Genomic DNA, 55735 nt, shown 5'->3' with positions numbered 1-55735 from the left:
CTCGAGCACCACGCTGCAGCTTGCCATCGGCGATGCGCTGGCGGTGGCGGTCAGCCGGACGCACGGCTTCACCCGCGCCGATTTCCTGCGCCACCATCCCGCCAGCCTGCTCGGCCGGCAGTCGCTCGCGATCCGCACGCTGATGCGCACCGGGGAAGAGCTGCCCATGGTGGGGCCCGACGCCCCCGTTGCCGATCTGCTCGCCGTCATGTCGGCGGGACGAATGGGCGCGGCGTGCGTCGTCGGCGACTGCGGACGGCTGCTCGGTCTGGTCGTCGACGGCGATCTCCGCCGCCACTTCCAGTCGCGCCGAGACGTCTACGACACGCCCGCCGCCGCGCTGATGCAGGCCCATCCGCAGGTGATCGACGTCACCGCGACGTTGGGCGACGCGCTGCTGCTCCAGGCGCTCGACTGCCCGGCGATCACCGAAGTATGCCTCGATACCGAGAGCAAGGCGATGGCGGACATGGCGAGCGATCTGCCCGTCACCGGCGCGGTCGGCGCGGTGATCGACGGTGCCACGCGGGATACCGCCGATGTCCGCGCGCTGGGCCTGCCGGTCTATGCGCGCAGCCAGACCTGCGACGACATCAAATATGAAGGCACGCTCAAGGCGATGAACCGTCCGATCACCATGGGCGAGGTGCAGATCGCCAACGGGGATGTGGTATTTGCCGATGCGGATGGGATAGTGGCGGTGCCCAGGGCGATGTGGGCCGAGATCGAGGAAGCCGCGTGGAACGTGCTTTCGAACGAGGCGCGCATCCGCATGGCTGCGGCGCGGGGCCGCGACGTGGACGCGATCCTCGCCGAATGCGGGGCGTTTTGAAGGATGTGAAGATGAAGACGGTCAAGGTCGGTGCCCTCGAGATCGCCAACGACAAGCCGTTCGTGCTCGTCGCCGGCCCGTGCGCGATGGAGAGCCGCGACCATGCCTTCTTCATGGCCGAGGCGCTGACCACATTGTGCGCGGAGCTGGGCATCGGCTTCATCTACAAGAGCTCGTTCGACAAGGGTAACCGCACCTCGATCGATGCACCGCGCGGCATCGGCATGGACGCGGCGCTGCAGGTGTTCGCGGACCTCAAGGCCCGGTTCGGCTGCCCGGTGCTTACCGACGTGCACGATGCAGGCCAGTGCGCGCCGGTGGCCGAGATGGTCGACGTGCTGCAGATTCCGGCGTTCCTCTGCCGCCAGACCGACCTGCTCGTCGCCGCCGCGCAGACCGGCCGCGCGGTGAACGTGAAGAAGGGCCAGTTCCTCGCGCCCTGGGACATGAAGAACGTCGCCAACAAGCTCGCCGCCTCGGGCAACGAGAACATCATCCTGTGCGAACGCGGCGCCAGCTTCGGCTACAACACGCTGGTAAGCGACATGCGCGCGCTGCCGATCATGGCAGAGACCGGCTATCCGGTGATGTTCGACGCCACCCACTCGGTGCAGCAGCCCGGCGGGCAGGGGACGAGTTCGGGCGGGCAGCGCGAATTCGTGCCGGTGCTTGCCCGCGCGGCGGTAGCGGTGGGCGTGGCGGCGGTGTTCATCGAGACGCACCAGGCGCCCGACGCCGCCCCCAGCGACGGCCCCAACATGGTGCCGCTCGACCAGATGCGCGCGCTGCTAACCCGGCTGAAGGCGTTCGATACGCTCGCCAAGCAGGGTTGAGCCAGCCGGCCCCGCCTCAGCGGCCGAGCTGTTCCTTCAGCGCATCGATGCGCTTCGAGGCTTCCGCCTTGTTGAGACTGCCTTCGATCGGCGGCTCGCCCGCTTCTTCGAGCAGGGTAGTGAGGTAGGATGCCTGCGCGCCGGTCATCGGATCGTCGCCCGAAACCCAGTCGTCGGGGTTCTTCTCGGTATTCGAGCCGGGATGCTCGTCCAGCTTCGGATTGTGCAGTGTCTCGTCCATGGTCGCCTCGCTATGTTCCTGTTACGTTCGATAACGGGCGATCTATCGGGCTGGTTCCACGGCATTTCTTCTGAACCCTCGGGCTTCCGACCCGTTGGGAAGGCGACCGATGCCGGCCAGCAAGGAGCCATCCCCATGTCCTTAGAAAAGATGATCGCGCTGCACCCCGATGTAGGTGCCGACGCGAATGCAGCGCTCGCCAAAGCCGCGCGCCACGCGATGCTCTGCTCGCTGATGTGCACCAGTTGCGCCGATGCCTGCGTCGCCGAGGCGATGGACATGCACCAGTGCGTTCGGACCTGTCTCGACTGCGCGGATGTCTGCGCGACGACCGCCCGACTGGCGACCCGGCGTACCGGCCAGAATGTTCCGATGCTGCGCATGATGCTCGAGACCTGCATCCGCGCCTGCGAGCTCTGCGCCCAGGAATGCGGCCGGCATGATGCCGCGCATTGCCAGTTGTGCGCGACGATGTGCCGCGAATGCGCGGAGGACTGCCGCGCGGCGCTGACCGGCATCCGGTAAGCCGCGATCAGCCGGGCAGTGTCACCGTCGCGATGCTGGCCGGCGCATCGTGCAGTCGCAGATACAGCGTTTTCCCTGCTGGTCGCGGCAGCGTGATGCTGCTTCCGACGAAGCCCAGCGGCACCGTCGTCGCGCCGGCAAGGTCGGGCTTGTCGCCGACTGCGGCCAGCACGAACAGATCGTCTCCGGACAGCGTGCAGGTCGCGGCCTCGGCGGGGCAGGAGAGGCCGGCAAGCTTCGGAAGCCGCGCTAGCGTCACCAGCGGCTGCCAGTCGCCCGGTGTGCCATCCTGCACCAGCCTGTAGCGGAGCGACCCAACGACGCCCGCGCCGAGCAGCGCCCGGGGCGCGAAGTGCGCCACCACCACGTCTTTCCCCACCCGCTGCAGCGCGCCGTCGCGGAAGCCCAGGGTCGCGCCCGGACCCTCGATAACGGCAATCTCCACCGTTCCGCCGTCGCCCAGCGTTCCCCGCGTGATCCTGAACGAGAAGTCTATCGCGGCATCGGCGGGCAGCACGCCCTCCGGCAGGGCGATGGGCAGGCCGTTGTTCGCCGTCTTGCCCGCAGCGGCGCGGCTGAGCAGCGTCGCCCCGGTTCGGGGCGCGGTCGCCCGTACGGCGAGCTTCACCGTCCGTCCGTCGCGCAGCCGGACCACGGCTTCGCCGTCGCCGGCGGGAACGCTGCCCTCGATCGCCATTGCCAGCCGGTCGCCATCGGTGCCGCGGGACAGTGCGCCAGCGGTGAAGTGGAGCCCGCGCCAGTCGAGCCCGGCCACCTGGTCGAGCCGCGCGCCTTCGAGCACGCCGTCTCGGTCGCCTTCGTGCACCACGAAGCGTTCGATCCGGCTCGCCTCCAGCCGCGCGAGCAGCGGAATGGTGTCGGGCGGGGCGCTGCCGAAGCGGGCGACGTTGAGCGTGAACGCACCGGGCTTGGCGTCCTTGAGCGGCAGCGTCATGGTCAGTTCGTCCTGGCCTGTCACCTTGAATGGCACCGGCGTGCGCGTGCCGGCCGGATCGCTCAACGCGATCTGGCTGACGCAGAACGCGGCACCGCCACGCAGCACCAACGGGTGCTCGCGCCCGACCACCACGGCGCTGTCCGGCACCGCGCGCCACGCGCCCATCGCGTCAAGCTGCACCGGCAGGCGCGGCCCGGTGAAGCCGTCGAACCCCCAGCGTCCCTGCAGCACCGCGTTGGAGACGGTGCCCAGATCCGCCGGCACTGCGCCCTCCAGGCGGATGCCGCCCTTCTCGACATCGGGCAGGACGGGGAAGTCGCGCGTCTTGCCCTCGTTGCTCGTCACCCGCACCGACAGCGATCGGCCGAAGTCCGTCGCGTAGAGCAGGGGCGCATCCTCCAGCGGCAGCGCCAGGCCGGGCTGGGCGAGGCACACCGGCGTCGGCCCGCCCGCCTGCCAGATCGGCGGCGAGGCGGGGCCGATCGGCGGCAGCGGCGCGGCCAGTACCGAACGCGGGCTCTGGAACGAGGGCGCGGCGTTGAGCAGCAGCTTCAGGGTGTCGCCGCGGCCCAGCGCCAGCGCCGGCAGATACTGATATTGCGGGCTGCGGAACGCGCCGAACAGCTTCGCCACGTCGCGCGCGAGGCCGATATAGGAGCTGTAATAGCCGCCGCCGCCCTGAGGCGTGGCGGCGATGCTGTAGGCGAGGTCGGCGGGGGTGCCGGTCAGCGTCTCGGCGAGTGTGGTGCCCCGCTGCGTCTGCAGCACCAGCGAATCGCGATTCTGGGTGAGGCACGCCGCCTGCAGCCCGCGCGGGCGTGCCAGGCATTCGGCGTTCAGCTTGATTCGCAGCGCATTTGCCAGCACCGGGGCGGCGGTGGCGAGGCGTTCGGGTGCGGTATCGCCGATCCGCGCGATCGCGGCGACGAAGGCATCCAGCCGCGCGCGGTCGAGCGAGGCCTGGAACAGGTCCTGCGCCACGCGCACGAACACGCCCGGCCGCCCGCGCACGGCATCGCGCACCGCATTGAAGCCGCCGCCGGTATCGGGCGCCAGCAGCAGTACGGCCTGTTCGGCGCCTTCGGGCACGGTCAGCTCCAGCCGGTTCTTCTTCTTACGCCACGTCTCGGCGACGAAGAACCAGTCCTTGGGCGGCGGGTTGGTCGCACCGCGCAGGAACGCGACGACGAGCAGATAACGCGCCGCCTGGTCGGGCGGCAGCGCGGCTTCGGCGGTCACCTTGTCGCCCGGCTGGAGCGAGGGAACCGCGCCGATCGGCAGCGTCGTGCCGCCGCGCGTGACGGTCAGCTTCAGGTCCGGCCCGACCAGGTCGAAGGCGTTCTGCTGGGCCTGGGCGGGGAGCGCGGCGCAGAGCAGCGCCAGCAGCAGCGGGATCAAGGGGAGGCGAAGCATCGCGCCGCTATAGGGGAGGCGGGCAGGGCAGGGCCACCGCCTGCGCGACGAGCCGTTGCGCCATCATTCGGCGACGTTGTCCGCCACCCATGCATGGCGCTGGCCGAGCGGCTGGGGGGCACCCGTGGTCGTGTCCTGCCTGGTCTGGTGTTCCAGCTCGGCGTTCAGCTCGGCGCCGAACAGCAGGATATAGGCGGAGAGATACAGCCAGGTGAGCAGCGCGACGATCGTGCCGAGCGCGCCATAGGTCGCGTCGTAGCGGCCGACATAGCGAACATAGGCGCCGAAGCCGAGCGTCAGCCCCATCCATGCCAGCGCCGCGAACAGCGATCCGGGCGTGATCCAGGTCCAGCGCGGCTGGGCGCGCGAGGGGCCGAAGCGGTAGAGCGCCGCCGCGCCCGCCGCGCCGGCCAGCGTCAGCAGCGCATGGCTCACCACCTTGCCCAGCACCAGCAGCGAATCGGGGGCGAAGGGCAGCAGCTTGTCGAGTGCGCCGAGCGCGGTCATCGCAACCGCCGCGAGCACCGCCGCCAGCACCGCGCCCAGCGTGATCGCCATCGCGGTGAGGTTCACCCACAGGAAGTTGCGCTTCTCCTTCTCCTCATAGGCGATGTTGAGCGCGGCGATCACCGCGCCGGCGCCGTTGCGGGCACCGAACAGCGCAATGGCGAGCGCGATCAGGATGCCCAGCCCCTTCTCGCCATCGGGGCGATAGACGATCCCCAGCAACTGGTCGCCCACCACGCCGGCGATGTCGCGCGGCAGGATGGTGGAGAGCGCCCGCACGTCGTGCAGCACGGTCGGCGGATCGGCGATCAGCCCGTAGCACAGCACCACCGCGCCGAGCAGCGGCACCAGCGCAAGGAAGCCGTAAAAGGCGACGCCGGCGGCGATCAGCCCGACATTGTCGTCGCTCGCCTCGCTCCAGCTGCGCCACAGGACGGACTTCCATCCGGCCCAGGGCATCGCCCATGGGCTGTGCGCGTCGCGCCCCTTCGCGTCCATCCTGCTTCCCCTGTTGGTCGTGTCCAGACAAGCGCGCGACGCCCGAACCCGGTTCCCCGATGGCAGGATGTTGAAATCGCGAAGTTACTCCGCGTCGGCATGGCCGAACAGCGGCAGCGGCTCGGCGACGCCGCGTTCGAAGTTCGACACCGTCACCCCCACCAGCCTTATGCCCTTGGGGGTGGGCAGCACCGATCGCAGCAACGCAAGGCTGGCGGCGTGGAGCTGCTCGCGGCTGGTGATCGGCGCGGTGTGGCTGCGGCTGCGGGTGATGATCTGGAAATCGGCATATTTGATCTTCACGGTCGCGGTGCGGCCGAAGCCCCGGGTGCGTTCGCACCATTCCCACACGTCGTCCGCCTGGCCGAGCACCGCCGTTTCGATTTCGGCATCGTCGGTAAGGTCGCGGCTAAAGGTGGTTTCGGAGCCGGAAGACTTGCGCTCGCGGTTCGGGTTCACCGGCCGCTCGTCGATCCCGCGGACGATCTGGTGATACCATTCGGCGCTGCTGCCGAAATGCTGCTGGAGAAAGTCGAGCGACTTGGCGCGCAGGTCCGCACCCGTCTCGATCCCCAGCCGCTGCATCTTGGCAGCGGTGACCGGCCCCACGCCGTGGAAGCGCGACACCGGCAGCGTCTCCACCCAGGCCGCGCCCATATCCGGTGTCACCGCGAACTGGCCGTTCGGCTTGCGATGGTCCGAGGCGAGCTTGGCGAGGAACTTGTTGTACGAAACGCCCGCAGAGGCGGTGAGGCCGGTCTCTGCCAGGATCCGCGCGCGGATCTCCTTCGCGGTCGCCCAGGCGGTGCCGAGCCCGCGGCGATCTTCGGTCACGTCGAGATAGGCCTCGTCGAGCGACAGCGGCTGGATGAGATCGGTATAGTCGGCAAAGATCGCGTGGATCGCCTGCGACACCGCCTTGTACACGTCGAACCGCGGCCGCACGAAGATCAGGTCGGGGCAGCGGCGGAGCGCGGTGACCGAGGGGAGGGCCGAGCGCACCCCGAAGGTGCGCGCCTCGTAGCTCGCCGCCGCGACCACCCCGCGCGCCGCCGCCGATCCCACCGCCACCGGCTTGCCGCGCAAGCTCGGATCATCGCGCTGCTCGACCGAGGCGTAGAACGCATCCATGTCGATATGCAGGATCTTGCGGATCGGGGGCGGGGACATCGCCCGGCTATACCGCGATACGAACGAAGGGGGAACAGGCTTTCCCACCCAAGTCATTGTGAAACCGGGGTGCGGGCGGCTAGGGAGGCGTCATGCCCATGCTTGCCCGCCGCATCGCCCTGGTCTTCGCCTGCCTCGTCTGGACGCTGCCCGCCGCCGCCAAGACCATCCTGTTCGTCGGCAACAGCTTCACCTTCGGCGCCAATTCGCCGGTGATGCGCTATCGCCCGGATCGCGTGACCGACCTCAACCGCGAGGGGATCGGCGGCGTCCCGGCGCTGTTCCGCACCTTTGCCATCGAATCCGGGCTCGACTGGCAGGTCAGCCTGGAAACCTCGCCCGGCAAGGACCTGGCCTGGCACCTCGCCAACCGCCGCGCGCTGATCGACCGGCGCTGGGACGTGGTGGTGCTGCAGGGCTTCAGCACGCTCGATACCGAGCGGCCGGGCGACCCCACCCGCCATCTCGCCGCCGCACGCGCGCTGGCGGCGCTGTTCCATGCGCGCAACCCTGCCGCGCAGGTAAACCTGGTCGCCACCTGGTCGCGCGCCGACCAGACCTATCGCCCGTCCGGACACTGGTTCGGCCTCCCGATCGCGCGGATGGCGGAGGATCTGCTCGCGGCGAACCGGCTGGGGCTTGCCTCCGGCTATGGTATCCACGCCGTGCTGCCGGTCGGCACCGCCTGGAACCGCGCCATCCGCGACGGTTATGCCGATCCGAATCCTTATGACGGCCTGGCCTTCGGGCAGGTCAGCCTGTGGACCTGGGACCAGTATCATGCGAGCGCCGAGGGCTATTATCTGGAGGCGCTGGTCGAGTTTGGCGCAATCACCGGCCGTGATCCCCGCAGCCTGGGGCCGCGCGAGCGCGCCGCCGAGGATCTCGGGATCAACCCCGAGGTCGCCCGGCGGCTGCGCGACGTGGCCGCCGCCGAGCTCGCGGCTCAGCGGATCGGCGGCGCCCCGTAATAGTCGGGCGCGCCGTCCAGCCGCACGTCGATCCGGTCGAGCAGGAAGCCGGGGTCCATCGCGAAGACTTCGATCCGGTGCGCACCGGCGGCGAGCAGGCCGAGCTTCAGCGTGCGCACCGCGGTGTTGGAGAGGACGTTGGCCTTCCACTCGTCGCTGCGGCCATGCGTTTCGAAGTCGAGCACGGTGATCGCGCCGCCATCCACCCGCACGCCCAGCCGCAGCTTGTTGGCGGAGCTTAGCGGATGGACCGGCAGGCCGACGATCTTCAGCTCGGCATCGCCCTTGTTGCCCAGCTGGAACGGCAGGACGAGCGGCGCGGTCGCCTCCGCCCGGTCGCTGGAGGGCAGGTCGAGCCTGCTGCGCAATACCGCACCGCGCGAACCGAGTTCGGCGATCCGCTCCCAGGGCGTGCCCGCCAGTGTCAGGTCGGCGGCGGTCAGCGAGATAATGTGGTTCACCTCCGGCGTGGCGTCGCCGGCGGGGAAGGGCTGGAGGACGGGCTCCAGATAGACCATCGTGCCGTTGCAGCGGATCTTGCCCGCCGCGATCGCGCCCTTGCCGTCATAGTTGACCGCGACGCGCATCTCGTAGCCGTTGCTCGCATCGAGCGTCCCTGCGCGGGCGGAGAGTTCGACGCCCTCCAGTCCCTCGACGGTCCAGTCGCTCACCGCGCCCTTGCCATAGACCGTCATGAAGCGCGTCTCGGCCTTGCCGGGCACGAAGGCGAGCGCGCGGGCATCGGCGCCGCACTGGGCGACGGGCGGAAGCGTGATCTGGGGATAGGTCGGCTCGGCGAACACGGCGAGCCGGCGCGGGGCCATGTCCATGATCCCGCGCCACTTGCCGCCATTCTGGGCATTATAGGCGGCGGTATCGGCGACGATCGTCTGGTGCGCGGCGCGGGCCTGATCGGCGAGCGCATTGGCGCTGGCGCGACCCTGACGCGCATAGAGCGCGGCGAGATCGAGCTTGAGGTTGCGCTCGTTGAGCTTGGCGGCCCCGCGCACCGGGTACAGGACGAGCTGGAAAAAGGCGTCGCGGCGATCGGCGGACATCGTCGCGCCCAGCGCCTCGGCCTTGTCGAGCAGCGCCTGATAGCGGGCGATCCGCGCCTGTGCCTCGTCGCCGCCGCTGCGGACATAGTCGCCGATGCGGATCGGCGTTTCGGGCTCGACGGTGCTGAAGCCCATGAACTCGGGCTTCCGCTCCCAGGCGAGGTCGTAATAGTCCATGAGGACGTCCGCCACGGCCCGGCCCTGGTCGCCGAACTGGTCCTTCGCCCAGTCGGCCAGCTGTGCCCGGACGGGCTTGTTCAGCAGCTTGGCGTCGAAGGCGATATCGAGGAAATAGCTCGCCAGCACTTCGCCCGGCTTGATGTCGCCGACATTGACCACCCACAGCTTGCGCGTACCCGTCGCCCAGGCGCGGTCGAGCTGCTCGCGGATCAGTCCCGGATGGGTGGTCGCGAGCCAAAGATAGTCGTGCGGCCGGCCCCAATAGCTGATGTGATAGTAGAGGCCCGAGCCACCTTTTCGCGCCCGTTCGGCGGCGGTGGGGAGCTGGCCGAGATAGCCGTAATTGTCCTCGGGCCAGACGAGCGTCACGTCCTCGGGCACCTTCAGCCCGCTGCGATAGACGTCGAGCACTTCCTTGTAGAGCGTCAGTACCTGCGGAATTTGGTCAGCTGGCTTGCCCTGCGCGGTGGCGAGCAGGCCGCGCTGCAGGTCTATCGCCTGGGTGGTGGCGGCGAGCGCCTGTTCGGGGCTCTTCGCGCCCTCCAGCGCCGAATCATGCTTGCCGCGCAGGCCGATCGTATAGACGTTCTCGAAACCCTTCACGTCGTCCACGCGGCGGCGCCAATAGTCGACCATCCGCTCGCGATTGGTGAAGAAGTTGAACGGGCCTTGCGTCTTCTCGTCCCACTCGCGCACATTGTTGCGCATCATCGGCTCGGCGTGCGAGGTGCCGACGACGATGGCATAGGCCCTGGCCGTCTCGGCGTTGCCGGGGATCTGGTAGAAGGGCTTGGTGCTTTCGTGCATCGCCGGCCAGATCATGTTGGCCTTGAGCCGCCACATCAGTTCGAAGACGCGCGCATAGGTCTTGGGGCCGATATCGCCGGTCTCGGGCTCGTAGGTCTTGGCCGCCCAGGGCTGGAGCCCCCAATCCTCGTCGTTGAGGAAGATGCCGCGATACTGGACCGAGGGCGCGTCGGAGAGCAGTCGGCGGCCGTCGACTACCAGCCGGTCGGTATGGCGCGGCGTCACGTCCGCCCACCATTCCCAGGCCGAGATGCCCAGCGCGCGGCTGAGATCAACCGTGCCCCAGATCGCGCCGCGCGCGTCCGAACCGGCGATCAGCAGGTACGAGCGGCCGGGATGTTGCCTCGAGGGCGCGAGGACGCGGACATAGCGCTCCCACTGGCCATCGAGCGCCCCGAGGTCGACCCTCGCGTCGGCCGCTACTGCGCGGACCAGCGCCGAATCCTTCTGCCCGATGACGACGCAGAGCTTGCCGCAGGCGGCGAGATCGCCCGCCACGACCGGCGTCTTGCCCGCGCGCTTGCCGATGTCGCGGGCGAGCAGTTCGCCGGCGAGCTTCGCCGAGGGGGCGTCATCATGCAGGATGGCGGCGGTGGTGCGGCCGTCGAACAGCACCGCCTGCTGGGCATGCGCGGCAGCGGGGAGAGCGAGCAGGGCGGGCAGGGCGAGATGGGCGCGGATCATCCGGCGCATGAAGCATGGGCGCGGAGAGAAGGGAATCCCCCAGATCCTTCCAGCAACGGGGAAGATCGAGTCAGCCCTTCGCGCGCGCCGCAGCCCGCGCGATCGCCACGCATTCCACCTCGGCCAGCAATTCCCCCGCGCTGCCCGAGGACATCATCGCCCGCTCGGTCTGGCGTACCCGCTCGATCGCCCGCGCGATCTGTGGCGCGCCCCAGCGGCGGAGCGCGCGGCCGGTGGCGGGGCGTTCCTTGAAGAAGACACGGTGGCGCTCCATCGCGTCGTCGATGCTGGCGCCCTGGTCCATCTCGGCGCGGAGTTCTGCCAGCGTCATCAGTCGGCGGACCAGCTGGCGCATCAGCGGTATCGCCGAGCCGCCGCCTTCGCCGAGCTTGGCCAGCTCCTCGCCGACTTGAGTCACCCGGCCGTCGAGGATCGCCTCGATCGCACCGAACAGCTCGCCTTCGCCGAGGTCCGCGCCGATCGCATCGAGCGCGGCGCCGTCGGCATCGCGCGGATGTTCATGATCGGCGTCGAGGAACAGCGCCAGCTTCTCGATCTCGCGGGTGAGGATCGCGCGGTCGCCATTGGCCGCCGCCGCCATCCGGTGCGGCACGTCGCCGGTGAGGCGCAGGCCATGCTCGCGCGCGATCGTACCCGCCAGCTGCGCCGCGCCTGCGCCCTCGGGGACATAGCAGGCGAAGGCCATCGCACTGGGCGCGGCGATCGCCGCCTTGACCAGCTTGCCGCTGGTCTTGAGGTTGGGGCCGATCGCCACCACCGGATTGCCCGCGCGCTCGGCGCCGAGCAGCAGCGCGATCGCCTCGGCCGCGCCTTCCTCGATATTGGAAACCCGGATGTAGCGCGCGCCCCCGAACAGCGACAGCGACGCCGCCTCGTCGGCCAGCAGCCCGGGCTGGTCGCGCAGCATCTTCATGTCGATGTCGATCCGCTCGACGTCCGGCCCCAGCGCCTTGCCGAGCCGCGCCGCGAGATCGGCGGCGCCTGCCTCGTCGGGGCCGTGGAGCAGATAGAGTCGTGTATCGGGCTTGGGTGCCTCTACCGCTGCGCGGATCTGGCCCGCGTTCGCCTTCACTTCACCCGCGCGCCGCCCTCGCGGACGGTGCGCGCGAGCCGCGCGACGATCTGGTCGGCGACGATGCCCGAGAGCCGCTCGAGTGCCGACTTCTCCGCCGCGATCGTGGCATATTCGGACCCGACCACGTCGATACCGGCGTCAGAGCCCGCCGTGGCATCCAGCACCACCTGGCCGCTCCGCAGGTCGATCAGCTGGTAACGCGCGCGCAGCGTCCGTCGCTCGCGCGAGACCGAGTCGTCGCGCCGCACGCCCAGGCCGATGATCTGGTCGTCGAGCTTCACTTCGAGCCGATAGGCCGCCGCGCCGGCATTGTTCGCCAGCCGGTCCTTGAGCGCATTCGACACCAGCCAGCCCGACTGGCCCTGGATCGGCGCGACTTCGACCGCCGACAGCGTCGTCGCGACCGCGCCGCCGCTGCCCCCCTGGTACATCGGATGCAGCCCGCACGCCGAAAGCGCGAGCGCGAGGGGGGCGAGCAGGGCGACGGACTTGTTCATGCGACGATGTTCACCAATCGATCGGGCACCACGATGATCTTGCGCGGCGCCTTGCCTTCGAGCGACCGAACGATCTTGTCCGATGCAAGTGCCGCGGCCTCGACGATATCCTTGGCGGCACCCTTCGGCATCACCAGCGTATCGCGCAGCTTGCCGTTGACCTGCACCGCGATGGTCACCTCGTCGTCGATCAGCAGCGCCGGATCGACCTCGGGCCAGGCGGCATCGGCGATCATGCCAGTCTCGCCCAGCGCCGCCCAAGCCTCTTCGGCGATGTGCGGCACCATCGGTGCGACGATGCGGACCAGCGCGCGGATCGCGGCGGTGCGCGAGGCGGAGGGCTTGGCCTTCTCGATCGCCGCGGTCAGCTCGTAAAGCTTGGCGACGGCCTTGTTGAAGGTCAGCGCCTCGATGTCCTCGGCGACGCCGGCGATGGTGCGGTGGAGCTTGCGGTCGAGATCCTTGTCCTCGCCTTCCGCATTCTCCAGCCCGTCGAACAGGCGCCACAGCCGGTTGACGAAGCGCCATGCGCCTTCGATGCCGCTTTCGCTCCATTCCAGGTCGCGCTCGGGCGGGCTGTCCGACAGCACAAACCAGCGGGTCGCGTCGGCGCCATACTGGTCGACGATCTCGGTCGGGTCGACGGTGTTCTTCTTCGACTTCGACATCTTCTCGACGCGGCCGACGGTCACTTCGGCGCCGGTGTCGGTCAGATAGGCCGATCCGTCGGCGCGGAACGAGACCTGGGTCGGTTCGAAATAGAGTTTCCGCTCGAGCCCGTCATGCTCTTCCAGCTGGTAGTAGCTGGCGTGCGTGACCATGCCCTGCGTGAACAGCCCGGCGAACGGCTCGGCCACGTCGATGCGGCCGATATGGCGCAGCGCGCGGGTGAAGAAGCGGGCGTAGAGCAGGTGCAGGATCGCATGCTCGACGCCGCCGATATACTGGCCGACCGGCAGCCACTGCTCGGCCACCGCCTTGTCGAACGGCTGGTCCGAGGGCTGGCTGGCGAAGCGCAGGAAATACCAGCTCGAATCGACGAAGGTGTCGAGCGTGTCGGTTTCGCGCCGCGCGGGCTTGCCGCATTTCGGGCAATCGACATGCTTCCACGTCGCGTGCCGGTCGAGCGGGTTGCCGGGGACGTCGAACGACACATCCTCGGGCAGCGTGACCGGCAGCTGGTCCTTCGGCACGCCGACGGGCCCGCAATCCTCGCAATGGATGATCGGGATCGGGGTGCCCCAGTAGCGCTGGCGGCTGACGCCCCAGTCGCGCAGGCGCCACACGGTGCTGCCGGTGCCCCAATTGCCTTCCTCGGCGCGGCGGATGACTTCGCGCTTGGCCTCTGCGACATCGAGGCCGTCGAGGAAGTGCGAGTTCACCAGCGTGCCGGGGCCGGTATAGGCCTCAGAGCCGTCGAATTCGGCTGCGGTCTTGTCGCCTTCGGAGACGACGCGGCGGATCGGCAGCGCGTATTTGGTGGCGAATTCGAAGTCGCGCTGGTCGTGCGCCGGCACGCCGAACACGGCGCCGGTGCCATAGTCCATCAGCACGAAGTTCGCGATGTAGACCGGCACCTGCCAGTTCGCGTCGAACGGGTGCTGCGCGGTGAGGCCGGTGTTCCAGCCGAGCTTTTCCTGCGTCTCCAGCTCGGCGGCGGTGGTGCCGCCCTGCTTGCAGCGCTCGATGAACGCCTGGACTTCCGGATTGCCCGCAGCGAGCTGCTGCGCGATGGGATGGTCCGCCGCGATCGCGACGAAGCTCGCGCCGAAGATCGTGTCCGGTCGTGTGGTGTAGACGGTCAGCCCCTCGCCGTTCGACAGGCTCCAGGTGAACTGCAGGCCTTCCGACTTGCCGATCCAGTTTTCCTGCATCAGCTTCACCTTGTCCGGCCAATGCTCGAGGCCCTGCAGCCCTTCGAGCAAATCGTCGGCGAAATCGGTGATCTTGAGGAACCACTGGTTGAGCTTGCGCCGCTCGACCAGCGCGCCCGAGCGCCAGCCGCGCCCGTCGATCACCTGCTCGTTGGCGAGCACGGTCATGTCGACCGGGTCCCAGTTGACCGCGCTTTCCTTGCGGTAGACCAGGCCGGCTTCATACAGGTCGAGGAACAGCGACTGTTCCTGGCCGTAATAGTCGGGCTCGCAGGTGGCGATCTCGCGCGTCCAGTCGAGTGCGAAGCCCAGCCGCTTGAGCTGCGCCTTCATCGTCGCGATGTTCTGGCGGGTCCAGGCGCCCGGATGGACCTTCTTTTCCATCGCGGCATTTTCGGCGGGCATGCCGAAGGCGTCCCAGCCCATCGGATGGAGCACTTCCATGCCCTTCATCCGGCGGAAGCGCGCCAGCACGTCGCCCATCGTGTAGTTGCGCACATGGCCCATATGGATGCGCCCCGAGGGATAGGGGAACATCTCGAGCACATAGGACTTCGGCTTGGGCGAATCGTCGCGGGCGGCGAAGGTGCGGTTTTCCTCCCACGCCTTCTGCCACGCCGCGTCCGCCTTCAAGGGATTGAAGCGAGACGCCATGTTGTACTTCCGGTTAGTTGGCGACGGCCGCGCGGCGCAGATCGCGGGCACGGGTCAGGATGATATCCTCGAGCTTCTGGACGGTAGCAGCCTGCACGGGGGCCGAGACCCAGGCGCCGCCCCGGTTCACTTCGCGCAGCGCCGCGACCCGCAGCGCATCGGCGCGCAGATCCTGGTCGAGCACGGTCACCGTCACCTTCATCCGCTCGGTGGGGACGTTGGGGTTCACATACCAGTCGGTAACGATCACGCCGCCGTTCGAATCGGTCTGGAGCAGCGGCATGAAGCTCAGCGTGTCCAGCGTGGCGCGCCACAGATAGGCGTTGACGCCGATCGTCGTGACCTTCGACGCCGCCAGATCCGCGTTCACGCCCTTCTTCTGGTGGCTGCAGGCGGAGGCGGAAACAGCGAGCGACCCCAGGATCGCAAAGCGCAACAGGCGGTTCATGGACGTCGTACTTCCTACCGGGCAAGGGAATGAGTGCCAGCATCTATAGGGCGGGATGTGGCGGGAGCAAGGCCGACGCGCTGGTCCCTGATTGGTCGCATCTGGTACGATTCTGTGGGTTGCATGCAACACTCCGGGAAAATTGCTGCCACCGGTGGAACGTCACTTTGATTCCATGGTAGAGCCCACCATTAGAGAGGTATGCAAATGCGCTTGGTACGTTGGATGTCGGGACTTGGGCTGGGGGCGATCTGCGCCGCCGGGTTCCTCGTCGCGCCCACGCTCCAGGCACAGGAACGAGACCGCGCTTTAAAGGCGGCCGTTCGCCCCGCACCCCTGGCGCTGCAAGGCGCCGGCGGGTTCACCCCGGCCGCTGCCGATCCGAAGCTCGCCGCCATGCTGGCGCGCAGCGGGATGAACGGTGCCGGCTTCCGCTTCACTCCGGCCGAGTCGCGCACGGCGTCGACTCGCGGTGTCACCGTCGCGGTTCGCGCTGCTTCGAATCGCGCGATCGATGCGGGCAGCCGTGTCGCTTCGGCCAAGCCGGCCTCGGTCAGCCTGGCGCCGATCGCCTATAATCTCGGCGTCGCGGTGGGCTGGCGTCGCTTCGCCGTCTCGGGCGACGTGACGCACATCGACATGGCGGGCATCCAGCCCGGCAGCCGCGATCGTTCGGAAGTCGCGCTCAGCTATGCGGGCAAGCGCCTGAGCGGCCGGATCGCGGCAAGCGAGGATCGTCCGCTGGCGGGCACGCCGGTGCTGATCGGCGACAAGCCCAGCTATTCGTTCGATCTCGGCGGCTCTTATGCGGTGTCGCGCCGCCTCGATGTGACCGCCGGCGTGCGGTACAAGAGCGAGCGTGATCGCCTGACGCAATTCAATGACGATACCCGTCGCGAAAGCCAGTCGATCTATATCGGCACTGCCTTCCACTTCTAAGTCAGCGGGTCCAGGCGTCGATCGCCGCCCAGCCGTGAATTCCCAGAGACCTGAGCCGTCTGGCCTGTTGCATATCCATGCCGCCCAGCGCGATGACGGGGATCGTGACGCCGCGCACCAGCAAACCGAATCGCACCGGGCCCAGCACCCGTGCGCCTGGGTGCGAGCGCGTCGGGAACACCGGCGAGACGAGCAGCGCATCGGCACCCGCGCGGATCGCCGTCACCGTCTCACGGCGCGAATGGACCGGCCAAGTGATGATGCCCGAGCCGCGGCGCCCATGCGTGCCCGCTTCGCCCCGCATCGGCGTCGCGCCCGCGCGGAGCAGCACGAGTCCTCGCCTTCGCGCTATCTTGGCGGTGCGGGCGAACAGCGCGCGCCGCTCTGCCGAGGGCAGCTGGTAATGGCGGAAGATGACCCCACTGCCGCGTGGCAGCCGCTCCAGCACGTCCCATAACTCCTCGCCCAGTCGCGGGTCAGTCATCAACCAAAGGCGTGGGATAGGGGGGTGGCGGTGGCGCATGTCCGTGCCTATAGCCCGGCGCATGCTTCAAGACGATGCCAGCCAGCGGCTCGCCGCGGTGCAGACCGCGATCGCCCGCGCCGCCAAGATCGCCGGCCGCAAGCCCGCCGACATCACCCTGATCGCGGTTTCCAAGACGCACGACGCCGCAACCATCCAGCCGTTGATCGACGCCGGGCAGCGCGTGTTCGGCGAGAACCGCGTCCAGGAAGCCCAGGGCAAGTGGCCGCAGTTGCGCGAGACAACTTCCGGGATCGAACTGCACCTGGTCGGCCAGCTGCAGTCGAACAAGGCCGAGGAAGCCGTTGCGCTGTTCGACGCGATCCACGGGGTCGATCGGCCCTCGCTGGTGACGGCGCTGGCCAAGGCGATGGACAAGGCCGATCGCCGCCCGGCTTGCTTCCTCCAGGTCAACATCGGCGACGAGGCGCAAAAGGGCGGTTGCCCGGTGGCCGAACTCCCGGCGCTGCTCGCCGAGGCGCACGCCGCGAATCTGCCCGTCGCCGGCCTGATGTGCGTGCCGCCGGCGGGTCTGGAGGCTGCCCCCTATTTCGCGCTGCTCGCCAAGCTGGCCCGCGACCAGGGGCTGGACGGGCTCAGCATGGGCATGTCGAGCGACTATGAGACCGCGGTGACGCTCGGCGCCACCCATGTTCGCGTCGGCACGGCGCTGTTCGGAGAGCGCGCATGAACGACCTGTCCGGAATGCCGAAGACGCTGTCGGTGCGGTTCGATGCGATCCTGTTCGATTTCGACGGCGTGCTGCTGGAGAGCGAATATGCCGGCAACAAGCAGATCGCCGATTACCTGACCAGCATCGGCCACCCGACCACGCCCGAACATTCGATGGCGAATTTCATGGGGCTGGCGGGACATGATTTCCTCGCCGCGATCGAGCGCTGGATCGGCCGCACCGTGCCCGAGGGCTTCCACACGGCCCGCGCCGAGGAAGACGCCCGCGCGCTTTCGGAAGGCCTGCCGGCGGTGGCGGGGGCGCTCCGCTTCCTCGAAAGCCTGCCCGCCGATCTGCCCAAGGCGATCGCCTCGTCGAGCCCCACGCACTGGATCGACACGCATCTCCGCCATCTCGGCGTGCGCGACCTGTTCGGCGACAAGCTGTTCAGCGGCCGCGAGCATGTCACGCGCGGCAAGCCGGCGCCGGACCTCTACCTCCACGCCGCCGCTGCGCTGGGCGTGCCGATCGAAGCGTGCGTGATCCTGGAGGATTCGCCGGTGGGCGTGACCGGCGCGGTCGCCTCGGGCGCGACGGTGATCGGCCTGTGCGCCGGCACCCACTGCGCGGCGGATCATGGCGAGCGGCTCAAGGCGCTGGGCGTGCAGCACATCGCCCATGATTTCGACGAGGTCGCCCGACTGATCGCGTGACGGCGTTTCCTCCCCCTGGCAGGGGAGGAAACGCTTAGGTAGCGCAGGCGGCCTTAAAACTCGTGCCCCGTCCGATCGCGCTTGGTCGCCAGATACCGCGCATTGTGCGGGTTCGCCGGCAGCACGTGCGGCACGCGCTCCAGCACGTCCACGCCCGCCGCGCGCAGCGTCTCCACCTTTTGCGGGTTGTTAGTGAGCAGCCGGATGCGTGGCTGGCCGAGCAGGGTCAGCATCCGCGCCGCCACCCGGAAGTTGCGCGCGTCGATCGCGAAGCCCAGCCGGGTGTTGGCATCGACCGTGTCGAAGCCCTGGTCCTGCAGCGCATAGGCGCGCAGCTTGTTGATCAGGCCGATGCCGCGGCCTTCCTGGCGCAGATAGAGCAGGATGCCCCAGCCGCTCGTCGAAATCTCCGCGATCGCCGCCTTGAGCTGCGGCCCGCAATCGCATTTCAGGCTGCCGAGCATGTCGCCGGTCAGGCATTCGCTATGGAGGCGCACCAGCGGCGCCTCGCCATTGGGCTGGCCGATCAGCAGCGCGATATGCTCGCCGGGCATCTCGTCGGTGCGGAAGGCGACGATCTCGGCGTCTTCGGCGGCCTCCACCGGCAGCCGGGCGCGGCCGACGATGCGCAGGCGGTCGGCATCCTCGTGCGCGTCGATATCGGCAAGGGTGACAGCGCTCGCTGAGGCGTCCTCGAGCACGAAGAAGGCCGGCAGCAGCCCCGCGATACGGGCCAGCCGCAGCGCCGCCGCGGCGGCGTCGGCCTGCACCACCGGGATCGCGCGAAAGGGGCCCTTCAGCGGCGTGGCGAGATCGAACTGCGGGTCGGCCAGCGCCGTCGCCGCGTCAAAGTCGAGCCAGTCCACCCGCTCGACCAACACCGGCGCATCGGGCGTCGCCGCGTCGCGCTGGTTGGCGAGCTTCAGCGTCGCCGCGCGGCCGGCCGAGAGAAGCACCGGCGCGCTTCCGGCGGGATCGAACGCCGCCAGTCGCTCCGTGTCGCCGGTCTCGATCGCGAGCAAGCGTAGCGTGCCTTCCGCACCCCGGATGGCGATCGGCCAGCCGCGGCGCAGCGCATCGACGGCTTCGGCGGCGGCACGGGCACTCGTCAAAAGTCGAACTCCGTCACGATCGGCACATGGTCCGAGGGCTTGAGCCACGAGCGGCACGGTTCGCATACCTTGTGCGCCGTGGCCTTGTCCGCAACCGCCGGGCTCGCCCACATATGGTCGAGCCGCCGTCCGCGATCGGAGGCGGCCCAGTCCTTCGCACGGTAGCTCCACCAGGTGAAGCAGCGCGCCGGCGCCGGGATGAACTTGCGGCCGAGATCGACCCAGCCATGCGCCGCCTGCAGCCGCCCCAGCGCCTCGACCTCGATCGGCGTATGGCTGACCACGTCGAGCAGCTGCTTGTGGCTCCACACGTCCGATTCGAGCGGGGCGATGTTGAAGTCGCCGGTGAGGATCGTGGGCACGTTCAGGGTTTCCGACCATTCGGTCATCCGCTGGACGAAATCGAGCTTCTGGCCGAACTTGGGGTTCACCTCCCGATCGGGCACGTCGCCGCCGGCGGGGACATAGACATTCTCCAGTCGCACGCCGTTCGGCAGCCGCACGCCGACGTGCCGGGCTTCCTGGTTCGCCTGCCAGTCGAGTCGGTCGTCCTCGACCAGCGGAACGCGGCTGACGATCGCGACGCCGTGGTGCATCCGCTGGCCGTGCTTGATGACATGGGTGTAGCCGAGATCGTGGAACGGCGCCTCGGGGAAATCGCCGTCGATCACCTTGGTCTCCTGGAGACAAAGGATGTCGGGGGCTTCCTCGCGCAGAAACTGCTCGACGATAGCGATGCGGAAGCGGACGGAGTTGATGTTCCAGGAGGCGATCTTCACGCGCGTCGATGTAGCGATTCTTGGGGCGAGCGCCAGACCACTCCCGTCCCAAAAGGAAAGGCCCCCGCTCCGGGGGCAATGGAGCGAGGGCCGACCTAGCGTTCGTCACGCAGGCGGGAAGGGGTATCAGGCCCAGGCAACAGGGGGAAAAATCCCGGGCAAAAACCCCATCCGCCACTTGCTCTTAGAGCAGCAAACCTGTCGCTTGGATGAACGATTGCACAGAATTGGAATTAATGCGTGCGGCCCTGCGGACGCGGGTCGGTCCAGCGGAAGCTCGAATCGGCCACCGGCGCATTGAAGCGCTGGTTGCTCAGCCGGATCGTCGTGCGGTTGTTCTGTGCGTCGAGCGCAACCCAGCCCTGCAGCTTCAGGCCGGCGGGGGCAGCGGCGTCCTTCTGGAAGACGAGCGTGATCCGGCCATATTCGGGGTGCTTGTTGTCGTGCACTTCCACCGAGACGACGCGCGAATCGGCGGTGGGCTTTACGCTCGCATAGCCGCTGATGTCGCGATTCGGATCGAGCAGCACGCGCAGCGGCGAATTGCCGATCGGCCAGCGCTGCACCTGCCGGACCTGATAATCGATGAAATAGAGGCTGCTGCCGTCGGCGACGATCAGCTGGGGCACGCCCTTTTCATATTGGAAGCGGATCTTGCCGGGCCTCTTCAGCGTCATCGTGCCCGCGACGACGCGGCCGTTGCGGTCTTCCTGGGTGAACTCGGCGGTCATGCTGGTGACCGCCTTGAGATGTTGCTGGACCTGGTCGAGCTCGGGCGCAGGCGCGGCTGCCACCAGCAGCGGGGCGGCGAGCAGCGACAGAGCCAAGGAACGGGAAAACACGAGAAACGTCTCCGAATTGCTGGTCGCCCGGATAGCGGGCGGGGCTTGAACGGGCTGTGAACCCGTACCCCGCCCGATTCGATCCCGTTACAACGGGCGGCCGTCGGTATCCATCAGCACCTCGCGGCGGCCGACATGGTCGGGCTTGGAGACGAGATTCTCGCGCTCCATCCGCTCGATCAGCCGCGCGGCCGAGTTGTAGCCGACGCGCAGCTGGCGCTGCAGCCACGAGGTCGACGCCTTCTGGCTTTCCGCCACCAGCTGCACCGCACGGCGATAGGTCTGCTCCTCGGGACTGTCCTCGCCGTCGGGCGCGCCTTCCAGCGTGAAGCCGCCGTCCTCGGGCTCCTCGGTCACTGCGGTGATATAGTCGGGGGCGCCTTGCGCCCGCCAGAAATCGGTGACCGCCTGGACCTCGTCGTCGCTGACGAAGGGCCCGTGGACGCGGGTGATGCCCTTGCCGCCGGACATGTAGAGCATGTCGCCCTTGCCCAGCAGCTGCTCGGCACCCTGTTCGCCGAGAATGGTGCGCGAATCGATCTTCGAGGTGACGTGGAAGCTGATGCGGGTCGGCAGGTTCGCCTTGATCACGCCGGTGATGACATCGACCGAGGGGCGCTGCGTCGCCATGATCAGGTGGATGCCCGCCGCGCGCGCCTTCTGCGCCAGCCGCTGGATCAGGAATTCGACTTCCTTGCCGGCCGTCATCATCAGGTCGGCCAGCTCGTCGACGATGACGACGATCAGCGGCAGCACCTGCAGGTCGAGCGTCTCTTCCTCGTAGATCGGCTTGCCGGTCTCCGGGTCATAGCCGACCTGCACCTTGCGGCCGAGCGTCTGGCCCTTGGCCTTGGCGGTGCGGACCTTGTCGTTGTAGCTCGCCAGGCTGCGGACGTTGACCGAGGCCATCATCCGGTAGCGATCCTCCATCTGCTCGACCGCCCATTTCAGCGCGCGCACCGCCTTGGGCGGATCGGTCACCACGTCGGCGAGCAAATGGGGGATGTCCTTGTACATGCTGAGTTCCAGCATCTTCGGATCGATCATGATCAGCCGGCACTGCTCGGGCGTCAGCCGGTAGAGCAGCGACAGGATCATGCAGTTCAGCCCCACCGACTTGCCCGAGCCGGTGGTACCCGCGACGAGCAGGTGCGGCATCGGTGCGAGATCGGCGATCACCGGCTCGCCGGCGATGTTCTTGCCGAGCACCACCGGCAGGGTGGCGCCCTGTTCCTCGAACTGCTGGCTGCCGATCAGCTCGTGCAGGCTGACCCCCTCCCGGGTCGTGTTGGGCAGCTCGATGCCCATCACGGTGCGGCCGGGGATGGTGGCGACGCGGGCGGAGATCGCGCTCATGTTGCGGGCGATGTCGTCGGCCAGCTGGATCACCCGGCTGGCCTTGATGCCGCTCGCCGGCTCGAGCTCGTACATGGTGACGACCGGGCCGGGGCGGACCTCGACGATCTCGCCCTTCACGTGGAAGTCCTCGAGTACGCTTTCGAGCAGGCGAGCGTTGCGCTCCAGCGCCGCCTTGTCGACCGTGGCGGTGCGGTTGGCCGGCGGCGGGGTCAGCAGGTCGAGCGGCGGCAGCTGGTAGCTGTCCTTGAAGTCGAGCGCGGCCTGCACCGGCGGCTTGGTACGTGCCGGCGCGGTGGAGACGGTGCGATCGGCGATCACCGGGCCCGGTCGGTTGTCCGGTACCACCACGCGGCGCGGCTCCGACATGCGCGGCGGATCGCGATCGAAGGGCAGATCCTCGTCCTCGTCCGGGTCTGCGCCGAACGCGGCAACGGCTTGCGGCTTGGGCCGGAAGCCCGTCGTCTCGGCGGCCGCGACGATCCGCGCTTCACCGGTGCTGCGCGTGAACCGGGGCATGCGCAGCAGGCGGAGCGGGGAGGTGAACTCCAGCCGCATCCACCACAGCCACAATCCGCCCAGCACCAGCAGCAGGCCGACGCCGCGCCCCACCCAGAAGGACACGGCCGGATCGCCGGCGAGCCCGATCAGCCAGTCGATTCCACCCGCAATCGAGAGGCCGATCAGCCCGCCCATGCCCGCGGGCAGGCGCCAGTCGAGCGGCAGCGACCAGTCGAAATGGAGCAGGCCCAGCCCGATCGCGGCAAGCGCGGCAGCACCCAGCGCGCTGACGATCATCCGGCGCGGCCGCTCGATCGGCCGATCGATCATCATCCGGTGGGCCGCCAGCAGCCCGACGGGGGCAAGCAGCAGCATCGGCACCCCGATGAGCGTGTAGAGGATGTCGGCGACCCAGGCGCCGACGCCGCCCAGCCAATTTCGGGCCGGGCCGGCGGACGCGGTATTCAGCGCCGGATCGGAGGCGTGATAGCTCACCAGCGCCAACACGAGCGCGACGGTCAGCACGAACAGCGCCGTGCCCGCCAGGACGAATCCGCCGCGGCGGACGCCCGCCTTCATCGTGTCGCGCCAATGCGGCGCTTCTGCGCGGGACGCCATCGCCCAGCCTCCGGATCTGTAAGGAAAAACGTACCGGAATCATCGCGCCTGCGGAGTCCCGCGTCAAGGCGCGGACGTCTACGGCCCGCTTGCCGTCGTGTTCGGCAAGCGGCTGGTCGAACATTTTGCAGCGCAGCAAGTTCTTCCCTGCTATGCGCATGCAGAAAGGTGCTTCGGAATCGATGCGCCTGTGGAATGGTTCGACGGTCGCTGCTTCTTGGTGGGGATCGCGCAAGCAGTATCAGCAGCTTGGCTGACGTTCATCAGCCTGGGGCACGACGCGGCAACGATCTTGGGGGATATACGAGTGGACGCACGTTGGGCGATATTCGGCACCGGAGGAATTTCGGCGAAGTTTGTCTCCGGACTTCGTCACGCCAATGGCGCCAGGCCGCAACTGGTCGTTTCGCGCAGCGCGGATTCGGCGCGGCGATTCGCCCAGGCGTTCGGCATTCCGGACGTGGCCGAGGGCTATGAGTCGATCACCGCGGCTTCGCCTTTCGATGTCGCCTATATCGCGACGCCGCCGTCCGAACATGCGCGCCACGCAATCGGCTGTATCGAAGCGGGCAAGGCGGTGCTGATCGAAAAGCCGTTCGCGTCCTCGGTCGAGGAAGCGCGGCGCATCGCCGACGCTGCCCGCGCGCACGGCGTGTTCTGCATGGAAGCGATGTGGACGCGCTTCAATCCCGCCGCGCGCCGTCTGCGCGATCTGCTCCGCGAAGGCGCGGTGGGCGAGGTGCGGCAGGCACATGGCGAATTCTGCTTCACCAACGAACCCGATGCGGCGAGCACCAGCTTCGATCCGCTACGCGGCGGGGGCGCGCTGGCGCAGCTCGGCGTCTACCCCATTTCGCTGCTCCATTGGCTGTTCGGCGCACCGGAGGCGATCGAGGCGCTCGGCCATATCGGCGCGACCGGCGTTGAGGAAGACGCGGCGATCAGCCTGCGCTTTGCCGGCGGGGTGGTAGCGACGGTCAACACCAGCCTGCGCGCGCTCGGCGACAACGGGCTGCGCATCGCCGGCACGCATGGCAGCGTGGCGTTCGAGGGGCCGATCTTCCGCCCCTATGGCGTGCGGCTCCAGCGGATGACGCCGCGGCGGCGCGGCAACGACGCCGGGCTTGGCCGCAAGGCGTTGCTCCGCGAGCAGGGGCTGCCGCAGAAGCTGTCGCAATGGCATGGCCTGCTGACGCGCGGCGGCAAGCGCGAGCGGCGGCTGTTCGCCGGCAATGGCTATCACTATCAGGTCGAGGAAGTCGCACGCTGCCTGGCTGCGGGGCTTTACGAGAGCCCGGAGATGACCTTGAGCGACAGTATTGCGGTGATGGAGACGATGGACACAGTGCGGAATCGGATCGGGGGACAGCGTTGATGCAGATGCAGGGCGAAAGCACGGGCAAGACGGGCGTGGCGATCATCGGCTGCGGCTATGTGTTCGATCACTACATGACCACGGCATGGGCGCACCCGGAGATCGACGTGCGCGGCGTGTACGACATCGATCTGGCGCGCTCGTCGAAGGTGTCCGAATATTACGGCTTCTCGGTCTATCCCGATCTCCAGGCGATCCTGGACGATCCCGCGGTGACGCTGGTGCTGAACCTCACCAGCATCGAGGCGCATTTCGCGCTGACCCGCGCGCTGCTCGAAGGCGGCAAGCACGTCTATTCGGAAAAGCCGCTGACCACCGATCTGGAAGAGGCGCGCACGCTGTTCCGCATCGCCGAGGAGCGCGGGCTCGTCCTGTCGAGTGCGCCGTGCAACTTCCTCAGCGACAGCGTCCAGACGATGTGGAAGGCGGTGCGCGACGGCGCGATCGGCAAGCCGCTGCTGATCTATGCCGAGTTCGACGACAACCCCATCTATCTGATGAAGCCCGAGACCTGGCGCAGCCGCACCGGCGCGCCCTGGCCCTATATCCACGAATATGAGATGGGCTGCACCTTCGAGCATGTCGGCTACCATCTGGTGTGGATGCTGGCGATGTTCGGGCCGGTGCGTTCGGTCACCGCCTTCTCGAAGGTGGTGGTGCCGCACAAGACCGACCAGCCGATGCATCCGGCGACTACGCCCGACTTCTCGGTGGCGACGCTCGATTTCGTGAGCGGCGTCACCGCGCGCGTCACCTGCAGCATCGCCGCGCCGGCGGACCACCGGATGCGCGTGATCGGCGACGAAGGCGAGCTGAGCACCGATACCTATCGGCATTACCAGTCGCCGGTGTTCCTCGAGCGCTTCTCGCAGCTCAGCCTCAACGCCCGCAAGGCGCGCAGCCTGCGGCTCCAGCCGCTGTTCGGCCGCGGCTTCGGCGTCGGCGGGCGGCTGCTGCCGTTCGTGCGGCACTGGAAGTCGTTCGCGACGATGCGCGCCAATGCGGCGGGCAAGACCTCGTTCCTCAAGAAGCTGGTGGCGGGCGCCAAGCGCCGCGAGGTCGGCGCGCAGGACAAGATGCTCGGCGTCGCCGAGACCGCGCGCGCGCTGCGGATGGGCGAGCCCTGCCCGATCCCGCCCGATTTCATCCTGCACGTGACCGAGCTGACGCTGGCGATCCAGGGCGCGGGCACGATGGGCGGCGCGGTGGCGCTGACCACGAGCTTCACGCCGTTCGAGCCGATGGCCTCGACCAGGGCCGATCCGCGCAACTATCGCGACAGCTATTCGCCCGGCTTTCTCGCCAAGCGGATGGATGGGATGATCGAGCGTCTCCACCAGCATTGAGGTCGTGCAGGTGCAGGGGTTTCCGAACCCTGCACCTGTTGACGGCTGGCAGGCGCGTGCGAACCTGCTAGGGCGGGGCCATGGACCAGGCGGACATTCTCATCCTCGGCGGCGGGCTGGTCGGCAGCGCGCTGGCGGCTGCGCTCGACGCGCATGGCATCAGCTCGATCGTGATCGATCCGGCAGACCCGGCAACGATTCTCGGCGCTGGCTTCGACGGCCGCGCCTCGGCGATCGCCAGCGCCCCGATGCGGATGTTCGAGGCGATCGGCATCGCCGGCCGGCTGGCAGGCAAGGGGTGCCCGATCGAGGGTATTCGCGTTTCCGACGGGCTGGAGCCGGGCAAGCTCGACTTCGCGCCGGACGCGGATGACGGCGCGCTGGGCCATATGTTCGAGAATCGCGTGCTGCGGACGGCGCTGTACGAGGCCGCGCAGGCGGCGCCACTGGCTGATGTGCGGATGCAGACCCGCGCGGTCTCGGTAGAGCGCGGGCCGCACGGCGTCGTCGCGACGCTCGATTCGGGCGCGACGGTGCGCGCGCAGCTGCTGATCGCGGCGGAGGGGCGCAACTCGCCGACCCGCGACTCGGCCGGCTTCAAGGTCGCGCGCTGGACCTATGACCATGCCGCGATGATCGCCACGCTCAACCATGAGCGTTCCCACGAGAACATCGCCTTCGAGATCTTCTACCCGCAGGGTCCGTTCGCGATCCTGCCGCTGCTCGACGACGAAAACGGCCACCGCTCGGCGGTGGTGTGGACGGTGAACGCGCGCGACGCGGCGGCGATGCACAAGATCTCGGACCGCGCCTATCTGGCCGAGGCCGAGAAGAAGATGGGCGGTTTCCTCGGCAAGCTCGGGCCGCTCTCGGCGCGCTCCTCCTATCCGCTTGGCTTCCACCACGCCGCCTGGATCACCGCCGAGCGGCTGGCGCTGGTCGGCGACGCGGCGCACGGCATCCATCCGATCGCGGGGCAGGGCGTCAATGTCGGCTTCCGCGACGTGGCGACGTTGGTCGAGGTGCTGGTCGACGGCAAAAGGCTGGGGCTCGACATGGGCGATCCCGAACTGCTCGCGCGCTACCAGCGCTGGCGCGGGCTCGACACCTTCATGGTCGCGCTGGCGACCGACGGGCTGACCCGGCTCTTCGGCATACCCGGCACGCTGCCCCATGCGGCGCGGCGCTTCGGCCTCGCGGCCGTGGACAAGCTCCCGCCGCTCAAGAACTGGTTCATGGGCGAGGCGCGCGGCGAAAGCGGCGACGTGCCCAAGCTGCTCCAGGGCGTTACGGCTTGAGAGCGCCCGCCGCGTCGAGGATCGCGCGGGCGGCGGCGAGATTCTCGTCGTCGACCATCACCCGCACCGGGATCAGCAGATAGCTGCCGTCGGCGATGCTGGCGCCCGCATCGAACACGAAGCTGGGGATGTCGTCATCCTCCAGCCGGCCCTGGACGATGAACGCTTCCTGCCGGTTGAACCGGCCGAGTTCGGCAAGGGCCATGCGGGCCTCCGATGATTGACGCGCATGGGGCATGCGCATAGCTTGTCCGCATGAAGCACGATCCGATCGCGTCCGGCAAGCGCAAGGCGGTGAACGTCTCGATCGACACCGGCGTCGTCGCGGCGGCGCGCGAGGTGGGGCTGAACCTGTCGCAGGTCTGCGAAGCCGCGATCCGGCAGGCGACCAAGGCCGAGCAGGACCGGCGCTGGCAGGAAGAGAATCGCGCCTGGGCCGAAGCCTGCAACAAATGGGTGGAAGAGAACGGCCTTCCCCTCGAACGCTACCGCATGTTCTGATGGCGCAGTACGACGTGCATCGCACCGCCGACGGTGCGTTGCTGCTCAACTGCCAGGCCGAAGTGCTGGGGCACCTTTCCACCCGCATCGTCGCACCGCTGGTGCCGCTCGACCGCGCGCCGGCACTGCGCGCTCGCCTGAATCCGGTGTTCGACATCGCCGGGGAGCGCTGCGCGATGGTGACGCAATATGCTGCGACCGTCCGGGCCAAGGATCTCGGCCCGGCGGTCGCATCGCTCGAAGCCTATCGGCTCGACATCATCGCCGCGTTCGACATGCTGCTGACCGGTAACTGACGGCTCACGCCGCCGTCCCGCCCACCGTCAGCCCTTCCACCAGCAGCGTCGGCTGGCCCACGCCGGCGGGGACCGACTGGCCGCCCTTGCCGCACATGCCCACGCCTTCATCGAGCGCGAAGTCGTTGCCGATGCCGGTCACGCGGTGGAGCACGGTCGGCCCGTCGCCGATCAGCGTCGCGCCCTTTATCGGCGCGCCGAGCTTGCCGTTCTCGACCAGATACGCTTCGGTGCACGAGAAGACGAACTTGCCCGAGACGATGTCGACCTGACCGCCGCCGAAGCTCTTGGCGTAGATGCCCTTCTTCACGCGGGCCAGCAGCTCGGCGGGATCGTCTTTGCCGCCCTTCATGAAGGTGTTGGTCATCCGCGGCATCGGCGCGTGCTGGAAGCTTTCGCGGCGGCCATTGCCGGTCGGCGCGACGCCCATCAGCCGGGCGTTGAGCCGGTCCTGCATATAGCCCTTGAGGATGCCGTCCTCGATCAGCACCGTCTCGCGCGTCGGCGTGCCCTCGTCGTCGATCGACAGTGAGCCGCGGCGATCGTGGAGCGAGCCGTCGTCCACCACCGTCACGCCGGGCGCGGCGACGCGCTCGCCGATCCGACCGGAAAAGGCGCTGGTGCCCTTGCGGTTGAAATCGCCTTCCAGGCCATGGCCCACCGCCTCGTGCAGCAGCACGCCCGGCCAGCCGGGGCCGCACAGCACGGTCATGTCGCCGGCCGGCGCCGCGACCGCGTCGAGATTGACCAGCGCCTGCGCCAGCGCCTCGTCGATCGCGCGGTTCCAGGTCTCGGGCTGGAACAGCCGGTCATAGACCACCCGCCCGCCGGTGCCGTAGCTGCCCGTCTCGCGGCGGCCATTCTGCTCGACCACCACCGAGACGTTGAGCCGCACCAGCGGCCGCACATCGGTGGCGACAAAGCCGTCGGCGCGCACCACCTCGATCACGCTCCACTGCCCGGTAAGGCTGACGGAAACCTGTTTCACGCGCGGATCGCGCGCCCGTGCCGCAGCGTCGATCGTCTGGCAGAGATTCACCTTGTCGGCGAACGGCACCAGGTCGAGCGGATCGGCGTCGGTGTAGAGATGGCGGTTGTTACCCTGCGGCGGGGCTGCCTTGCCCTGCTTGGCCGGATCGATCAGCGCCATCGTCTCGGCGGCGCGGCGGATCGCGGCGGCGCTGATCTCGTTGGCGTGCGCGAACGCGGTCGTCTCGCCGGAGACCGCGCGCAGGCCAAAGCCCGACTGCGTGTCATAAGCGGCGGTCTTCAGCCGGCCGTCGTCGAAGCCGAACGCCTCGGACTTGCGATATTGTAGATAGAGCTCGCCATCCTCGGCTTGCCCAAGCGCATCGGCGGTCAGGCGAACGGCGGTGTCGGGATCGAACCCGTCACGATAGAGGAAGGCGCGGGGATCGGAAGTGATGCTCATCCAGACGATATAGGATGCGCGCGCACGGAGTCACGCGCTCCTGCGACGATCAGATGCTGCCGCCTGCCGGATGATCGGGCAGCTGGCCCTGGTCCGCACCGTCGGCCACGCCGCCGATCAGCACGAAGCGGCGGTCGCAATAGCCGCAATCGACATAGCCGGTTTCGTCGATCTGGAGATAGACGCGCGGATGGCCGAGCGCGGCGGGCAGGCCGGGGCCGGTGCCGTCGCAGGCGACGCGGGCATGGGCGGTGCGGATGACTTCGGGCGGGGCGATCATGGCCTTGGCCCTTAGCAAAGCGTGCGGGGGCTCGCAATCGGATGCGCGGGGTCTTAAAGCCATCGCCCATGACCCAGGCAGCGATCGCGATCGACACTCTGTGCAAGACCTATGCGGGCGGCAAGCGCGCGCTGGACGGGGTGACGTTCGATGTGCCGCGCGGCCAGATCTTCGGGCTGCTCGGCCCCAACGGCGCGGGCAAGTCGACGCTGATCAACATCCTGGCGGGGCTGGTCAACAAGACCGACGGCAAGGTCTCGATCTGGGGCTTCGACATCGACGCGCATCCGCGCAACGCCAAGGCGAGCATCGGCATCGTCAACCAGGAGATCCTGTTCGATCCTTTCTTCACGCCGAAGGAGACGCTGGAGATCCAGGCCGGGCTGTACGGCGTGCCGAAGGGCAGGTTCGACGCGATGGCGCTGCTCCGCGCGGTGCATCTGGAAGACAAGGCCAATGCCTATTCGCGCACGCTCTCCGGCGGCATGAAGCGGCGGCTGATGGTCGCCAAGGCGATGGTGCATTCGCCGCCGATCATCGTGCTCGACGAGCCGACGGCGGGTGTCGACGTCGAACTGCGCCAGCAGCTCTGGGCCTATGTGAAGCAGCTCAACCAGCGCGGCGTGACGGTGGTGCTGACCACGCACTATCTCGAAGAGGCCGAGGAGCTGTGCGACCGCATTGCGATCATCAACCACGGCCAGCTGATCGCCAACAAGCCGACCCGCGAGCTGGTCGGCATGGCGCAGGAAAAGGTGGTCGAGGTGACGGTGGACCGCGATATCGTCGCCGCGCCGGACAATGCCTGTTTCCAGAAGGTGGAGCTGAAGGGCGAGCGGGTGCTGGTGATCACCTACCGTAAGGACCAGGCGAACGCGGGCGAAGTGCTGGGCGCGGTGCAGGCGGCGGGGCTGGGCATCGTCGACGTGTCGACCCGCGAGGCGGATCTGGAGGATGTGTTCTTGAACCTGACGCGGGCGGCGTAGGGGGAACAGGGGAACTACGTTTCCCAATATTGCATCAGGAAGTTGGTGGCGGGTTCGACTGTGACGCGCCAGGCCATTCGGGACGCTTCAACTCCGCGCCGCTTAACATGTTAGTGATAAGCTTCAGCTGCTCTGCCATGAAATCTCGAATGATATCCCGCTCTTCTTCGGTCGCTGGTCTGCCTTCGATGTCTTTGGCCATTGAATCTAACATCAGACGTGTGCCGGAGAGTGTCACGCCCGTTGCAATCAAATGGCGAGCTACGGACCGACTGCCTTGGTCATCAAGTTCGTAAATTGGAAAGCGGCTTATCTCGTCGGCGACGGATGACATCGCGAGTGACGCGGCATATAAGTTAATAGAAAGGGGTAGGAAGTGACCGAAGGTACGGTGGAAACTTTCCATAGCTTCATACCCGTTTTGTAGAAGGCGCTTCCCGCTTGCTTCCAACTGCCTTTTTCGATGCCAGACCGGCATGAAGGCAGTGAAATATGTGAGGCCCAAGGCTAAAATGGCGCCGGCAAACTGAGCCCAACCTGCAAGTTTGTCGTGAGCTTCCAACCACTCGATCACGCCGATATCCTCATGCCTGCAGCTGACAGTGTGGTCGAACAAACGGCCCTCGAGAAGCCGATATTACTCGGCAGCTGACCATTTTAGCGTCGTCGCTAAAAGGAAGCAGTCAATGCCGATGCCGCGCGAAGAACGCCCACATCGCCTCGTTGTCCGCCACCCAGACATGGCCTGCGCCATGCTTCACCCGTCCGGTCACGTCCGCGCCGCCCGAGCAGCGGGTGAAGCGCTCTTCTTTCACCTCTACCGAAACCTCGCTCGCGACCGGCCCCGCCCGACACCCGTTCAGGTCCGCCCAGCGGGCGAGCGCCGTGTGCATCGTGTACTGCCAGTATCCCGCGCCGCCGCCCTGGATCGGGTTGGTGGTGTCGGCATCGCCGGCGAACGCGAGCACCGGCATCGGCCGCGAGGGCGTGCAGGTCGCCGGATCGGGGACGCGCGGCGTCTCTTTCAATGGATTGCCTGCGCGCAGGCCGACCACCGGCGCGATGGCGGCGAAGCGGTCCGCCGCGACGCAGCCGAGCCACGAACTCAGCCGCCCGCCGCCCGAATAGCCGGTGGCGTAGACCCGCGCGCGATCCACGCAGCCCTTGGCGGCCAGCTGGTCGATCGCGGTCTTCACGAAGGCGACGTCGTCGGCATCCTCGGGGCCGGGTACCTTGCCGGTCACCGTCGGCACGCCGGGGATGTTCCACACGAACCCCGTCGCGGCGGGGATTCCGCCATCGGGTGCTGCGAGCAGGAAGCCGTGGCGGTCTGCGGTCGCCTCCAGCTTCGACTGGGCGAGGATGTCGCGGCCCTTGCCGGTGCTGCCGTGGAACACGAACACCAGCGGCCGCCGCGCCTCGGCCCGGCCCGTGGGCACATGCACCAGCATCGACCGGCCGGTGCCCGCAATCGCCACCGACACCGTCGTCCCCGGTGCGCCCAGCCGGCACGTCGCCGCCTGTGCCGAGCCGCTGCCGAACAGCGCCGCCACTCCGATCCACCAGCCCAACCGCATACGCTTCTCCTGCTCGCGAACCCCCTATGGTCCAAGGGTGGGGATTGCGAAACCCGCGCCGGGCGCGCTTAAAGCGCCGCAAAGGAGTGCCTCTTTGTCCGACACCACCCACCAAAGCGATGTCCTGGTCCTCGGTTCCGGCGCGGCGGGGCTTACCACCGCGCTGCACCTGGCGGACAGGTTCAAGGTGACGGTGCTGGCCAAGGGCGGCTTTGCCGAGGGCTCGACCGCCTGGGCGCAGGGCGGCATCGCCGCGGTGCTGGAAGACGGCGACACCTTCGAAAGCCATATCGACGACACGATGGTCGCCGGCGCCGGCCTCAACGACCGCGCGACGGTGGAGATGGTGGTCGAGAACGCCCCCGCCGCGATCGAGCGGCTGGTGAAACTGGGCGTGCCGTTCAACACCGAGGGCAATGCGCTGCACCTCACCCGCGAGGGCGGCCACAGCCACCGACGTATCGCCCATGTCGACGATGCGACCGGCTATGCGGTGCAAATGGCACTGCTCCGCGCCGCGCAGGCGCACCCGAACATCACGCTGGTGCCCGACATGGTGGTGATCGACCTCGCCACCAGCCGGCATGAATTACGGTATTCCGGCGCGGGCAATGTCTGGGGCGTCTATGCCTTCAACCGCGCGACCAACCGCGTCGAGCTGTTCACCGCCCGCGCGACGGTGCTCGCGACCGGCGGGGCAGGGCGCACCTATCTGTTCTCCACCGCCCCGCGCGGCGCGACCGGCGACGGCATCGCGATGGCGTGGCGCGCGGGCTGCCGCATCTCGAACATGGAGATGATGCAGTTCCACCCGACCTGCCTCTACAATCTCGACGTCAAGAACTTCCTGATCACCGAGGCGGTGCGCGGCGAGGGTGGGCATCTGCTGCTGCCCCCCGATGCCGGCGAGGAGGCGGGCCACCGCTTCATGCCCGATTTCGATCCGCGGCTGGAGCTGGCGCCGCGCGATATCGTGGCGCGCGCGATCGACCATGAGATCAAGCGGCTCGGCCTCGACTATGTCCACCTCGACATCAGTCACATGGGGCCGGAATTCGTCCAGCACCATTTCCCGACGATCTACCACCGGTTGCTCGACCTCGACATCGACATGACGAAGGCGCCGATCCCGGTGGTGCCCGCCCAGCATTATACCTGCGGCGGCGTGATGATCGATCGCGACGGGCGCACCGACCTGCCCGGCCTCTACGCCGCGGGCGAGGTGAGCCAGTCGGGGCTCCACGGGGCGAACCGGCTGGCGTCCAACTCGCTGCTCGAATGCTTCGTGTTCGGCGAAGCGGTGGCGAATCACATCATGGGGCATTGGGGCGAGCTGCCGCCGCCGCCGGCGATCCGGCCCTGGGACGAGAGCCGGGTCGCCGATTCGGACGAAGAAGTCGTCATCAAGCAGAACTGGACCGAGATCCGCCGGTTCATGTGGAACTATGTCGGCATCGTGCGGACCACCAAGCGACTGGAGCGGGCTGCCCACCGCATCAAGCTGCTGCGCGAGGAAGTGGCGGACTATTACGGCCATTTCCGCGTCACGCCGGACCTGATCGAGCTGCGCAACCTGCTGGAGAGCGCCGACCTGATCGTCCGCTCGGCGCTGCACCGCAAGGAGAGCCGCGGCCTGCATTATACGCTCGACTATCCGGAGACGCTGCCGGAGGCGGTCGACACGGTGCTGGTACCTTGAATTCGCCCCAAGCCGTCGCCCCAGCGAAAGCTGGGGCCTCCCAGTGGCCGGGCGACAACGGTGCAGCGCTGCTGATGGAGATCCCAGCGTTCGCTGGGATGACGGTGGGGACGGGGAGAGCGATCGCCCGGCCGCACGCCTCACGTCTCGTCGCTCCACCGACTCGCTTCGTCGCATTGCGGGAATCCCGCGCTTTGCCGCCTCTAGGGGCGGTCGCATGATGGATGTGGGCAAGAGGTTGGTTGCGGTGCGTAAAATTCGGTTTTCCAAGGTCGAGCGTGCGCTGACCGTCGCGGGGCTTGGGCCCGCGGTGCTGCTGGGCTGCGCGGTGCACGAACATCCCGAACTCGCCGCCTATTTCCCCGCGCCCAATTACGGCGTGCTGCTGCCGATTCCGCCCGCCCATGCCGCGCCGCGTCCGGAAACGCCGCCACCCGCGGGGCTGGTGAACCGCCTGTCGGACATCGCGCAGAATTTCGACGGCGTCGTCGGCATCGCCGTCACCAGTGTCGATCGCAACTGGACCGCTTCGCAAGGCGGCGCGCGCAAGCTGCCGCAGCAGAGCGTCTCCAAGCTGTGGGTGGCGATGACCGTGCTCGACCAGGTCGACCAGGGCCGCATCCGGCTCAGCGACCCGCTCGTCATCACCCGCGCCGATTTCACGCTGTTCCATCAGCCGGTGGCCTCGCTGGTCAAGGGCGACCAGGGCTATGTCAGCACCGTCGGCGAGATCATGCGCCGCGCGCTGACGATGAGCGACAATACCTGCAACGACAAGCTGCTGCGCCTCGTCGGCGGGCCGCCGGCGGTGCGCTCGTTCATCGCCCGCAACGCATTGGGCTCGATCCGCTTCGGTCCCGGCGAGAAGCTGCTCCAGCTCGGCACCTCGGGCCTGCCCGCGTGGAAGCCCGAATATTCGATGGGTAACAGCTTTGCGGTGGCCCGCGCCCAGCTGCCCCGCGCGACGCGCGTTTGGGCCTATCAGCGCTATGTCGCCGATCCGCCCGACGGCGCGGCGCCTCTCGCCATTGCCGGCGCGATCGCCCGGCTGAAGCGCGGCGAGCTGCTCTCGCCCGTCTCCACCCAGTGGCTGATCGCGACGATGCAGGCCTCGCACACCGGCAAGTATCGCCTGCGCGGGGCGCTGCCGCCGGGCTGGCAGCTCGCGCACAAGACCGGCACCGGCCAGGACCTGTTCGGCCGCACGGCGGGCTATAACGACGTGGCACTTCTCACCGCACCCGATGGCCGTTCCTATGCGCTGGCGGTGATGATCGGCGACACGCCGCGCCCGATCAACGAGCGCCAGCTGCTGATGCAGGGCGTGGTGCGCGCGATCGTCGCCGAACATCAGGCAGGCGCCTGAAAACCAGGGCCTAAAACAGGCACCTCGGCGGGATGACGGCGGCGCACCGCGCTGCTATCTCCCGCCCCATGCCCCATCTCTATCTCGTCGACGGCTCCAGCTACATCTTCCGCGCCTATCACCGGCTGCCGCCGCTGACGAACAAGCATGGCGAGCCGGTGGGGGCGGTGTACGGCTATACCACCATGTTGTGGAAGCTGGTCGACGCGCTGCACAAGGCCGACGGCCCCACCCATATGGCGGTGATTCTCGACAAGTCCGAGCACACCTTCCGCAACGACCTGTACGACCAGTACAAGGCGCACCGCCCGCCGGCGCCGGAAGATCTGCGCCCCCAGTTCCCGATGATCCGCGACGCCACCCGCGCGTTCAGCCTGCCGTGCATCGAGGAACTGGGCTGGGAGGCCGACGACCTGATCGCCAGCTATACCAAGGCGGCGCTGGCGCAGGGCTGGTCGGTCACGATCGTCAGCTCCGACAAGGATCTGATGCAGCTGATGACCGATCCGTCGGTCGACATGCTCGATACGATGAACAACCGGCGGATGGGCCCGGACGATACGCGCGAGAAGTTCGGCGTCGGCCCGGAAAAGCTCGGCGAAGTGCTGGCGCTGATGGGCGACAGCGTCGACAATGTCCCCGGCGTGCCCGGTGTGGGCCCGAAGACGGCGGCCAAGCTGATCCTCGAATATGGCGATCTCGAATCGGTCCTCGCCGCGGCGCCGGCGATGAAGAAGAGCAAGCTGCGCGACAATCTGATCGAGCACGCCGATCTCGCGCGGCTGAGCCATCAGCTCGTCACGCTCGCCTGCGACGTACCGCTGCCGGAGCCGCTGGAGGCGCTGGAGCTGCAGGGCATCCCCGATGCGCCGATGCGCGCCTTCCTGGAGCATCACGGCTTCAAGACGCTGCTGGCGCGCTTGTCCAGCGTCGCCGATGCGCCGGTCGAGACGCCGGATACGCCGGGCGTCGAGGAAGACCCGCCTTGCGCGCACGATGACTATGAGACCGTCACCGATCTGACCGCGCTGGACCGCTGGATCACCGTCTCGCGGCATCAGGGCTGGGTGGCAATCGATACCGAGACGACCGGGCTCGATGCCACCCAGGCCGATCTGGTCGGGGTCAGCATGGCGCTGGCGCCCAATCTCGCCTGCTACATCCCGCTCGGCCATGGCGGGACGGACATGTTCGCCGAAAAGCCGGTGCAGATCGATCGCGCCGAGGCGATCGCCCGGCTCAAGCCGCTGCTGGAAGACCCGGCGGTGCTCAAGATCGGGCATAACCTGAAGTACGACATGATCGTGCTCGGCCGCGCCGGCATTCGCGTCGCCCCCTATGACGACACGATCGTGATGAGCTTCGATCTCGATGCCGGCCTGCACGGCCACGGCATGGACGAGCTTGCCGCCACCCACCTTGCGCACAGCTGCATCGCGTACAAGGACGTGGTCGGCACGGGCAAGAGCCAGCTGGGCTTCGGCCAGGTCGATCTCAAGGCAGCGACCCGCTACGCCGCCGAGGATGCCGATGTCACGCTGCGGTTGTGGCGGCGCCTGAAACCGCGGCTCGCCTATGAGAGCGTGACGCGGGTCTATGAGAGCGTCGATCGGCCGCTGGTCGCGGTGCTCGCCGACATGGAAAGCGCCGGCATCAAGGTCGATGCCGGGGTGCTCGCCAGGCTCTCCTCCGATTTCGCGCAGCAGATCGCCGCGCTGGAGGAGGAAATCCACGCCATCGCCGGCTTCAAGTTCACCATCGGCAGCCCCAAGCAGCTGGGCGACGTGCTGTTCGACAAGATGGGGATCAAGGGCGGCCGCAAGGGCAAGTCGGGCGTCTACTCCACCGACGTCAACGAGCTCGAGCGCATCGCCGCCGATAAGGATTCACCCGGCCGCGAGATGGTGCTGAAGGTGCTCGACTGGCGCCAGCTTTCCAAGCTCAAGTCCACCTATACCGATGCGCTCCAGGCGCAGATCAACCCGCACACCGGCCGCGTCCACACCAGCTACAGCCTCACCGGCGCGCAGACCGGGCGGCTGTCGTCGACCGATCCGAACCTGCAGAACATCCCGATCCGCACCGAGGTCGGCCGCCAGATCCGCGACGCGTTCGTGGCCGAGCCGGGCAACGTTATCCTCTCGGCCGACTATTCGCAGATCGAGCTGCGCCTCGCCGCGCATATTGCTGACGTGCCCGCACTGCGCACCGCGTTCGAGAAGGGCGACGACATCCACAGCATGACCGCGATGGAGCTGTTCGGCGAAGTCAATCGCGACACGCGCGGCCGTGCCAAGACGATCAACTTCGCGATCCTCTACGGCATTTCGCGCTGGGGCCTCGCCGGCCGGCTCGACGTGACGCCGGACGAGGCGCAGGCGATGATCAGCCGCTATTTCGAGCGCTTCCCCGGCATCAATCGCTACATCGCCGATACGCTGCGCGAGGCGAAGGAGCGCGGCTACACCACCACGCTGTTCGGCCGGAAGACGCATTTCCCGCGCCTCAAATCGCCCAACCCGAACGAGCGGGCGGGTAGCGAGCGCGCCGCGATCAACGCGCCGATCCAGGGCACCAGCGCCGACATCATCAAGCGCGCCATGACCCGGATGGGCCCGGCGCTGGCCGAGGCGGGGCTGGATAAGGTCCGCATGCTCCTCCAGGTGCACGACGAACTTGTGTTCGAACTGCCCGAGGGCGACGTCGCGGCCGCGCGGCCGATCATCGAGCGGGTGATGGCTACCGCCGCCGAACCGGCGATCAAGCTCACCGTGCCGCTGGGCGTGGAGATCGGTGTCGGTCCCAGTTGGGGCGCCGCGCATTGAGCAACGGCCAGGCGTCGCAAGACATCAACGCGCTCGCCAAGGGCGGGCGCACCAACATGCTGGGCTTCATCATCCGGCTGGTGGCGCGGCTGCCCTTCCTGTTCATCGCGGGCCGGGCCTATGGGCCGGAGATCGTCGGCCGCTACGCGATCGCGGTGCTGGTGATCGAGTTCGTTGCGCTGGTCGCCACCCTGGGCCTCAAGCGCGGACTGGCGCAGGCGCTGTCGAGCACCGATCGCCCGCACACCCATGTCGTGTGGGACGCGATGGTGGTCGCCTTCCTCGCGGCACTGATCGCGAGCGGCGTGCTGATCCTGTTCCCGCAGGCGCTGTTCCCCAACAGCCCGGTGATGGGGCTGGAGCGGTTCCTGTCTGTCGCGGTGATCGCGATCGCGCTGTCCGACGTGTCGCTGTCCGCGCTCGCCTATCGCCACAATATCGGCGCGGCGGTGACGGCGCGCGCGATCATCGAGCCTTGGACGATCAGTATCGCGGCCTATGGCTTCTCGTTCGTATCCTTGCGCGACGGGCTGCTGATGGCCTATGTGCTGTCGATGAGCGCGGCCCTGGTCGCCTCGATCGTGCCGTTCGTGCGCGAATATGGCCTGCCGGTCGGCTGGCGGCCGCAGCCGGCGGTGATCTGGGGCCTCGCGCGGCGCAACGCGCCGCTGGCGGGCGCCGACGCGATCGAATGGGCGACGCGCAACGTCGATCGCTTCATCCTCGGGCTGCTGTTCGCGCCGTCGGTGGTCGGCATCTATTACATGGCGCAGCAGGTCGCCTCGGTGCCGCAGCGGCTGAAATCGAGCTTCGATCCGATCCTCGGGCCCGTCATCACCCAGAGCCTCGCCGCGGGCGACCGCCCGGCGGTGGCGCGGCAGGTGCGCCAGGTCGGCTTCTGGATCCTCTGCGCGCAGGCAGGGCTGGCGGTGATGTTCTCGATCCCCGCAGAGGGGGTGATGGGCCTGCTCGGCCGCGAGTTCGTGATCGGTTCGGCGGTGCTGTGTATCCTCTTGTTCTCGGAGGTATTCGCCTCGCCCGGCGCGGTGTGCGAGACGGCGCTGGTCTACATCGCCCGGCACACCAATCTGGCGATCTCGATTGGCGTGCTGATGCTGCAGATTGGCCTAAGCTTCGCGCTGATCTTCGTGGCGCGGGGGCAGGGCTGGCCGGTGCCGGTGCAGTCGGCCGCGCCGGCGGTAGCGCTTGCATTGTCGCTGACGATCGGATCGGTGGTGAAGGGCCTGCTGCTCCAGGCCAGGCTCGGCGCGCCGGTGGTGAGCATCCGGCCCAGCTTCTTCGCGGCGATGCTGGTCGCCGGACTGGTTGGGGCCGCCTTCACCTCGCTGCCGCACCGCCTCGAATGGGCGGAGATGAGCCTGGGCATGCCCGCGATGCTGATCACCTTCCTGTTCGTGATCATCCGCTTCGGCTTCGGCCCCGAGGACCGCGCGCTGTTCCGCAAGGTTCCGCGAGCGGAGGTAATGGCGGCCGAGGTGTAAGCGTTTCCTCCCTCGGCGGAGCCGGGGGAGGGACCGCCGCCGCAGTCGGTGGTGGAGGGGGCCGAGCGAGCGGCAGCGCCCGCCCATACTCGCACTGTCATCCCCGCGAAGGCCGGCATCCATTCGGCGGAACGTTGCAGAAAGAACCGGGCCACCAGCGGCAATGGATCCCCGCCTTCGCGGGGATGACAGAGGTGGGATGCCACGCCGCGCCCCCATCGGAAGCGCGGCGCGCGCACCTCAATGCCGGAAGTGGCGCATCCCCGTGAACACCATCGCGAGCCCGGCCGCGTCGGCCGCCGCGATCACTTCGTCGTCGCGGATCGAGCCGCCCGGCTGGATCACGGCGGTCGCCCCGGCTTCCACCGCCGCCAGCAGGCCGTCGGCGAAGGGGAAGAAGGCGTCCGACGCCACTGCCGAGCCGATCGTGCGCGGGGTGGCCCAGCCGGCCTTGTCCGCCGCGTCCTTCGCCTTCCACGCGGCGATGCGGGCGCTTTCCAGGCGGTTCATCTGGCCGGCGCCGACGCCTGCGGTGCTGCCGTCCTTGGCATAGACGATCGCGTTCGACTTGACGTGCTTGGCCACCGTCCAGGCGAACAGGCAGTCGGCCAGTTCCTGCTCGGTCGGCTGGCGCTGGGTGACGACCTTGAGCTGGTCGCGGGTGACGATGCCGTTGTCGCGGCCCTGGACCAGCCAGCCGCCGGCGATCGACTTGGCGAACAGGCCGGCGCGCGCCGGATCGGGCAGTTCGCCGGTCAGCAGCAGGCGGAGATTCTTCTTCGCCGCAAACAGCGCCAGCGCTTCCTCGTCGGCGTCGGGCGCCACCACCACTTCGGTGAAGATGCCGGTGATCTGCTCGGCGGTCGCGCGGTCGAGCGGGCGGTTGACGGCGATGATGCCGCCGAACGCCGAGACGGTGTCGCAGGCGAACGCCGCCGCGTAGGCCTCGGCGAGGGTCGCGCCGCTCGCCACGCCGCACGGATTGGCGTGCTTGACGATCACCGCCGTCGGCGGGCCGTCGCGGAATTCGCTGACCAGCTCGAGCGCGGCATCGGCGTCGTTATAGTTGTTGTAGCTCAGTTCCTTGCCCTGGAGCTGGCGGGCCTGGCCGATGCCGCGCGCCGCGGCACCGGTCGCGGCATAGAAAGCCGCCTGCTGATGCGGGTTCTCGCCATAGCGCAGCGCCTGGCCGCGCTTGAGCGAGATATTGAGCGTTTCCGGGAAGGCCTCGCCCTGGTCGGCGAAGGCGAACCAGCTGGAGATCATCGCGTCATACGCCGCGGTGGCGGCATAGGCCTTGGCGGCGAACTGGCGGCGCTGCTCCAGGGTCGTGGTCCCGCCCATCACCAGCGCATAATCGGCCGGATCGGTGACGATCGCCACCGACTCATGGTTCTTCGCGGCCGAACGCACCATCGACGGGCCGCCGATATCGATATTCTCGATGATCTCGTCGCGGTCGGCGCCCTTGGCGACGGTCTGGGCGAAGGGATAGAGGTTCACCACGACGAGGTCGATCGGCACGATGTCATGCTCGGCCATCGAGGCCTGATGCTCGGCATTGGTGCGCACCGAGAGCAGGCCGCCATGCACCTTGGGGTGCAGCGTCTTCACCCGGCCGTCCATCATCTCGGGGAAGCCGGTCAGGTCCGAAATGTCGCGGACCGTGAGGCCAGCGTTGCGAAGCGCCGTGGCGGTGCCGCCGGTCGAGACGAGCTCGACGCCCTGGGCAGCCAGTGCCTGGCCGAGTTCGACGATCCCGGTCTTGTCGGAGACCGAGAGGAGCGCGCGGGTGATCTTGATGTCCATGGCCCGCCCCTCTCCCGGATCAGGCCGCGCGGGGCAAGCCCTATTTGGAGCGGTGGAATACCCAGTTCAGGCTGGCGCCGCCTGCCGGCGTCTCACCCTGGATCACCAGCTGCTGGGTGGCGTGCGGCCGCCCGCGCGCATCGATCCACAGGCTTTCTTCGATCGCCAGTGTGCCGCCCTTGGCGCGGAACTGCCAGAGCATGCCCGAGGGCGCGCGGAGGATCGCGCCGTGCCCATCGGCGGTGGGCGAGACCTCGACATGCGGCGCAAGGTGGAAGCGCAGCGCGAAAGCCGTCGAGTCAATGCGGCGCTTGCCGCCCGGGAGCAGCAGGTCCTCGCCGCGCAGGTCGCGCCCGTCGTGCGACAGGGTCAGTTCGCGGCGGTGGAGCAGGCCGAAGCGGCGGACATAGCCGTCATGCGCCGCCTCGATCCGGCTGGCGTTCTCGGTCTCGTGCCGCACCAGCTCGACTTCGCTGACGCCGCGGCCGAGCGTGCCATCGGCGTGGATCGCGGTCGAGTTGCTGTCGCCCAGCACCAGCGTGGAATGCGCGGCGGTGGTGCGCAGGCCCTGGACCAGCTCGGCGGGCAGCCGGGCATCGGCGGCGCGGCTGCCGCCGCAATTGACGACGATTCGGTCGGGGCCGTCGGAAAGCTCGAAGGCGAGGGTGGAGGCGCAGCCGGTCTGCGCCACCCTGGCGTCGGGCGGCGGCGCCGCGTCGAGGATCAGCACGGTGCCGGCGCAGGCGAGCCGCTGATAGCCCCAGTCGCGCGCCTGCTTGAGCGGGCGCGTGCGGACCCCCGTCGCCTCGATCGTTTGTGCGATCACCTCGCCGCTGATAGGGCCGCAGCCCTGCCAGCTGGAGAGCCCGCCATCGCCGTGGCACACGCCGAGCAGTGCCGCGACCATCCGGTTGAGCGCGCCGAGCACGAAGGTGGGCGGCTCGATGCGGCGGGCGGCATAGGTCTCGCACAGCAGGGTGATCAGCTGGATCGCGTCGAGCTGGCCGTCGGGCGAGCGGCCGACGGTGCCGCCATCTTCATAGACCGACGCCGTGATCGCGCGGTTGAGCCCTGCCTCGGCAAAGGCGCGGCGCGGATCACCGCCGGGCAGCACCAGCCCCGCCGCGACGAGGCCCGCCCAAGCGGCGAGCCGGGGAACGCCGACCGGCACCTTGTCGGCGCTGCGATCGAGATGGCGGGCACCGCGGGCCAGCGCGTGCATCACGCCCGAACGATAGACCTGGTCGGTCGACGACAGGATCAGCGGGGCGTGCGCCACCCAGGCCAGGATGCGCCGGCCGACCAGATCGGGACGCCAGGCGGGGTCTGCCACCTGCTCGCCATGCACCTTGAGCCAGCGGCGCATGATGTCTTCGGCGATCGGCGCGCCCTGCTGGCGGGTGGCGACGCTGGAAAGGTCGCGCAGCCAGGCAAAGCCCTGCAGGTGCTGGGTGAAGGCAGGCGACCCGTCCGGCCTGGCGAAATCGAGGCTCTCGATCGCGCGGACCTCGCCGCAGAGGCGCAGTTCGCCGTCCAGCAGGGCATTGCCGCGCTGCGGATCGCCGAAGAACGGATCGTCGGCGGCGGTGAGCAGCTTGAGCGGGTGCCGGCCCTTCAGCCGCATCGCGTAGAAGGGCGAGCGCCAGGCGAGGCGCTGGAAGCGATCGGCGATCCGGTCGGCGAGCGACAGGCCGCGATCGCCGCCCACCCGGATCAGCCGCTTGCCTTCCTCGACTCCGTCGGCGGCGGAGTCCGGCGCAGGCTCGGTCAAGCGCCGCGCAGCGCGGCGATATTGGCGGCGTACCGGCTCGGGCCGCCGGTAAAGGTCGCGGTGCCGGCGACCAGCGCATTGGCGCCGGCGGCGATCGCCTTGGGTGCGGTCTCGCGGTCGATGCCGCCATCCACCTCCAGGTCGATCGCCCGGCCGCTCGCCTCGATGCGGCGGCGCAGTTCGGTGATCTTGGGCAGCTGGCTCTCGAGGAACTTCTGCCCGCCGAAGCCGGGGTTGACGCTCATCACCAGGATCAGGTCGACCAGGTCCATCACATAGTCGATCGCATCGACCGGGGTGGACGGGTTGAGCACCACGCCGGCGCGCTTGCCCAGCGCCTTGATCGTCTGGAGCGTACGATGGAGGTGAGGCCCCGCCTCGGGGTGCACCGAGATCGTGTCGGCCCCGGCCTCGGCAAAGGCGGCGAGCATCGGGTCGACCGGCGTGATCATCAGATGCACGTCGAAATTCTTGGCCGAATGCGGGCGCAGCGCCTTCACCACCGCCGGGCCGATGGTGATGTTCGGCACGAAATGCCCGTCCATCACGTCGACATGGATCCAGTCGGCGCCGGCGGCGTCGATGGCGCGGACTTCCTCGCCGAGCCGCGCGAAATCGGCCGAGAGGATCGAGGGGGCGATGCGGACGGACATGATCTGTCTCCTAGGCAAGGGGCGAGTCGGGCGCAACCGGAGGGGCGGGCCGCGCACCGTTTGCGCACCCTTCTCCACAGCTTTATCCACAGGTTGCTGCACAGGCGGGACGAAGGGCCCCGCAGGTGCGATCAGCGGCGGCGGAAGCGGGCGATGAAGAAGCCATCGAGCCCGCTCTGCTCCGCCAGCATGCCCGGCAGGATGCGTACCGAGCCGTCGTCGCGCGGCGAAATGCCGGCGGGGAGTTCGTCCGCCGTGGCCGGCACCAGTTCGAACTCGGGATGCGCGGCGAGGAAGGGGGCGAGGTGGGCCTCGCCTTCCTTGGGTTCGAGCGAGCAGGTGGCGAACACCAGCGTGCCGCCCGGCTTCACCCAGGCGGCGGCGCGGTCGAGCAGCCTGGCCTGCAGCTCGGCCATCTCGGCGATCAACGAGGGGCGGACGCGGTGGAGCACGTCCGGATGGCGGCGGAAGATGCCGGTGGCGCTGCACGGCGCATCGAGCAGCACCGCGTCGGCCGGGGCGGCGGGGCTCCAGGTCAGCAGGTCGGCGGCGACGATCTGCGCCGAAAGCCCGGTGCGTTCCAGATTCTCGCGCAGGCGGGCCAGCCGGTTCTCGGCGACGTCGACCGCGGTCACCTGCCAGCCGGCGGCGGCGAGCTGGAGCGTCTTGCCGCCGGGTGCGGCGCAGAGGTCGAGCGCGGTGCCGGTGCCCGCACCGATCAGCCGGGCGGGGATCGAGGCGGCGAGGTCCTGCACCCACCAGTCGCCCTCGGCGAAACCGGGCAGATCGGGCACGCTGGTGCCCGGTTCGAGCCGGGCGTGGCGCGGGGCGAGGCTGGCGGCATCTTCCACCGTTACGCCATCGTTCTTCAGGCTAAGGTCGAGCGGCGGCGGTGTCGCGATGGCCTCGCACGCGGCCTGCACCATCGCGTCGCCCCAATGCGCCTGCCAGCGCAGCGCCACCGCGTCGGGGAGCATCGGCACGTCGGGCAGCGTCGCGTTGCCGCGCATCAGCGTGCCGAACACGCCGTGGACCAGCTTGCGCGGGCCGCCATCGACCAGCGGCAGCACCGTCGAGATCGCGGCATGGCCGGGGGTGCCGAGCGCAATCGCCTGGACCAGCGCGATGCGCAGCGCGAAGCGGGCCTTGGCGTCGTCGGGCAGGCGCTGCCGGGTGGCGGAATCGATCAGCGCGTCGAGATCGGGCAGCCGACGCAGCGCCTCCGCGGCGATGGCATGGGCGAGACCGCGGTCGTTGGGGGCGAGGCCCTGTGCGGCGGAATCGAGCGCCTGTTCCAGCGCGAGGCCGCGACGGAGCACCGCGTCGAGCAATCGGAGCGCGGCGCGGCGCGCGGGGACGCCGGGGGCGTCCGGCTCGCGCTCGGCGGGGCGGCGGGTGGTCGGACGGGCCATGCTCAGCGCGCTCCCATCGAAAGTTCTGCCCGTGCGTGCGCTACCCAACCGTTCACTTGACCATGCTCCTTTGGCGGCCGACATGGGCCGGGCAACCAAGGAAGGCAATCCCGATGGGCAAGCGACCCGCGCATGTGACGCCGCCGGCATATCTCTCGAAGAGCCCGCCGGTACCCAAGCCCGAACCGATGCAGCGGCCGGAAAAGGACCCGCTGGCCAAGGATCCGGTGCGCTATGGCGACTGGGAGCTGAAGGGCATCGCGATCGATTTTTGAGCGCCGCCCGGATCGCTAAGTTTAGGAAGTTTAGGCGCGTGCGGGTTTTCGCGGGGCCGAAATTTATGAAGTTTAGGCGCTCGGCCTTTTTTGCACCCCAAACCATCGGAACGCGTGCGGCAGAGCTTCTCGCTATCCAGGCACCGTCATCCCGGCGAAAGCCGGGAACCATTCGGCACCCGGTGCGAGCACGAGCCGCTGCGTAGACCCCAATGGATCCCGGCTTTTGCCGGGATGACGGCTGTGGGGAGAGCAACGTGGATCCAGCACTTCAAAGAGCCCGCCGAACATAGCGGGACATTGCCTGTAGGACCGCCGCCCGATCAGTGTGCCAGCTGCGGGTAGGTCGAGCGGAACGCCGCCACCTTGGGCTGGTCCCAGCGCATGATGTAGGGGTGCGTCGGGTGCCGCCAGAAGAAGTCCTGGTGATATTCCTCGGCAGGGTAGAAGCCGCCGGTCTCCAGCTTCGTCGTGATCGGCTTGGCGAACGCCTTGGCCTGGGTGAGCTGGGCGATATACGCCCCGGCGACCCGGCGCTGCTCGGCAGTCTGCGGGAAGATCGCGCTGCGATAGCTGGGGCCGCGATCCGGGCCCTGGCCGCCCTTCTGGGTGGGGTCGTGCGCCACCGAGAAGAAGACGCGGAGCAGCGTGCCGTAGCTAACCCGGGTCGGGTCGTAGACGACCTTCACCGCTTCGGCATGGCCCGTCTTCTCGCCCTTGACCTGGTCGTAGGTGGCAGTGCCCGCCGTGCCGCCGGCATAGCCGTTGGTCACCGAGTGGACGCCCTTCACCGACTGGAACACCGCTTCCATGCCCCAGAAGCAGCCGCCGGCGAACACTGCCGTCTGCGGCTTCTTCGCCTTGGCGACGTCGACCGCAGGCGGCGGCACCGCGACCGCGGTCACCTTCTCGATGCGCAGGCCGCCGGCCGCGATCAGCAGGAACGCGCCGCCGGCAAGCGCGGCAAGGGAGAGCGGGAGCTTCAACGTGCTACGGGTCATGCGAACCCCAATATAAGAGCGACGCAGCTCCCGCCCAATCCCGATCAGCGCAGGTCGGCGCAGGCCGTCTGGATGCGGGTGCAGGCTTCGCGGAGCAGCGCCTCGGACGTCGCATAGCTGATCCGCATCGCCGGCGACAGGCCGAACGCAGCACCGTGCACCGCCGCCACGCGGGCGTCGTCGAGGAAATAGCCGATCATGTCCTCGTCGGTGGCGATCACCTTGCCCTTGGGCGTGGTCTTGCCGATCAGCGCGCTGAACTCGGGATAGACGTAGAAGGCGCCCTCGGGCGTCGGGCAGGTCATGCCGTCGATGTCGTTGAGCATGGAGACGACGAGGTCGCGGCGCGTCTGGAAGGCGGCGGCGCGGTCCTTGAGGAAGCTCTGGTCGCCGGAGAGCGCCGCGACGGCGGCCGCCTGGGCGATCGAGCAGGGGTTCGAGGTCGACTGCGACTGGAGCTTGGCGATCGCCTTGATCAGCGGCGCCGGGCCGCCGGCGAAGCCGATCCGCCAGCCGGTCATCGCATAGGCCTTGGAGCAGCCGTTGACGGTGAGCGTGCGCTCGTAGAGCGACGGGCAGACCTGCGCGATCGTGGCGAATTCGAAGCCGTCGTACAGGATGTGCTCGTACATGTCGTCGGCGAACACCCAGACGTGCGGGTGGCGTTCGATCACTTCGCCCAGCGCCTTCAGCTCGGCGGCCGAATAGGCGGCGCCGGTGGGGTTGGACGGCGAGTTGAGGATCACCCACTTGGTCCTGGGCGTGATCGCCGCTTCGAGCTGGGCGGGGGTGATCTTGTAGGCCTGGTCGGCACCGGCGGCGATGAACACCGGGGTGCCGCCCGCGAACTGAACTACGTCAGGATAGCTGACCCAATAGGGGGCGGGGATGATCACCTCGTCGCCGGCTTCCACCGTCGCGACGATCGCGTTGAACAGCGTGTGCTTGCCGCCGACGTTGATCGTCACCTGGGCGGGGGTATAGTCCAAGCCGTTGTCGCGCTTGAACTTTTCGATCACCGCGGCCTTCAGTTCAGGCGTGCCGTCGACATTGGTGTACTTGGTCTTGCCGTCGCGGATCGCCTGAATCGCGGCTTCCTTGACGAAATCGGGCGTGTCGAAATCGGGTTCGCCGGCGCCCAGGCCGATCACGTCGACGCCGGCACGCTTCAGCTCGAACACGCGGCTGGTCATGGCGAGCGTGGCGGAGGGCTGGATGCGCTGGAGCGCGGCGGAAGTCTGCATGAGTCTGGACGCCTTTTCCGGGAAAGATGCGCGCCTATAGGTCCGCTTCGGCGCCTTCCGCAACTGTAACGGCTGCAACCAGTCCACGCAGCGCGTTGCCGAGCAGGAATCCGCCGGCGAGATCCGCCGGTCGGAGATCGCCTTCGACCGCCCGGCCGGTGGCGAGCAGTTCGGCGCGGAGCACGCCGGGAAGCAGGCCGCGCGACAGCGGCGGTGTCACCAGCACGCCGTCCCGCTCGACGAACAGCGCGGTGAAGCTGCCTTCGGTGCAATAGCCCTCCGCATCGGTGAACACGACCTCCCAGGTGCCGGCGGCGCGCCGGGGGGTGTCGTAGACCGACCGGCGGGTGGTCTTGTGTGCCAGGCGGAAATCGTTCGCGGGCACGGAATGGGGCACGATCCGGACCTTTATCGGCTCGGGTGGCGGGGCAGGGAGCGGCCCGATGCCAATCGCCACCGCCCCGGAAGGCCCGAGCAGCAGCCGTACCTTCGCCGCGTCGCGCAGTCGGAAAGTGGCGGCCTGGAGCTCGTTGCGGACGACATGGCGGTCGAACGGGAAGCCGAAGATCTCGGCGCTCCCCCGGATGCGCTCGAGATGGCGCTCGAGCAGCAGGATCCCGTCCTCGGGATCGAAGCGCATCGTCTCGATCAGGTCGAAGCCGTGCTCGCCGGCGGTCACGAACGCCCCCTTGGCGAGGCACTCCGCCCATTCGCTCGCAGCATTCGAATCGGCGACGACGCCGGAGCCGAGGCCAAGCGTCGCGCATCCCGCGGCGTCGACGGCCAGGGTACGAATGGCGACGTTGAATTCGGCACTGCCATCGGCGTCGATCCTCCCTATCGAGCCCGTATAGACGCGGCGGGCGTCGGGTTCGACTTCGGCGATCACCTGCATTGCACGGATCTTCGGCGCGCCGGTCACCGAACCGCAGGGGAACAACGCCGCGAGCGCGTCGACGGCTCCCAGCCCCTCGGCAAGGCGGGCGGTGATCGTCGAGGTCATCTGGTGGACCGTGGGATAGGTCTCGACGTGGAACAGCTGCGGCACCGCGACGCTACCGGCGCGTGCCACGCGGCCGAGATCGTTGCGCATCAGATCGACGATCATCAGGTTTTCGGCGCGCTGCTTGGGATCTTCGGCAAGCCCGTGGGCGAGTGCCGCGTCGACGGCGGGGTCGGCGTCGCGGTGCGTCGTGCCCTTCATCGGGCGGGCGGTGAGGGTGCCGTCCTCCAGCGTGAAGAACAGTTCGGGGGAAAGGCTGAGCAGCCATTGCTCGCCGGTGGCGACCAGCGCGCCGTGCCCGGCCGCCGATCGGGCGCGGAGCAGCGCATACAGCGCGGCCGGATGACCCGCGATCGGCACTGCGGCACGGAAGGTGAGGTTGGCCTGATAGATGTCGCCGGCTTCTATATAGGCGCGCGCGCGAGCGAAGGCGGCATCGTAGGCAGCGCGGTCGAGCAGCGGGCGGGGGCGGCCGGCCCAGGCGCCGGCGGGTTCGGGCAGCAGGGCAGGGACCGCGTCCCCGGCAAGCCGCTGGTGGCCGCGGAACAGGCCGAACCAGAGCAGGGGGCCGTCCGCATCGCGCGCCGGGGCGGCGGGTTCGAGCGCAGCGCCCGCCTCATAGGCGAGCCAGCCGGCGCTATCGAGCCCTTCGGCGCGGGCGGCGCGCAGGCGGTTCAGCGCGGGCGCGATCTCGTCCGGACGGTACGCGACGAGGGTTTCGACGGGATTCGTATAAAGCCGCGCGCCGCGGCCGTCGGCGCGCGCGTCGTCGAGCAGGACGAAGGGAGGACGCAATACCATCAGCCCGCTGGAATGCAGAGGCTGCGCTCGGAGAGCAAGCCTTGGTTGCCGCGCGCGCCCGCGCGCGGTAGCGAGAGCCATGGCGAACCCCGATCCCAACGCTGCCCAGCCGCCGCTCCGCGCGGCGATCGTGCCCGTCACGCCGCTCCAGCAGAATTGCACCCTGCTCTGGTGCACGAAGACGATGCGCGGCGCGTTCGTCGATCCGGGCGGCGATCTCGACCGGCTGCGCGCCGCGGCGACCCAGCACGGCGTGACGATCGAGAAGCTGCTGATCACCCACGGCCATATCGATCATTGCGGCTCCGCGGGCATCTTCGCCGAGGAGCTGGGCGTGCCGATCGAAGGCCCGCACGAGGCCGATCGCTACTGGATCGCGCGGCTCGAGGACGACGGCCGCGCCTATCGCGTGCCCGGCAAGCCGTTCGAACCGGATCGCTGGCTGGTTCAGGGCGACCAGGTGACGGTGGGCGAGCTGGTGCTCGACGTCTATCACTGCCCGGGCCACACGCCCGGACATGTCGTGTTCCACCATCCCGAATCGCAGCTGGCGATCGTCGGCGACGTGCTGTTCCAGGGATCGATCGGGCGGACCGACTTCCCCTTGGGCAACCACCAGGACCTGATCGACGCGATCACCACCCGGCTCTGGCCGCTGGGGGATGAGACGGTGTTCGTCCCCGGCCACGGCCAGCCGAGCAATTTCGGCCAGGAGCGGCGCACCAACCCGTTCGTCGCCGACTCGGTGCTCGCGAGGGCCTGAGCGAATCCTCCGCTCCTTTGTGCGTCATCCCGGCGGAAGCCGGGATGACGGGGTGGGGGCGGGAATCAGTGGAGCGGGTTCGAGCCCGTATAGCCGAGCCACGCGGCATAGAGGCCGAGCCCGGCGAGGACCAGGAAGGTGATGAGCGCGCCGATCTCGCGGCCGCGCCGCCAGCCGTCCATCCCGAAGCCGTGCAGCACGCGGCCGAGCAGATACACGGCGGCGATGACCCACAGATAGAATCGCGTGCCCTGGGCCAGCTCGATCAGGCCGATCAGGATCAGCACGAAGGGGGTGTATTCGACGAAGTTCATCTGCGCGCGCATGCGCGCGAGGAGTCGCGGGCTGCCGCCGTCGCCGGTCAGGATCTTTTCGGCATGGCGCAGCTGGATGACGCGAATCGCCAGCCACAGATTGATCAGCGCCGCAGCGCCCGCGCTGGTGAGTGCAACCGGCAGAAAAAACATCGGGTCCCCCGTTCAAACAAGGCGAAAACCCCTGCCACGCGCGGCTTCTGCTTGCAACGTGGACGAGAATCGCTATACGCGCGGGCTCGCTTCGTGACCTGCCTGCTGGTCCGGCGAGCGGCCGGCCTAGCCGTCGCTTGCCCGAATGACCCTGTGGGCGTATCGCGACTTTATTGATTCTATAGCTTGTTGAAGGTGCCGACATGGCCGTCCCTAAGAGAAAGACCTCGCCGTCGAAGCGCGGCATGCGTCGGTCGCACGATTCGCTGACCGTCGAATCGTTCCAGGAGTGCCCGAACTGCGGCGAACTCAAGCGTCCGCACAACCTGTGCAACGCGTGCGGCCACTATAACGGCCGCGAAATCGTTTCGGTCGAGGGCTGAACGACGTTCCGCAACGGGGGGTTGCCGGTATGACTGTTCCCTCGCGGATCGCCGTCGATGCAATGGGCGGCGACGAGGGGGTCGCCGTCATGCTCGCCGGCGCTGCACGTGCACGTCGCCGCTTCGAGGGGATGGAGTTCCTTCTCGTCGGCGACGAGTCGCGCATTCGTGACGGCCTGAAGGCGCATCCCAATCTGGCAGCCGCGTGCGAGATCGTCCACGCGGCCGAAGTCGTTGCGGCCGATGCCAAGCCGAGCCAGGCGATTCGCCGCGCCAAGACCACGTCGATGGGCATTGCCATCGATCTGGTGAAGCAGGGCCGTGCGGGTGCCGCGGTCTCCTCGGGCAATACCGGCGCCTTGATGGCGATGGCCAAGCTGTCGCTCCGCACCATGGCGGGGATCGACCGGCCGGCGCTCGCCGCGCTGCTGCCGTCGCTGGGTGCCAACGACACGGTGATGCTCGATCTCGGCGCCAATACCGAGGTGGACCAGCGGAATCTCGTGCAGTTCGCGGTGATGGGTGCCGCCTATGCGCGCACCGCGCTCGATCTCGCGCGCCCGCGCGTGGCGCTGCTCAACATCGGCACCGAAGAGATGAAGGGCACGGACAGCATCCGCGACGCCGCGGCCCAGCTGCGCGCGGCCAAGCACCTGCCGCTCGAATTCACCGGCTTCATCGAAGGCAACCGGCTGTCGCGCGGCGATGTCGACGTGATCGTGTGCGACGGTTTCTCGGGCAACATCGCGCTCAAGACGGCGGAAGGCACCGCCCGCTTCGTGGCGGATTTGCTGCGCCGGGCGTTCAGCAGCTCGCTGCGTTCCAAGCTGGGCTTCCTCATTTCGAAGCCTGCGACCGAGCTGCTGCGCCACCATCTCGACCCGAACAACCATAATGGTGCCGTTTTCCTCGGGCTGAACGGCATCGTCGTGAAGAGTCACGGCGGCGCGAACGAACTCGGCGTGGATACCGCGATCGGCTTCGCCGCCAAGATGGTGCGCGACGACCTGACCCGGCGTATTGCCGAGGATCTGGGGAACTTCGAGGCCAAGGCCGCGTAAGAGACGGGAAGAAGGGGTCGCATGACCGTACGTTCGGTGATTCTCGGCACGGGCTCGGCCCTGCCGGCACAGCGTGTTTCCAACGCGGAGCTGGCGGAGCGCGTCGATACCAGCGACGAATGGATCGTCGAGCGGACCGGCATCCGCTTTCGCCACATCGCCGGGCCGGAGGAGACGACCGGCACGCTCGCCGCCGATGCGGCGCGGGCGGCACTCGAATCGGCCGGGATCGCCGCGAGCGAGATCGACCTGATCGTGCTCGCCACCGCCACCCCCGACCAGACCTTCCCCGCCACCGCGACGCGCGTGCAGAACGCGCTCGGCATCCTTGACTGCGTCGCGTTCGACGTGGCGGCGGTGTGCTCGGGCTTTCTCTATGCGGTGCAGGTCGCCGATTCGATGCTTCGCGCCGGCGTGCATCGCCGGGCGCTGGTGATCGGCGCCGAGACGTTCAGCCGCATCCTCGACTGGGAAGACCGCACCACCTGCGTGCTGTTCGGCGACGGCGCCGGCGCGATCGTGCTCGAGGCGCAGGACACGGACGGTGATGCGCCGCAGGGCATCCTTGCCACCAAGCTCCACGCCGACGGCCGCTACAACGATCTGCTCTATGTCGATGGCGGCGTGTCGACCACCGGCACCGTCGGCAAGCTGCGGATGAAGGGGCGCGAGGTGTTCCGCCACGCTGTGACCAACCTCGCCTCGGTGATGCAGGAATCGCTCGCTGCAGCAGGTCTGCAGCCCGGCGACGTAGATTGGGTGGTGCCGCACCAGGCCAATGCGCGCATCCTGGACGCGACCGCGCGCAAGCTGGACCTGGCGCCGGAGAAGGTGATCGTCACCGTCGACCGGCACGCCAACACCTCGGCGGCATCGGTGCCGCTCGCGCTCGATGCTGCGGTGCGGGACGGTCGGATCCGGCGCGGCGACCTACTCGTTTTGGAAGCCATGGGTGGCGGGTTCACCTGGGGTGCAGCCGTCGTCCGCTTCTAGGCGTTCTTCCGGTATCCCCATTTTGGACCAGATACGTGTTTTTCCAGAATATGTCTGAGGCGTTACTGGCGCTTCAACATCAATCTTGATAGCGCGTAACAATCTGATACGGGTACCTAAGTGCACGAAAGGAATTGCTGAATGACGGCTGCGGGAACGCTGACCAGGGCAGACTTGGCCGAGTCGCTGCATCGCGAAGTGGGGCTGTCGCGCGCCGACGCGTCGCGGATCGTCGAACAGATCCTGAAGCACATGTGCGAGGCACTGGCCAAGGGCGAGAACGTCAAGATCTCGGGCTTCGGCAGCTTCGTGCTGCGGGACAAGGGCGAGCGGGTCGGCCGCAATCCCAAGACGGGCGTGGAGGTGCCCATCGCACCCCGCCGCGTGCTCACCTTCCGTGCCAGCCAGATGATGCGTGACCGCATCGTCTCAGCTCGCTGAGGTCCCGATGTCGGCGACCGAGAAGGCCGCCGGCGCGTTGCGGACCATAGGTGAGCTCGCCGCTGAAATCGGCAGGCCGCAGCATATCTTGCGCTATTGGGAAACCCGGTTTCCCCAGCTGAAGCCACTCACCCGTGCGGGCAACCGCCGGTATTATCGACCCGATGACGTGGCGCTCGTGCGCCGCATCCATCACCTCCTCAGCGAAGAGGGCTACACCATCCGCGGCGTGCAACGGCTGCTGGCGGAGGAAAAGGCGGCGCGCGGCAGGAACCGCACCGCAGAACTGCAGACGATCCGGGATTCGCTGGCGCAGGCGCTGGCCGAAGATCGCTGATCGCAGCCGGGGCGAGGGTGGGGCGGGTCCCGACCCTCGCCCCGGCGATCAACGCGAAAGGCACGGCGGTGCCCGAGGCGATATGGCCCGTGCGTCAGGCGTCGGGGCCGAGACTGGGGTCCAGATCGCGCGGCCGGACGAAGCGGACCAGCTCGGCGTTCGCGCCCGATGCCTCGGCCCAATGCACGATGTCGAAACGCAGCTCAGCGAGGGTTGCGGTGGGAAATTTCTGCTCCGCCGCGTCGCGTAGCGGGCTGGGCGTGCGAACCCGGTCCAGCACCAGTTCCTCCAGCCCGGGATTGTGTCCGGAGAGCAGCACCGTGTCGGCACCGTCGGACAGGCCCTCGATCGCGTCGAGCAGCGTGCCGAGCGAGGCGAGATACAGCTTCTGGTCCCAGGCGGGCTCGATCGCTGCGCCAAGTCCGTGGGACACCTGCGCCAGCGTTTCCCGTACGCGGACCGCTGGGGAGGCGATGGCGTGATCGAAGCGCAGGCCCTGGTCGCGCAGATAGCGGCCCATCGCCACGGCAGCCCGCTGGCCCTTGGGATTGAGCGGCCGATCGAAATCGCGGGCGACCGGATCGTCCCAACCGGACTTGGCGTGGCGGAGGACGAGAAGGGTCTTCATGCTTCCCCGAGATGAACGCTGGCGGTTTCGCCCGCGTCATGCCGCAAGCTTGGCCCCAAGGAAAGCTGAACCCGCTCAACCGCGGAATCGAGCGTGGTGCGGGTGATGCGCGTGCCTGGCGGAAACGCGTCGAGCAGGCGCGAGGGCGTGGCGGCAGACAGCAGCACGAAGGCGCCGCGATCGTCCGCCCGCCGGATCAACCGGCCGAACGCCTGGGCAAGCCGCGCGCGGACTATCCGGTCGTCATAGGCCGAACCGCCGCCGGCCAGCCGCCGCGCGGCGTGGAGCACGCTCGGCTTGGGCCAGGGCACGCCTTCCATCACCACCAGTCGCAGCGAATCGCCGGGCACATCGACTCCGTCGCGCAGCGCATCGGTGCCGATCAGCGAGGCGCGCGGATCGTCGCGGAAGATGTCGACGAGGGTGCCGGTGTCGATCGGGTCGACATGCTGGGCGAGCAGCGGCAGCCCGTCGCGCGCCAGCCGATCGGCGATGCGGGCATGGACCGCGCGGAGGCGCCGGATGGCGGTGAACAGGCCGAGCGTGCCGCCGCCCGCCGCGGCGATCAGCCGGGCATAGGCGTTGGCCAGCGCCGCCATGTCGCCGCGCTTCACGTCGGTGACGATCAGCACCTCGGCCTGGTTGGGATAGTCGAACGGGCTCTTCGCCTCGAAGCGCTGGGCGGGGCGGAGCAGATGGGTGCTGCCCGAGCGCGCCTCGGCCACGTCCCAGTCCCCGCCGGCGCGCAGCGTGGCGGAGGTGACGAGCACGCCGTGCGCGGGTTCGAGCACGGTCTTGGCAAGCGGACGCGAGGGGTCGAGCCAGTGGCGGTGCAGGCCGATATCGAACTCGCGCCCCTCGACGCGGTCGACCGCGAGCCAGTCGACATATTCCGGATCGGCGGGGCC

53 protein-coding genes (1 of these 53 cut by a window edge) are annotated in these 55735 nt (G+C 68.4%); 24 read left to right on the top strand and 29 right to left on the bottom strand.

Annotated elements, in window-relative coordinates:
• Nucleotides 1–832, top strand: the 3' portion of a protein-coding gene (locus tag SPI01S_RS23100) for an RraA family protein (RefSeq protein ID WP_245653633.1). 11 nt of this gene lie to the left of the window's left edge; the window shows 832 of its 843 coding nt (coding positions 12–843); its start codon lies beyond the left edge, outside the window; the stop codon is at nt 830–832.
• An 11-nt stretch (nt 833–843) separates the two neighbouring features.
• The gene (kdsA, locus tag SPI01S_RS16425; protein ID WP_066725113.1) at nt 844–1665 is read left to right on the top strand and encodes a 3-deoxy-8-phosphooctulonate synthase; all 822 of its coding nucleotides are present in this window, start codon (nt 844–846) and stop codon (nt 1663–1665) included.
• Between the two features lie 16 nt (nt 1666–1681).
• On the opposite strand, the gene SPI01S_RS16420 is transcribed toward kdsA, so the two are convergent.
• Nucleotides 1682–1906, bottom strand: coding sequence for a DUF3072 domain-containing protein (locus tag SPI01S_RS16420; RefSeq protein WP_066724999.1), 225 nt, complete (start codon nt 1904–1906; stop codon nt 1682–1684).
• Between the two features lie 135 nt (nt 1907–2041).
• Between SPI01S_RS16420 and SPI01S_RS16415 the strand changes: the two genes are divergently transcribed.
• Nucleotides 2042–2431, top strand: a complete 390-nt coding sequence (locus SPI01S_RS16415; protein ID WP_066724994.1) for a four-helix bundle copper-binding protein — start codon at nt 2042–2044, stop codon at nt 2429–2431.
• Between the two features lie 7 nt (nt 2432–2438).
• Here SPI01S_RS16415 and SPI01S_RS16410 read toward each other — a convergent pair whose 3' ends face one another.
• The 3 genes from SPI01S_RS16410 to dinB form a co-directional block, all read right to left on the bottom strand.
• A complete protein-coding gene (locus SPI01S_RS16410) occupies nt 2439–4802 on the bottom strand; it encodes a hypothetical protein (RefSeq protein ID WP_066724991.1) in 2364 nt (787 codons plus the stop codon).
• 63 nt (nt 4803–4865) lie between these two features.
• Nucleotides 4866–5807: a YihY/virulence factor BrkB family protein gene (locus tag SPI01S_RS16405; RefSeq protein WP_066724988.1), complete on the bottom strand. Its 942-nt coding sequence runs from the start codon at nt 5805–5807 to the stop codon at nt 4866–4868.
• A gap of 84 nt (nt 5808–5891) precedes the next feature.
• Nucleotides 5892–6977 (bottom strand): DNA polymerase IV, encoded by a 1086-nt coding sequence (gene dinB / locus SPI01S_RS16400; RefSeq protein WP_066724984.1) that lies wholly within the window; start codon nt 6975–6977, stop codon nt 5892–5894.
• A 92-nt stretch (nt 6978–7069) separates the two neighbouring features.
• Between dinB and SPI01S_RS16395 the strand changes: the two genes are divergently transcribed.
• Nucleotides 7070–7948 (top strand): glycosyl transferase family 1, encoded by an 879-nt coding sequence (locus tag SPI01S_RS16395; protein ID WP_066724981.1) that lies wholly within the window; start codon nt 7070–7072, stop codon nt 7946–7948.
• Here SPI01S_RS16395 and SPI01S_RS16390 read toward each other — a convergent pair.
• The 5 genes from SPI01S_RS16390 to SPI01S_RS16370 all read right to left on the bottom strand — a co-directional run bounded on the left by SPI01S_RS16390 (nt 7924) and on the right by SPI01S_RS16370 (nt 15246).
• Nucleotides 7924–10677: a glycosyl hydrolase 115 family protein gene (locus SPI01S_RS16390; RefSeq protein WP_084253530.1), complete on the bottom strand. Its 2754-nt coding sequence runs from the start codon at nt 10675–10677 to the stop codon at nt 7924–7926. The two genes, SPI01S_RS16395 and SPI01S_RS16390, sit on opposite strands and share 25 nt — an antisense overlap.
• A gap of 70 nt (nt 10678–10747) precedes the next feature.
• Nucleotides 10748–11770, bottom strand: a complete 1023-nt coding sequence (gene holA / locus SPI01S_RS16385; RefSeq protein WP_066724975.1) for a DNA polymerase III subunit delta — start codon at nt 11768–11770, stop codon at nt 10748–10750.
• On the bottom strand, nt 11767–12270 hold the full coding sequence (gene lptE / locus SPI01S_RS16380) for an LPS assembly lipoprotein LptE (RefSeq protein WP_066724973.1): 504 nt from the start codon (nt 12268–12270) through the stop codon (nt 11767–11769). The genes holA and lptE overlap by 4 nt, the downstream gene beginning before the upstream one ends.
• Nucleotides 12267–14798: a leucine--tRNA ligase gene (gene leuS, locus SPI01S_RS16375; RefSeq protein ID WP_066724970.1), complete on the bottom strand. Its 2532-nt coding sequence runs from the start codon at nt 14796–14798 to the stop codon at nt 12267–12269. The genes lptE and leuS overlap by 4 nt, the downstream gene beginning before the upstream one ends.
• Nucleotides 14799–14811: 13 nt before the next feature.
• Entirely contained in the window at nt 14812–15246 is a 435-nt protein-coding gene (locus SPI01S_RS16370; RefSeq protein WP_066724969.1) for a DUF3576 domain-containing protein, read from the bottom strand.
• A gap of 207 nt (nt 15247–15453) precedes the next feature.
• Here SPI01S_RS16370 and SPI01S_RS16365 point away from each other — a divergent pair, with 207 nt between their 5' ends.
• Nucleotides 15454–16185: a hypothetical protein gene (locus SPI01S_RS16365; RefSeq protein ID WP_245653632.1), complete on the top strand. Its 732-nt coding sequence runs from the start codon at nt 15454–15456 to the stop codon at nt 16183–16185.
• 1 nt (nt 16186) lies between these two features.
• On the opposite strand, the gene SPI01S_RS16360 is transcribed toward SPI01S_RS16365, so the two are convergent.
• Nucleotides 16187–16669 (bottom strand): thiamine phosphate synthase, encoded by a 483-nt coding sequence (locus tag SPI01S_RS16360; RefSeq protein WP_245653631.1) that lies wholly within the window; start codon nt 16667–16669, stop codon nt 16187–16189.
• A 61-nt stretch (nt 16670–16730) separates the two neighbouring features.
• On the opposite strand from SPI01S_RS16360, the gene SPI01S_RS16355 reads away from it, so the two are divergent.
• Nucleotides 16731–17399: a YggS family pyridoxal phosphate-dependent enzyme gene (locus tag SPI01S_RS16355; protein ID WP_066724964.1), complete on the top strand. Its 669-nt coding sequence runs from the start codon at nt 16731–16733 to the stop codon at nt 17397–17399.
• Nucleotides 17396–18094: an HAD family hydrolase gene (locus SPI01S_RS16350; protein WP_084253522.1), complete on the top strand. Its 699-nt coding sequence runs from the start codon at nt 17396–17398 to the stop codon at nt 18092–18094. Before SPI01S_RS16355 ends, SPI01S_RS16350 begins: the two co-directional genes overlap by 4 nt.
• Nucleotides 18095–18147: 53 nt before the next feature.
• Here the strand turns inward: SPI01S_RS16350 and ribA are convergent, their stop codons facing one another.
• The 4 genes from ribA to SPI01S_RS16330 all read right to left on the bottom strand — a co-directional run bounded on the left by ribA (nt 18148) and on the right by SPI01S_RS16330 (nt 23302).
• Nucleotides 18148–19206 carry a GTP cyclohydrolase II gene (gene ribA, locus SPI01S_RS16345; RefSeq protein WP_066724962.1) on the bottom strand — a complete coding sequence of 353 codons (1059 nt, stop codon included), beginning with the start codon at nt 19204–19206 and terminating at the stop codon, nt 18148–18150.
• Nucleotides 19203–19985, bottom strand: coding sequence for an exodeoxyribonuclease III (locus SPI01S_RS16340; RefSeq protein ID WP_066724960.1), 783 nt, complete (start codon nt 19983–19985; stop codon nt 19203–19205). Before SPI01S_RS16340 ends, ribA begins: the two co-directional genes overlap by 4 nt.
• Before the next feature lie 233 nt (nt 19986–20218).
• Entirely contained in the window at nt 20219–20827 is a 609-nt protein-coding gene (locus SPI01S_RS16335; protein WP_066724957.1) for a LolA family protein, read from the bottom strand.
• Between the two features lie 87 nt (nt 20828–20914).
• Complete coding sequence (locus SPI01S_RS16330) at nt 20915–23302, bottom strand: DNA translocase FtsK (protein WP_066724954.1); 2388 nt, start codon at nt 23300–23302, stop codon at nt 20915–20917.
• Between the two features lie 307 nt (nt 23303–23609).
• Here SPI01S_RS16330 and SPI01S_RS16325 point away from each other — a divergent pair, with 307 nt between their 5' ends.
• The 3 genes from SPI01S_RS16325 (at nt 23610) to SPI01S_RS16315 (ending at nt 27321) form a co-directional block, all read left to right on the top strand.
• Nucleotides 23610–24677 carry a Gfo/Idh/MocA family protein gene (locus SPI01S_RS16325; protein ID WP_066724951.1) on the top strand — a complete coding sequence of 356 codons (1068 nt, stop codon included), beginning with the start codon at nt 23610–23612 and terminating at the stop codon, nt 24675–24677.
• Nucleotides 24677–26023, top strand: coding sequence for a Gfo/Idh/MocA family protein (locus SPI01S_RS16320; protein WP_157084748.1), 1347 nt, complete (start codon nt 24677–24679; stop codon nt 26021–26023). Before SPI01S_RS16325 ends, SPI01S_RS16320 begins: the two co-directional genes overlap by 1 nt.
• 80 nt (nt 26024–26103) lie before the next feature.
• The gene (locus tag SPI01S_RS16315) at nt 26104–27321 is read left to right on the top strand and encodes a UbiH/UbiF/VisC/COQ6 family ubiquinone biosynthesis hydroxylase (RefSeq protein WP_066724948.1); all 1218 of its coding nucleotides are present in this window, start codon (nt 26104–26106) and stop codon (nt 27319–27321) included.
• On the opposite strand, the gene SPI01S_RS16310 is transcribed toward SPI01S_RS16315, so the two are convergent.
• Nucleotides 27311–27526 carry a putative signal transducing protein gene (locus SPI01S_RS16310; RefSeq protein WP_066724947.1) on the bottom strand — a complete coding sequence of 72 codons (216 nt, stop codon included), beginning with the start codon at nt 27524–27526 and terminating at the stop codon, nt 27311–27313. The two genes, SPI01S_RS16315 and SPI01S_RS16310, sit on opposite strands and share 11 nt — an antisense overlap.
• Before the next feature lie 50 nt (nt 27527–27576).
• Between SPI01S_RS16310 and SPI01S_RS16305 the strand changes: the two genes are divergently transcribed.
• Both SPI01S_RS16305 and SPI01S_RS16300 read left to right on the top strand, forming a co-directional pair.
• The gene (locus tag SPI01S_RS16305) at nt 27577–27822 is read left to right on the top strand and encodes a type II toxin-antitoxin system CcdA family antitoxin (RefSeq protein WP_066724945.1); all 246 of its coding nucleotides are present in this window, start codon (nt 27577–27579) and stop codon (nt 27820–27822) included.
• Complete coding sequence (locus SPI01S_RS16300) at nt 27822–28118, top strand: CcdB family protein (protein WP_066724943.1); 297 nt, start codon at nt 27822–27824, stop codon at nt 28116–28118. The genes SPI01S_RS16305 and SPI01S_RS16300 overlap by 1 nt, the downstream gene beginning before the upstream one ends.
• Nucleotides 28119–28122: 4 nt before the next feature.
• On the opposite strand, the gene tldD is transcribed toward SPI01S_RS16300, so the two are convergent.
• Complete coding sequence (gene tldD, locus SPI01S_RS16295) at nt 28123–29550, bottom strand: metalloprotease TldD (RefSeq protein ID WP_066724940.1); 1428 nt, start codon at nt 29548–29550, stop codon at nt 28123–28125.
• Between the two features lie 49 nt (nt 29551–29599).
• Complete coding sequence (locus SPI01S_RS16290) at nt 29600–29830, bottom strand: zinc-finger domain-containing protein (RefSeq protein ID WP_066724937.1); 231 nt, start codon at nt 29828–29830, stop codon at nt 29600–29602.
• 68 nt (nt 29831–29898) lie between these two features.
• Here SPI01S_RS16290 and SPI01S_RS16285 point away from each other — a divergent pair, with 68 nt between their 5' ends.
• Nucleotides 29899–30816, top strand: coding sequence for an ABC transporter ATP-binding protein (locus tag SPI01S_RS16285; protein ID WP_066724934.1), 918 nt, complete (start codon nt 29899–29901; stop codon nt 30814–30816).
• A 34-nt stretch (nt 30817–30850) separates the two neighbouring features.
• On the opposite strand, the gene SPI01S_RS16280 is transcribed toward SPI01S_RS16285, so the two are convergent.
• Nucleotides 30851–31390, bottom strand: coding sequence for a hypothetical protein (locus tag SPI01S_RS16280; RefSeq protein ID WP_245653630.1), 540 nt, complete (start codon nt 31388–31390; stop codon nt 30851–30853).
• A gap of 109 nt (nt 31391–31499) precedes the next feature.
• Complete coding sequence (locus SPI01S_RS16275) at nt 31500–32393, bottom strand: CE1 family esterase (protein ID WP_066724929.1); 894 nt, start codon at nt 32391–32393, stop codon at nt 31500–31502.
• A gap of 94 nt (nt 32394–32487) precedes the next feature.
• On the opposite strand from SPI01S_RS16275, the gene nadB reads away from it, so the two are divergent.
• From nadB to SPI01S_RS16255, 4 genes are all read left to right on the top strand, one after another.
• A complete protein-coding gene (gene nadB / locus SPI01S_RS16270; protein WP_066724927.1) occupies nt 32488–34092 on the top strand; it encodes an L-aspartate oxidase in 1605 nt (534 codons plus the stop codon).
• Between the two features lie 256 nt (nt 34093–34348).
• Complete coding sequence (locus SPI01S_RS16265; protein ID WP_245653636.1) at nt 34349–35458, top strand: serine hydrolase; 1110 nt, start codon at nt 34349–34351, stop codon at nt 35456–35458.
• A gap of 68 nt (nt 35459–35526) precedes the next feature.
• Nucleotides 35527–38283, top strand: coding sequence for a DNA polymerase I (polA, locus tag SPI01S_RS16260; RefSeq protein WP_066724917.1), 2757 nt, complete (start codon nt 35527–35529; stop codon nt 38281–38283).
• The gene (locus tag SPI01S_RS16255) at nt 38280–39785 is read left to right on the top strand and encodes a lipopolysaccharide biosynthesis protein (RefSeq protein ID WP_066724915.1); all 1506 of its coding nucleotides are present in this window, start codon (nt 38280–38282) and stop codon (nt 39783–39785) included. The genes polA and SPI01S_RS16255 overlap by 4 nt, the downstream gene beginning before the upstream one ends.
• 240 nt (nt 39786–40025) lie before the next feature.
• Here the strand turns inward: SPI01S_RS16255 and purH are convergent, their stop codons facing one another.
• The 4 genes from purH to SPI01S_RS16235 all read right to left on the bottom strand — a co-directional run bounded on the left by purH (nt 40026) and on the right by SPI01S_RS16235 (nt 45430).
• The gene (gene purH, locus SPI01S_RS16250) at nt 40026–41594 is read right to left on the bottom strand and encodes a bifunctional phosphoribosylaminoimidazolecarboxamide formyltransferase/IMP cyclohydrolase (RefSeq protein ID WP_066724912.1); all 1569 of its coding nucleotides are present in this window, start codon (nt 41592–41594) and stop codon (nt 40026–40028) included.
• Nucleotides 41595–41634: 40 nt separating this feature from the next.
• Nucleotides 41635–43365 (bottom strand): heparinase II/III family protein, encoded by a 1731-nt coding sequence (locus SPI01S_RS16245; protein ID WP_066724909.1) that lies wholly within the window; start codon nt 43363–43365, stop codon nt 41635–41637.
• The gene (gene rpe, locus SPI01S_RS16240; RefSeq protein WP_066724900.1) at nt 43362–44018 is read right to left on the bottom strand and encodes a ribulose-phosphate 3-epimerase; all 657 of its coding nucleotides are present in this window, start codon (nt 44016–44018) and stop codon (nt 43362–43364) included. The genes SPI01S_RS16245 and rpe overlap by 4 nt, the downstream gene beginning before the upstream one ends.
• Nucleotides 44019–44149: 131 nt before the next feature.
• Nucleotides 44150–45430 carry an RsmB/NOP family class I SAM-dependent RNA methyltransferase gene (locus tag SPI01S_RS16235; protein ID WP_066724898.1) on the bottom strand — a complete coding sequence of 427 codons (1281 nt, stop codon included), beginning with the start codon at nt 45428–45430 and terminating at the stop codon, nt 44150–44152.
• 113 nt (nt 45431–45543) lie between these two features.
• On the opposite strand from SPI01S_RS16235, the gene SPI01S_RS21935 reads away from it, so the two are divergent.
• Nucleotides 45544–45705 (top strand): DUF1674 domain-containing protein, encoded by a 162-nt coding sequence (locus SPI01S_RS21935; RefSeq protein ID WP_084253520.1) that lies wholly within the window; start codon nt 45544–45546, stop codon nt 45703–45705.
• Between the two features lie 323 nt (nt 45706–46028).
• On the opposite strand, the gene msrA is transcribed toward SPI01S_RS21935, so the two are convergent.
• From msrA to pabB, 3 genes are read right to left on the bottom strand one after another with little or no spacing between them, the layout of a single operon-like run.
• Nucleotides 46029–46706 carry a peptide-methionine (S)-S-oxide reductase MsrA gene (gene msrA / locus SPI01S_RS16230; protein ID WP_066724897.1) on the bottom strand — a complete coding sequence of 226 codons (678 nt, stop codon included), beginning with the start codon at nt 46704–46706 and terminating at the stop codon, nt 46029–46031.
• 44 nt (nt 46707–46750) lie between these two features.
• Nucleotides 46751–47950 carry a pyridoxal phosphate-dependent aminotransferase gene (locus SPI01S_RS16225; RefSeq protein WP_066724895.1) on the bottom strand — a complete coding sequence of 400 codons (1200 nt, stop codon included), beginning with the start codon at nt 47948–47950 and terminating at the stop codon, nt 46751–46753.
• Between the two features lie 34 nt (nt 47951–47984).
• Nucleotides 47985–49754 (bottom strand): aminodeoxychorismate synthase component I, encoded by a 1770-nt coding sequence (gene pabB, locus SPI01S_RS16220; protein ID WP_066724892.1) that lies wholly within the window; start codon nt 49752–49754, stop codon nt 47985–47987.
• 79 nt (nt 49755–49833) lie between these two features.
• On the opposite strand from pabB, the gene SPI01S_RS16215 reads away from it, so the two are divergent.
• Nucleotides 49834–50517, top strand: coding sequence for an MBL fold metallo-hydrolase (locus SPI01S_RS16215; RefSeq protein ID WP_066724890.1), 684 nt, complete (start codon nt 49834–49836; stop codon nt 50515–50517).
• 65 nt (nt 50518–50582) lie between these two features.
• On the opposite strand, the gene SPI01S_RS16210 is transcribed toward SPI01S_RS16215, so the two are convergent.
• Nucleotides 50583–50984, bottom strand: coding sequence for an MAPEG family protein (locus tag SPI01S_RS16210; RefSeq protein ID WP_066724889.1), 402 nt, complete (start codon nt 50982–50984; stop codon nt 50583–50585).
• A 203-nt stretch (nt 50985–51187) separates the two neighbouring features.
• On the opposite strand from SPI01S_RS16210, the gene rpmF reads away from it, so the two are divergent.
• The 5 genes from rpmF (at nt 51188) to SPI01S_RS16185 (ending at nt 54199) form a co-directional block, all read left to right on the top strand.
• The gene (gene rpmF / locus SPI01S_RS16205; protein WP_064310610.1) at nt 51188–51367 is read left to right on the top strand and encodes a 50S ribosomal protein L32; all 180 of its coding nucleotides are present in this window, start codon (nt 51188–51190) and stop codon (nt 51365–51367) included.
• 29 nt (nt 51368–51396) lie between these two features.
• Entirely contained in the window at nt 51397–52428 is a 1032-nt protein-coding gene (plsX, locus tag SPI01S_RS16200; RefSeq protein WP_066724887.1) for a phosphate acyltransferase PlsX, read from the top strand.
• Between the two features lie 21 nt (nt 52429–52449).
• Nucleotides 52450–53421, top strand: a complete 972-nt coding sequence (locus SPI01S_RS16195; protein WP_066724884.1) for a beta-ketoacyl-ACP synthase III — start codon at nt 52450–52452, stop codon at nt 53419–53421.
• Between the two features lie 141 nt (nt 53422–53562).
• Complete coding sequence (locus SPI01S_RS16190) at nt 53563–53862, top strand: integration host factor subunit alpha (protein WP_066724881.1); 300 nt, start codon at nt 53563–53565, stop codon at nt 53860–53862.
• A 7-nt stretch (nt 53863–53869) separates the two neighbouring features.
• Nucleotides 53870–54199, top strand: coding sequence for a MerR family transcriptional regulator (locus tag SPI01S_RS16185; protein ID WP_066724878.1), 330 nt, complete (start codon nt 53870–53872; stop codon nt 54197–54199).
• A 94-nt stretch (nt 54200–54293) separates the two neighbouring features.
• On the opposite strand, the gene SPI01S_RS16180 is transcribed toward SPI01S_RS16185, so the two are convergent.
• Together SPI01S_RS16180 and SPI01S_RS16175 are read right to left on the bottom strand one after the other, a co-directional pair.
• Nucleotides 54294–54827, bottom strand: a complete 534-nt coding sequence (locus SPI01S_RS16180) for a SixA phosphatase family protein (protein ID WP_066724872.1) — start codon at nt 54825–54827, stop codon at nt 54294–54296.
• Nucleotides 54824–55735 (bottom strand): helicase C-terminal domain-containing protein (locus tag SPI01S_RS16175; RefSeq protein ID WP_281179446.1); only part of this gene is annotated, 912 nt, incomplete at its 5' end. The genes SPI01S_RS16180 and SPI01S_RS16175, both read right to left, overlap by 4 nt.

The sequence above is a fragment of the Sphingomonas pituitosa NBRC 102491 genome, from assembly GCF_001598435.1.
GTDB lineage: Bacteria > Pseudomonadota > Alphaproteobacteria > Sphingomonadales > Sphingomonadaceae > Sphingomonas > Sphingomonas pituitosa.
The sequence above is the reverse complement of the archived record's forward strand: the minus strand, read 5'-3'. Positions and strand labels throughout refer to the sequence as shown.

What these genes read in the sequence shown, in the direction of transcription:
- SPI01S_RS16210 (WP_066724889.1), bottom strand. Translation starts at nt 50,984, where the DNA reads ATGTTTTTTCTGCCGGTTGCACTCACCAGCGCGGGCGCTGCGGCGCTG.
- SPI01S_RS16195 (WP_066724884.1), top strand. Translation starts at nt 52,450, where the DNA reads ATGACCGTACGTTCGGTGATTCTCGGCACGGGCTCGGCCCTGCCGGCA.
- SPI01S_RS16365 (WP_245653632.1), top strand. Translation starts at nt 15,454, where the DNA reads ATGCGCTTGGTACGTTGGATGTCGGGACTTGGGCTGGGGGCGATCTGC.
- SPI01S_RS21935 (WP_084253520.1), top strand. Translation starts at nt 45,544, where the DNA reads ATGGGCAAGCGACCCGCGCATGTGACGCCGCCGGCATATCTCTCGAAG.
- SPI01S_RS16300 (WP_066724943.1), top strand. Translation starts at nt 27,822, where the DNA reads ATGGCGCAGTACGACGTGCATCGCACCGCCGACGGTGCGTTGCTGCTC.
- SPI01S_RS16305 (WP_066724945.1), top strand. Translation starts at nt 27,577, where the DNA reads ATGAAGCACGATCCGATCGCGTCCGGCAAGCGCAAGGCGGTGAACGTC.
- tldD (WP_066724940.1), bottom strand. Translation starts at nt 29,550, where the DNA reads ATGAGCATCACTTCCGATCCCCGCGCCTTCCTCTATCGTGACGGGTTC.
- SPI01S_RS16350 (WP_084253522.1), top strand. Translation starts at nt 17,396, where the DNA reads ATGAACGACCTGTCCGGAATGCCGAAGACGCTGTCGGTGCGGTTCGAT.
- SPI01S_RS16410 (WP_066724991.1), bottom strand. Translation starts at nt 4,802, where the DNA reads ATGCTTCGCCTCCCCTTGATCCCGCTGCTGCTGGCGCTGCTCTGCGCC.
- SPI01S_RS16180 (WP_066724872.1), bottom strand. Translation starts at nt 54,827, where the DNA reads ATGAAGACCCTTCTCGTCCTCCGCCACGCCAAGTCCGGTTGGGACGAT.
- rpe (WP_066724900.1), bottom strand. Translation starts at nt 44,018, where the DNA reads ATGTCCGTCCGCATCGCCCCCTCGATCCTCTCGGCCGATTTCGCGCGG.
- SPI01S_RS16330 (WP_066724954.1), bottom strand. Translation starts at nt 23,302, where the DNA reads ATGGCGTCCCGCGCAGAAGCGCCGCATTGGCGCGACACGATGAAGGCG.
- pabB (WP_066724892.1), bottom strand. Translation starts at nt 49,754, where the DNA reads ATGGTATTGCGTCCTCCCTTCGTCCTGCTCGACGACGCGCGCGCCGAC.
- SPI01S_RS16405 (WP_066724988.1), bottom strand. Translation starts at nt 5,807, where the DNA reads ATGGACGCGAAGGGGCGCGACGCGCACAGCCCATGGGCGATGCCCTGG.
- SPI01S_RS16320 (WP_157084748.1), top strand. Translation starts at nt 24,677, where the DNA reads ATGCAGATGCAGGGCGAAAGCACGGGCAAGACGGGCGTGGCGATCATC.
- SPI01S_RS16370 (WP_066724969.1), bottom strand. Translation starts at nt 15,246, where the DNA reads ATGAACCGCCTGTTGCGCTTTGCGATCCTGGGGTCGCTCGCTGTTTCC.
- SPI01S_RS16395 (WP_066724981.1), top strand. Translation starts at nt 7,070, where the DNA reads ATGCCCATGCTTGCCCGCCGCATCGCCCTGGTCTTCGCCTGCCTCGTC.
- SPI01S_RS16355 (WP_066724964.1), top strand. Translation starts at nt 16,731, where the DNA reads ATGCTTCAAGACGATGCCAGCCAGCGGCTCGCCGCGGTGCAGACCGCG.
- SPI01S_RS16275 (WP_066724929.1), bottom strand. Translation starts at nt 32,393, where the DNA reads ATGCGGTTGGGCTGGTGGATCGGAGTGGCGGCGCTGTTCGGCAGCGGC.
- SPI01S_RS16420 (WP_066724999.1), bottom strand. Translation starts at nt 1,906, where the DNA reads ATGGACGAGACACTGCACAATCCGAAGCTGGACGAGCATCCCGGCTCG.
- SPI01S_RS16235 (WP_066724898.1), bottom strand. Translation starts at nt 45,430, where the DNA reads ATGGCCCGTCCGACCACCCGCCGCCCCGCCGAGCGCGAGCCGGACGCC.
- rpmF (WP_064310610.1), top strand. Translation starts at nt 51,188, where the DNA reads ATGGCCGTCCCTAAGAGAAAGACCTCGCCGTCGAAGCGCGGCATGCGT.
- SPI01S_RS16290 (WP_066724937.1), bottom strand. Translation starts at nt 29,830, where the DNA reads ATGATCGCCCCGCCCGAAGTCATCCGCACCGCCCATGCCCGCGTCGCC.
- SPI01S_RS16360 (WP_245653631.1), bottom strand. Translation starts at nt 16,669, where the DNA reads ATGACTGACCCGCGACTGGGCGAGGAGTTATGGGACGTGCTGGAGCGG.
- SPI01S_RS16390 (WP_084253530.1), bottom strand. Translation starts at nt 10,677, where the DNA reads ATGATCCGCGCCCATCTCGCCCTGCCCGCCCTGCTCGCTCTCCCCGCT.
- plsX (WP_066724887.1), top strand. Translation starts at nt 51,397, where the DNA reads ATGACTGTTCCCTCGCGGATCGCCGTCGATGCAATGGGCGGCGACGAG.
- SPI01S_RS16310 (WP_066724947.1), bottom strand. Translation starts at nt 27,526, where the DNA reads ATGGCCCTTGCCGAACTCGGCCGGTTCAACCGGCAGGAAGCGTTCATC.
- leuS (WP_066724970.1), bottom strand. Translation starts at nt 14,798, where the DNA reads ATGGCGTCTCGCTTCAATCCCTTGAAGGCGGACGCGGCGTGGCAGAAG.
- SPI01S_RS16285 (WP_066724934.1), top strand. Translation starts at nt 29,899, where the DNA reads ATGACCCAGGCAGCGATCGCGATCGACACTCTGTGCAAGACCTATGCG.
- purH (WP_066724912.1), bottom strand. Translation starts at nt 41,594, where the DNA reads ATGGACATCAAGATCACCCGCGCGCTCCTCTCGGTCTCCGACAAGACC.
- kdsA (WP_066725113.1), top strand. Translation starts at nt 844, where the DNA reads ATGAAGACGGTCAAGGTCGGTGCCCTCGAGATCGCCAACGACAAGCCG.
- msrA (WP_066724897.1), bottom strand. Translation starts at nt 46,706, where the DNA reads ATGACCCGTAGCACGTTGAAGCTCCCGCTCTCCCTTGCCGCGCTTGCC.
- SPI01S_RS16315 (WP_066724948.1), top strand. Translation starts at nt 26,104, where the DNA reads ATGGACCAGGCGGACATTCTCATCCTCGGCGGCGGGCTGGTCGGCAGC.
- SPI01S_RS16215 (WP_066724890.1), top strand. Translation starts at nt 49,834, where the DNA reads ATGGCGAACCCCGATCCCAACGCTGCCCAGCCGCCGCTCCGCGCGGCG.
- polA (WP_066724917.1), top strand. Translation starts at nt 35,527, where the DNA reads ATGCCCCATCTCTATCTCGTCGACGGCTCCAGCTACATCTTCCGCGCC.
- lptE (WP_066724973.1), bottom strand. Translation starts at nt 12,270, where the DNA reads ATGAACAAGTCCGTCGCCCTGCTCGCCCCCCTCGCGCTCGCGCTTTCG.
- SPI01S_RS16190 (WP_066724881.1), top strand. Translation starts at nt 53,563, where the DNA reads ATGACGGCTGCGGGAACGCTGACCAGGGCAGACTTGGCCGAGTCGCTG.
- SPI01S_RS16415 (WP_066724994.1), top strand. Translation starts at nt 2,042, where the DNA reads ATGTCCTTAGAAAAGATGATCGCGCTGCACCCCGATGTAGGTGCCGAC.
- dinB (WP_066724984.1), bottom strand. Translation starts at nt 6,977, where the DNA reads ATGTCCCCGCCCCCGATCCGCAAGATCCTGCATATCGACATGGATGCG.
- SPI01S_RS16225 (WP_066724895.1), bottom strand. Translation starts at nt 47,950, where the DNA reads ATGCAGACTTCCGCCGCGCTCCAGCGCATCCAGCCCTCCGCCACGCTC.
- SPI01S_RS16185 (WP_066724878.1), top strand. Translation starts at nt 53,870, where the DNA reads ATGTCGGCGACCGAGAAGGCCGCCGGCGCGTTGCGGACCATAGGTGAG.